Below are 57,671 nucleotides of genomic sequence, written 5' to 3'. Positions count from 1 at the left end.
CCGCGGTGATGCCGGCCAAAGCCAAGCCCACGCCCAGCACGCCGGCGCCCAGCGCGCCGTCCCAGGCCAAGCAGGCCGCGGTCAAGGCCATTGGCGGCAGCCACGAAAGCACCCGGCTCAACCCCTCGTTCACCTTCGACACCCTGGTGACCGGCAAGGGCAACCAGCTGGCGCGCGCCGCGGCCATGCAAATTGCGGAAAACCCGGGCGACCAAGCCTACAACCCGCTGTTCGTTTACGGCGGCGTGGGCCTGGGTAAGACCCACTTGATCCAGGCCATCGGCAACCACGTGTTCCAAAAGAACCCGCAAGCCAAGATCCGCTACATCCACGCCGAACGCTATGTGGCCGACATCATGCGCGCCTACCAGCACAAGGCCTTTGACGAATTCAAGCGCTACTACCACTCGCTGGACCTGCTGCTGATCGACGACATCCAGTTCTTCGCCGGCAAGAACCGCACCCAGGAAGAATTCTTCTACGCCTTCAACGCGCTGATCGAGGGCGGCAAGCAGGTGATCATGACCTGTGACAGCTACCCCAAGCAGATAGAAGGCATGGAAGAGCGGCTGATCTCCCGCTTCTCCTGGGGCCTGACCGTGGAAATCCAGCCGCCGGAGCTGGAAATGCGCGTGGCCATTCTGATGAAAAAGGCCGAGGCGGACAGCATCAAGCTGGACCACAACGTGGCCTTCTTCATTGCCCAGAACGTGCGCTCCAACGTGCGCGAACTGGAAGGCGCGCTCAAACGCGTGGTGGCTTACGCCCGCTTCACCAATCAGAACATCTCGCTGGAACTGGTCAAGGAAGCGCTCAAGGACATCCTGGCCGCCGGTAACCGCCAGGTGACCGTGGACGCCATCCAGAAAACCGTGGCCGAGTACTACAAGATCAAGCTGTCCGACATGCACAGCAAAAAGCGCAGCCGCGACATCGCCCGGCCGCGCCAGGTGGCGATGGCGCTGGCCAAGGAACTGACCCAGCTGTCCCTGCCCAATATCGGCGACGCCTTTGGCGGCCGCGACCACACCACCGTGCTGCACGCCTGCAAGACCATTGCCGAAATGCGCGGCAACGACGCCGATATCGCTCACGATTACGACACGCTGCTGGCCATGCTGCGTAACTAAGACCATGAAGCCTAACTTGAACCGACTCACAAACACCCAACGGGAGCCCGCCCCATGCTGATCCTGCAAGCCGAACGCGATGCCCTGCTCAAGCCACTGCTGGCAGTCACCGGCATTGTCGAGCGTCGTCACACCCTGCCCATCCTGTCCAATGTGCTGATAGAGAAAAAGGGCGGACAAGTGGGCTTCCTGGCCACGGACCTGGAAATCCAGATCACCACCGCCAGCAGCGACGAATTGCCGGGCGAAGACTTCCGCCTGACCACCTCCGCCAAAAAGCTGCAGGACATCCTGCGCGCCATCCCGGGCAACGCCACCGTGACCCTGGAACAACTGGACGGCGGCCGCCTGACCCTGAAAGCCGGCAAGAGCCGCTTCAACCTGCAAACCCTGCCGGCAGACGACTTCCCGCTGTTGTCCGTGGGCAGCGCCAGCGACTCCAGCTTCAGCCTGAGCCAGCGCGAACTCAAGCGCCTGATCTCCCAGGTGCAATACGCGATGGCGGTGCAGGACATCCGCTACTACCTGAACGGCCTGCTGATGCAGACCGACGGCAACCAAGTACGCCTGGTGGCCACCGACGGCCACCGCCTGGCCTTTGCCAGCGCGGACGTGGAAGCCAACCTGCCCAAGTCCGAAGTGATCCTGCCGCGCAAGACCATCATCGAACTGTACAAGCTGCTGCAGGACATCGACGACCCGATCAATATCGAAGTGCTGGCCAACCAGGTGCGCTTCAGCTTTGGCTCCACCGTCATCATCAGCAAAGTGGTGGACGGCAAGTTCCCGGACTACAACCGCGTCATCCCGCTGGACAACGACAAGATCTTCCTGATTGAACGCCTGGAATTCCTGCACGCCCTGCAGCGCGCCGCCATTCTGGCCAACGAGAAATTCCGCGGCGTGCGCCTGGTGCTCAAGCCCGGCTCCATGTCCATTCTCTGCACCAACAGCGAGCAGGAAGAAGCGGAAGAAGAACTGGAAATTGCCTACCAGGGCGGCGAACTGGAAATCGGCTTCAACATCAACTACCTGATGGACGTGCTGACCAACCTGCCGGCGGACACCCTGCAACTGGCCTTTGGCGACTCCAACCGCAGCACCCTGGTGACCATCCCGGACGTCAGCAACTTCAAATACATCGTCATGCCCATGCGCATTTGACGACGGCGGCCACCCGGCAGCCCGCCGGCGGCGGAGGCCCAGCCCCCGCCCCGGCCGACGGATTTTCAGATTGACCGGCAGAGGCCGGCCGCGCGGCGCCAGGAGTCACTCCCGGCCCGCCCGGCCCCTCTCCATACAGAAAGCAGCAGATGAGCGAACAGGAATACGGCGCGGATAGCATCAAAGTCCTCAAAGGATTGGATGCGGTACGCAAACGCCCCGGCATGTATATTGGCGACACATCGGACGGCACCGGCTTGCACCACATGGTGTTTGAAGTGCTGGACAACGCCATTGACGAAGCGCTGGCCGGCCATGCCGACACCATCAAGGTCATCATCAACCCCGACAACTCCATCACCGTGGAAGACAACGGCCGGGGCATCCCCACCGACATCCACCCGGAAGAAGGGCGATCGGCGGCGGAAGTGATCATGACCATCCTGCACGCCGGCGGCAAATTCGACAGCAACAGCTACAAGATCTCCGGCGGCCTGCACGGCGTGGGCGTCTCCGTGGTGAACGCGCTGTCAGACTGGCTGAAACTGAAAATCTGGCGCGACGGCAAAGTCCATGAAATGGAATTCCGCCGTGGCGACGCCGTGGCCCCGCTCACCGTGACCGGCCACACCAACCACCGCGGCACGGAAGTGACCTTCCGCGCCAGCGAAGAAACCTTTGGCCTGGTGGAATTCCACTTCGACATCCTGGCCAAGCGCATCCGCGAACTGTCCTTCCTCAACCAGGGCGTGGGCATCCAGCTGATAGACAAGCGCAGCGGCAAGGAAGAAAACTTTGCCTTCTCCGGCGGCGTGGCCGGCTTCGTGGAATACATGAATCGCAACAAGACCGTGCTGCACCCCAAGGTGTTCTACGGCATTGGCGAAAAAGACGGCATGAGCGTGGAAGTGGCGATGCAGTGGAACGACTCCTACCAGGAAAGCGTCCAGTGTTTCACCAACAACATCCCCCAGCGCGACGGTGGCACCCACATGACCGCGCTGCGCCAGGTGATGACCCGCACGCTGAACCAGTACATCGAAGAATCCGAAGTGGCCAAAAAGGCCAAGGTGGACACCTCCGGCGACGACATGCGCGAAGGCCTGACCTGCGTGCTCTCCGTCAAACTGCCGGACCCCAAGTTCTCCAGCCAGACCAAGGACAAACTGGTTTCCAGCGAAATTGGCCCGGTGGTCAATGAAGTGATCAGCGAAGCGCTGAAAACCTATCTGCTGGAACACCCCAACGACGCCAAGATCATCTGCGGCAAGATCGTGGAAGCCGCCCGCGCCCGTGAAGCCGCGCGCAAGGCCCGCGAGATCACCCGCCGCAAGGGCATCATGGACGGCCTGGGCCTGCCCGGCAAACTGGCGGACTGCCAGGAAAAAGACCCCAAGCTGTGCGAACTCTACCTGGTGGAGGGTGACTCCGCCGGCGGCTCCGCCAAACAAGGCCGCGACCGTAAATTCCAGGCCATCCTGCCGCTGAAGGGCAAGATCCTGAACGTGGAACGCGCCCGCTTCGACAAAATGCTGCAAAGCCAGGAAGTGGCCACCCTGATCACCGCCATGGGCTGCGGCATTGGCAAGGACGAATACAACCCGGACAAGCTGCGCTACCACCGCATCATCATCATGACCGATGCCGACGTGGACGGCGCGCACATCCGCACCCTGCTGCTCACCTTCTTCTACCGCCAAATGAGCGAACTGGTGGAGCGCGGCCACATCTACATCGCCCAGCCGCCGCTGTACAAGGCCAAACTGGGCAAGCAAGAGCGCTACCTCAAGGACGACTCCGAGCTCAACCAGTTCCTGCTGCAATTGGCGCTGGAAAAAGCCGAACTGATCCCGGCGGAAGGCGCCTCCGCGCTGTCCGGCGACACCCTGGGCGAAATTGCCCGCCAGTTCCTGCTGACCCGCTCCGTGATTGATCGCGAAAGCCGCGTGATCGACCCGCTGGTGCTGGAAGCCATGCTCAAGACCGGCCCGCTGTCCCTCAGCAGCCAGCAAGAAGCGGACGCCGCGCTGGCCAAACTGAGCGCGCTGCTGCCGGCGGACGCCATCGAACTGCAACTGCTGCGCGACGAAAAGAACGACGGCCACCTGATCAAGATCATCCGCAAACTGCACGGCAACGTGATGGTGACGGTGATGGACCAGGACTTCCTGGAATCCGGCGACTACGCGGAAATGAAGAAAACCGGCGACATGCTCAGCGGCCTGCTGCGCGAAGGCGCCCACGTCAAACGCGGCGAAACCGTGAAACCGGTGGCGGAGTTTGGCGAAGCGCTGGACTGGCTGCTGGCGGAAGTGAAGAAGGGCATGAACATCCAGCGCTATAAAGGCCTGGGCGAGATGAACCCGGAACAGCTGTGGGAAACCACGATGGACCCCACCGTGCGCCGCCTGCTGAAGGTGCGCATTGAAGACGTGATGAGCGCGGACGACGTGTTCACCACCCTAATGGGCGACGAAGTGGAACCGCGCCGGAACTTCATCGAGGGTAATGCCTTGATTGCGCGGAATATCGACGTGTAAGGGTGTAGGATCCCACGAATATCTAGATTTTTCCCACTTGTCTAGATTTTTGGGATTTCACACGCAACCTACGCTGTGAGAAGGGGATGGCCTCCAGATCTGGAGGCCATTTTTCATTTCTAAATACCAGATGGGGCCATGCAACGGTGGTGGCCAAGAATCCTGTCAGTTCGTTCAGTTTAGGGAAAGCCTTCTCTTGCGAGTTAGCTATCGCTCCTCGGCTTAATTTCCCTTAGGCAAATTACAAGATTGGCGACCTGCTTATCACTCACTTTGCGATTCGCAGCAACGTCCTTATATGGCGACGGGAGACGCGGTCTAACGAGTGCAATGACGTTCTTGTCGTTACCCTCGAAGCCTGAGAAGTCGAAGAAGGGGTAGGCGCAAAAATCCGTAGTCTCAGACTTCTCAGGAACACGGCACTGGTGATACATGAGCCGGTCGATGAATTCGGGAGACCGTACTGCCATCTCGAGAGCAGACTCTACACGCCCATCCTCCTTCGGCGGCAGCCCCTCTAGCACCTTCTGGCGAATGGTTGTGATGTTGGAGTCTGCAACAACGAAGATTGCCCATTCTTCGTCGTTCTCTCTGATCGAAGTGGATAGTCCGGCAGCTGTTGGATTTAATTCCTCGTGCAGTTCAACCTCTTGCCACGTACCATTCTTTGCCAGATAGCACTGAATGCCATAGTGCTGGAGCAGACTTGGGGGGCGCTGGGTTCCGATTCTGCTTAGGTCTGCTGTGACTGCATGTTGAAGCTGCAAAGCATAAAGTGGCCTCAGCCGGCCTGCTCGGATGTAAGCGCACTGGGCCGGATCCTTAAACGCTTCTATCTGCTCCTTGTGCCAGACGTGGAGCTTCTTCTTTCGCCAAGTGACGAGGAGCTGCTTCTTTTTGTCTGTAGGGTGAGGCATCACGACGTCAGGCAGAGCATTGGTTGCGGTCGGGATGTCTGTCGGGCCAACGACTTTGACCGAGCCTTCACACAACATGATGCTACGTTTTAGTAGTTCTTTAGGGCGGACCAGGTCGCAGGCCGGGGTGATGATTGCGAATGCTTGGGTTGGTGCAACTTCGTTGTAGTTCTTAGCGGGGAAGAAAATATCGCCAAGATAGAAGAAGCCCTCGACCGGACCCAGTCCACGCGCCTTCTCCGTCTCAAGGCGGGCCTCTGCATGAATCATGTTGGCAGAATATATTTCACCAGCCGCCGCCGATAGACTAAATCGTGAACGTGGCAGTTCCTTCAACTCGAACTTGTCGAGGCTTGTCGCAAGTGACCAGATAGCCTCTGAACCTTCCAATTTATGGGCGAAGAACTCGAGAAGCAGCTCAGCGAAGTACGTACCAAGACCAACCTTTTCAACTGCCGTGGTGTTATGGAACAGCGCAAAATAGTCCGCCAAATCCATGGAGCGCAGAGTCTCCATAACGCCGTCTGCAGCCACTGTCATTGCACTCTTAATTTCACCGAAATGTCCCTCAAGCTCTACAAGTTTTGGTAACACCTTGAGGTAACGGGACAGAATGTCCCCTAGTTCTTCAACTTGCGTGAACAGTCGCTTGTCGAGAGCCTCAAACTGCGAAGCAAAAAGCTTAGCTGATTTTCTAAAATCTTCGCGCTCATCACGCAGAGGAGTGGAAAGTGACGACATCAAGAATACGAATGGCTTACAGTCATGAACGCCACGTAGCTTGTGGACAATATTAACTGCGTCTTTGGCAGTCACCGCATTCGAACCATCCTCATTGAGCTTGAGGTCAACAAAAACGACCTGAGGCAGCTTGCTGCCGGCAACCGAGTAGTCGGCCCCGAAGCGTTGAACATCCAACTCACACTCACCGAGCTTATCCAGCAGCGGCTGAATTTGCTGAAGTTTACCCTTCTGCTCGGTTTCATAGTCGTCGTAGAGTAGGTTCCAAGTGCCACCAAGTTGCTCCTGGCGTCCATATAAATGCTGATACTTCTCCAGATCCTGCAATGCGTCTAGATAGGCATCAGCATCTGCCTCCTCCGGAAGCCCAAGTTCCATTCGGAGCACTGGAAGTGTTTCGGTTGTAAGATTATCGATAACTCTTTGTGCCTTTTCGGCTGATAGAGGAAAAGAAGGCTGTTTGTCAAAAGCATCGTCAATGATATGGATGCAGTTGATACCAGATAACCTTAAGGTCTCCTTAAGCATTACTCAGCTCCCTCTTTCAACTCAAGTACGAATGTGTTGTATCGCCCCACCCGAGGTTCCCCCAAATCCGAAAGATTGAGGGTACCTCCAAGCAGTTCTGCGTTCTGGCGCGCGATATATAGGCCGAGACCCTGTCGCCTCGATGCATTTTCAGATTTTGTGGAAAAGAACGGCTCGAAAACGGCTTGAATTCGAGATGCAGGAATGCCTGGGCCGTTATCTCTGTAGTGAATAGTCGGCGGGGATGCGGTCAACCAAACCTCAATCTTGGCATCAAGGTCAGGCGACTCCTTGCGTGCAATGTCCAACCAATAGATTGAATTATTGATAAGATTCTCGAGAATTTGAACAACATGCCCTTCGATAATAAAGGCGTGAATATCGTCTTCTTGCGTCTGGCGTGAAGCGGAAATGCGGTGCCGTGAAAACTGGGCCACGTGCCCTTCCAGGACGTAATCAACAATTCGTGCCAGTGGCTGACGTGAGCGACGTTGTCGCGCGGTTACCGAGAGAGGCTCCAGCGTGGCGAGACGCTTCTGGATGACCTTTATCTGCTGAGCCAACGTATTGAGTGCGGATGCGGAACCGGAGTCTAGGCTCTGATATTTGAGGTCTTTTAGAGTTTGCTGAGTGAGTTCTGTTGCCCTAGCAAGCTCGTGTGCAATTGTTTCTACTAGAAGACCGACCCCAGCAAGCTGAGTTAAGCGCTCCTTTTGCTCCTCAATTGTCTCGATACGCTCGATGGCGCGCCTGTGGGCATCCTTTATTTCGGCGAAAGCGTCCCGAACCTCACGTAGCAGCTTGGCGTCAACATGGAAGTCCGTTCGAATGGACTGGAGAGATTGGTCTGCGCGCGATTGGTATTTTTCGACGGCAGAGGTCTCTGCCGGCGCATCGAAAGAAGTCAGATTGGCCGCCTTCCTGGCTACCATTGCTGAGTCCAAAAAGGAACGCCACTTGATCGATACGATATTCCTCAGGAGCTTGATCAGCATCTCCTTCTCGGGAGTGTCCATCAAGCCCTGCCGATTTGTCTGGTCGACTAGCTCAGGATTGTTTGTGCGGCCAATACTTACCCGGCCAATGATTTGCTTGGTATTGAGCTTATAACCCTGAGCACCCAGTGCTTCAATGTCCAAGCCCAACCAGTCATCGCCCTCATCACCGTAGGGCAGCACTCGGTAGCCGTCGCGAAAAAGGCAAACTCCTGTCCATGTTCGAACAAGTGTCCGAACTGCAGTTATGTCACCCACGTCAGGAAAGGCACGCAAGCGTTGACGGTTGAACCAATAAAGCTCGAACTTGAATGTGCCTAGCGTGCGCAGTGTTGAAGCGGGAAGTCCACTTTCCCGAATGCCCGCCATTCCCATCAGGTCTGTCATATCGAAGACAAACGGCTCGTCCTTGGTCTCGTACAGGCTTGACGTAAACTTGAGACTGATTGAGGGCGCACCTCCATCAAGCGTCAACTGCCCAACGCATGTGCTGTGTGCGTGGCCGAGCAGTGCCTTCGCGACTTGGCGCTGTGTGTCGACGGGAGCGCCGTTGAACCAAAGCCGAATTGGAAACCGTTGAGGTTCGGCCCACGAGAACGGGTCCGTCATGCGAGCAATTTGTAGGCGAGCGATTTCCTTCAAGCTCTGGGCTGTCCACGTTGCCCTAAGATCAGAGATGGTAATCCTAGTGAATGAAGGTTCGGCCTTGGCGCCCCCTTCGTAGGGGGTAAGAACTACCGAAGAAGCATCGTCGTCAAAAGCTTCCTCGAACTCGTGCCAATTGATATCCAGGACATTTGTTGAAGAGTCGCTTTCCTTTGCCGTCTCAATCTTGACTTTCCACCCCAACCTCATGACAGATAACCGCCCCACTCCCTTTTCACCAAGGTAGGGAGGCTTGGCCACGTGGTTTTCGATGGCGTCTCGAACTGCTCTTGTTCGATTGGTCGTTCCTATAGTGAGATAAACGTCCTTCAGGTCCTTCAACGACATACCGTCGCCTGTATCCGAAACAACGATTTCACTGCTGTCGCTGTAGGCTTGACGGGCAGAAATAAGAAGAGCTTCATGACTCGAGGCGGCACTAATCCCGGCTTCATACTTCGCACGCAGTTCACGAGGCGCGTCGCTGGTTACCTTGCCAATGAAAAGGTCTTTGAAATTCTGCAGCGAGACCTGGTCAAGCTCACCGGAGCTCAGTGCACCGACAACGTTGGGCTCCTCTGCAGCTTTGATGCTTGCTTCCAGTTGCTTATAGACAGAAAGGAAGTCAGCGTGGCGGACAGTGATATTGAAGTGAACATCGACGCCATTCTTGGATTTGGCGTCAATGGAGTTCTTAATCAACTCGTAAAGTGCCACAGCATCTGACGAGATGAGTTCTGCACCCAAGTGCAAAATTGTTCGGGCAGCAATCTTGAAAGACATAGTACGCACCTTAGAGCTGGCAGACCAGGCAGCCCTGGTCGTCGTCGTCGTCTGGCTCCTCTGCAATTTCGGTCGAGGCAAAGACTTCCATGAGCGTCAGATTCTCTTTCCGAGCGGCATTCCGCTGGATGCGAATAACATGCTCTCGCTTGATTTGTTCAACACGCTCAGGCTGCTCCATCTCCGCGAGGCTCTCCCCTTGGCTCCAAGTGAAGAAGTTCCCGGTTTTTTCGAAAGGTCGCTCATATTCTTTGGCTTTTTCATATAGCTCTGGGTAGGTCTCTTTGAGGCGAACCCATTCGATCTTTTGCTGATAGAAGCAAAAGTAGCATCCAGACCGAGTACGCCCCCATTTGGTGTAAGGCGGCATGCCAACACCTGAGGTACGTAGAATCTCTTCAATATCGCGAAGAACTAAGCCATCCTCTCTAAAGGGATAAACAGCTTTGATGTTGGGCTTATGGCTGATGTAGCCACTGCGGTTTTCTTCCGCACGAAGACCGACATAATTGATTACCTCGTCATCTCCACAGTGCTGCTCAAATGGCTTCAGCTTTAGAGCGCGTGTGCACCAACGACGATGGTTAGATGGAATCATTCCACCGTACATTTCGTACCAATGATCAAAGCCCACATCTGCATTCAACCGGATAACTTCCTTGCCCAGGTAACTTGCAATGCGGTCTAAATACTCGTAGGTTTCAGGTAGCTCTTTCCCAGTGTCGCTAAAGATGTACTCCATCTCCGGAACGCGGTCTCGCATGTAGATGGCCAAGGCCGCGCTATCTTTACCACCCGATAGACTCAGAATGTGACGCACTCTCTTCTCTTCAGCCATGCTTGGTTTCCTCTACTTGCTGCGTGCCCGCGACTAGTTGTAAGTCCATGATGGCCTGAGCCAGCGCAGCTGCTGCCATCTGGGCATCCCCTTGGGCAGACTTCTTGACCAGTGCTAGTACGTTTTGTGCTAGAACCTTGGAAGACTCAGTTGTCGCAACAAACACCGCTTGCTCTTCGCCCCCCGCCATCGTGAGGGTCAAGCCTACAAAACGTTCTGCCGCTCTAGGCGCCACACCGCGGTGCATCACTACCTGCATCCATCGCTGATAGCGACCACAAAGCTCGGACAGGCCCTCTTGGAAGCGACTGATTGTGTCATCTGACCAAGAGTCCAGAGGGCGCTGCACGATTAAGCTGCCAACCGAGTCCAGCCATTTCTCGTCGCTCAAAATCAGGTCCGTACAACGGACAATGAAACTCTTGAGCTTCACATCTGCAAGCGTGGTTCCTTCTTTACTGCATTCGGCTTGAAGCTGATTTCGAACATGACTCAGAGGGCCGCTGATTTTGAACCCGCGGCTTAGCTCAGAGGCAACATCCTCTTGCAGCCTACGATAAGCCATGCCCAAATCTGTTAGCGAGCTAGTCAGCCAATCCACGAACGAGTCTTTGGTCTTCGACTCGGCATATGCCTTACGCAACGTTTGAGTCAGTAGCGCAATGGGATCCGTTGCCTTGCTAAGCATGGAGCGCACTAGAGCTGCATCTTTGCTAATTCGTTGAGTTTGCTTGGTAAAGTCAGGCAAACGGATAAACCAACGCATCAATGAGCGCGCAATATCGAGGTAAGAGGCCTCCTGATCCAGTCCGCACCCGATAGATGACAGCGCCTTGCGATAGTCACCCAGCATTACTACATTATCATTTACATTCAAAAGCTCGCGCAACGTAAAATTCTGCGGGCTCTTAAACATGCGCTGCAGATGTTCTGATGTGAGCTCAAGCACAAGCGAGCCTCGTTCAAATACGGCGCACCGTCCCCGGTTGACCAGTAAGTAGAGAACAATCCAGATACCAGCAGGCCCTGCACGAACACCCAATGGGGGCGCCGCAAGGCGTTCCATTAGTGCTGCAAAGCTTTGTGGCTCATCCCCTCCCAAACTTTCAGAGATGACACTCCATACAGGCCGAATATCATTGGAGGCCAAGCTAGTTGGTTCATGGAGAGACCACTGACCATCCTGCTCCTGCCAGATACCCGTTTCACGCAACAGAGAAGTGTGGATAAGTCTCTCCGGCGGGTATTGGTCTTGGCTACAGATTGGTTGGGTCACATCTCCAGCAAGAATGACGTCAAACAAACGCTGACGAGCTAGGACAATCGGCGAGGCAGGCTTATCCTTGTTGATCAGCTCATTGACGATGCGAGGTGTCTTCGGAAATGCTTTCGCAAACAACCATGATGCGAGCTGGCTGGCATTCATCAGCTCACTGCCATGAATGGCCTTTCCAAGGTGCCAATAGGTGGCGCCCGGACGCTCAACTGATGGCATCAATGCTGACGTAACTACCCGTTCAACCGTATTTGCAGCATCGTGGAGTCGTCCCTCTACATAACGTGTTGACCATGGATCAAGCCGCTTGGCAGACACCTCTCGCATGATTTCCTGCCAAATCGCATAGTCGGATAGCGCTGCACGACCTTCGGCTGAAAGTACCAAGCAACCGCTGATGCTAAGCAAGTCCTGCTCTTTTTTAATACGCTGTAAAGCATGCGGCGTAGCATCTGATCCCTCAACCACAAGTACGATTTTCAGCCAGCCGTCAGGCTGAGCTTCATCCGTCTTGGGCTTTATGACCTGAGGCCAGTTTTCAGGTGTGCCGACCAGAACCCCCATGGTGCGTATGGTGCCCGTTTCGTCATAGTGACGATTTGCCACGACGGGACGCTTGGAGAGTGCCGCATTGATACCTGCTTGTATCAGATCACTGTCATTGCGACGTGCAGCTTCCTCATAGAGCGCTTCAATGTTGACTGCATCAGAAACTGCGAGCGCGAACTCTGTATTTCTTTTCCGTTTTACCAGTACACCTTGCTCGACCAGAGCAGCCAGTGCCGCAGATATTTCGGAAGCATCCACACGACCAAGTGCATATGTAACCGTTTCGACATTGATCGAAACGCCGATCCCGCCTTGAACCAACTCGAGGATGGCAACGCACTTCAGCACGCTCAGTGCTACTGCATTTTGTGTAATCCGATGAATGGCTTCCTGAGCAAATACCCAGCGTCGCTCAGCCCCCAGGTCCCGAAAACGCAGGCCAAAACCCCCAGCCAAGAAATCATAGAGATCAGTAACGCCATACCAGTGACCAACAGCGTGCTTTTGAGCGAAATCACGCACCCCACTTGGTTCCGCTCCTTTTAGGAAGGAGTGGAAAGTACGTTCACTCTGACCAAAACGCTTAGACACTATCGCCATTGCAGCCAAGGTCAGAGGGTGAAGCGGGTAGAGAGATTCAGCCTCTTCGAACAGGATACGATCCGGCTCAGATGTAGGGCGAAGTACACCAAGCTCAATCGCGCGCGCGTAGAGCGACTTCGCCTCTGCGACCAGCTCAGGCCACAGCTGCATCTTGTGCGCAGTCCCTAGCGCGTGGCGAGCAAAGTAGGCGTATCGTTCAACTGGCTCATCAAAAGGGATCTCTGCAAAGCGTGCGGATATTTTGTGCCACTCATCGCCTAATGCGCGTCCAACACCTGCGGCGTAACTGGCGAAATGCTGGTGGAGCATCGCAATAACGGCCAGCTTGTCATCACCTATTGTGCATGCGGCTTCGGCAACTTGCTGAATAGCAATCAGATCGCCTTCTGAGGGATGCAAGGCAGCATGCTCAATGAATTTGCCGACCTCGTCGATAAGTAAAGTGAGACCTTGATAACCATCAGCTTGAAGAGCAACGGCAAAATCTGAAGCCATTTCACCAGCAGCACTGTTGAATGGAAGGCCCTTGTAGGTGCCTACAGCTACATCAAGCTGCTTCCGCAGTGCGGAGAATGCTTTTTTCTTGCCAAATGTAGCAAGCGCATCGGAAATTGCGGCGGCTAACGCAGCTCCAAACGAGAGGCGCGAGCCAACAACAGCCAAGCTGTAGCGCCGGGCTGTTTCAAACTGGTCCGCAGTGTTTGGAGAAATGGCGCGAAGGCTCGCTGCGGCAGGTCCATGTGCCGCTGCTCCGGCCATAAGCTGCGCAAGCATGACACCTAGCGCCGACTTACCGCTTCCATAGGGCCCAACGATTTTCCAGGCACGCTGCGCATGCCCAGCAGTTATATCGTTAGCAATCTGGCGAATTGCACTGAGGCTGTTTGGCGTCAAGAGATAGCCGTCCACCACCCGATCATCATGAAGATCTCGATCCAAAGAGATGGAGCGTGTGTGCTGTCCGTCTAGTGTCAGTAGGGCAATGATTTGCTCAGGCATTTTCCAGCGCCTCTTCTTGTAGCCACAACTGGAACTGTGGATCTAATTGATTTGATGTAAGGACGATGCTTTGTGTATCTGCAGTATCCACAAAGCGAAGCGCGCCATGAAGCGGTCCGTCGATGGTGCGCTCAATAATCAATCTCAGTTGATGTTCGCTAAGCCTGAAAACTACCCCCGGACTGTAGTCTCCCTTCAAAACACTATTGAAATCAGCCGTACCACTAAGCTTCTGGCACAGCAGAAAATCAACCAGTGCTATTGCGAAAACTCTCGGAGTGAGGCCAACTTGCACATGGATATCAGTGCTATAGATAGTTCGGCCATCTTCTGTTCTCGTCGCTTTGAGTAACCCCAAGTCTTGCAGGGGACACCAAGAGGTGTCATCCCCATTCTTTTCTGAAGGCAAGTAGCTTTGAATGAAAAGAGAAGCATGCTGCTCAAGCGTCGACGGTGCCAATGGGCGAGCCATGTGCGCACTACGTTGACCGAGAGCCTGTATCAGGCGGGCCCGTTCGAAACGAATCAAGCGCCCCTCTCCAAACACTTCATTCCATGCAGCCAGACTGGCGCGCGAACTTAACTGCCAGTGAATAAGCCAAAGTGACTCCGGTGACTCAAGATAAGGATCCCATGCCTCTCCGAAGAGACGCCTCCCAACAGCTCCAGGAACGTGTCCATCATCGGCAGACTCAATAACCCCCATCGCCTCAGCCCAAAACTGGAGTGACTTAACCATGTTTCTACCAATACCAAGCACCAGCATCGCCTGCTCTTCATCCCGTAGGATGCGCGGGTTAGTTAGCACTGCACGGTAAACCTTGGGCAACCACCCATAGCGACAAACAAAAGATTCATGCCCAGAGAAGCGCTCTGCACGCGCAGATACTATCGTCATTTCTTGTTCCTCTTGCGCTGGACGCTCTCCACAGGGAGTGTCTCTGCAGCAGGGCTTCCAGCCCGCTGAATGATGATGTGCTTGCTGGTCACATCAAAGTAGATGTCCACGGGGTCTCCCTCTTGTAGACCCGCGTTTCGTAACAGTGTGTCACTGAGGACTATTCGTCCTAGTTTTTGTACTGTTTTAGTATCAAATAGTACCTTCATGACACTGGTCGATGCCTTATTCTATGCATTGATAAAGTCTACAAATTGTACATTAATTAGTCTTTTTTTAGTATAACTTTGGTCGTTTATCTGCCAGCTTATATGAGCAGCTGGTCGAAAAGGCCTACCGTGGCCCGTGAGACACAAAAATGGGAATATGAGGAACGGCAGATTTTGAGAGGCCGGCCACATCTGTCCGCCCCCAATCGGCAAAATATCATTAAGGCATTAATGAAATGCCAACTTAATTCAAATAGAATATTGAATCAATTGCTTGCATGAAGCCATCGGCTACTATTAAAGCTTGGGAAAGACCCAAAGGAGTCATCAGCATGCCTGCTATGCACAACCCTGCACATCCTGGCGAGGTCCTTCAGGAGTGGCTTGAAGGCATCAGCGTGACAGAGGCTGCCCAGAAACTTGGGGTGACCCGTGCGGCGCTGTCGCGCATTCTGCACGGTCATGCTGGCATTAGTGCCGATATGGCCCTCCGCTTGGCAGAGAGTTTAGGCACCAGCCCTGAACTCTGGCTAGGTATGCAGTCCGCCTGGGCGCTTTGGCAAGAGCAACAGAAGCCACGGCCGCATGTTGGGAAGCTGTTGATACGCTGACCAGGGAACACGAGCGGGGAGTTGGGACTTGGTCTGATCACCCTGTAACCAGATGGCACCGCGTCCCTTCCGCTTCAGATCGGTAATCCCCAGGAAATAGACTGAAGCACCCGCCTCACCATCTGGGCTCCGAGAGCGGTATCCAGCAAACTGATGGGCGCACAGCCGAGCTCTTGATGAGAACGAGTCAACCATTCTCGAGCCTGCTCATCACTTCCCAGCGTTTCACGCACCTCACTGGCGATGCTTATCACGCGAAGTAAGCGCTCACTAGCAGCAGAATCCAGAGGCCGCCCCGATGCGTTTGCCCGCAAGGCCTTCTGGACGGAGATGCCGACTACATCTCCGATAACCTGAGGAGGTGCCTGCAACCACTCCACAACAGACATCAGTAGATTCGTAGGCAAACCCGCTCGGATTGCCTGGATCTGCTCTATCGGCGTTCGCTCACCCCATTCCCAATCTTGCAATGACATCGCAGGCTTACTCCCCATATTTTCTAAATGCTCCCAGCCACTACCAATCAGTACTCAGCCCCACACACAAGTTAGTGAACTGTTTTATCACAAACAACAGGATATGCCTCGGCGAATAATATTAATGAAAAGGCATAGAGGAGGCCTTGTACAAGCAATGCCGAATCCAACCTATTTCTTAGCCATTCCCATATGAATGCAAACATCCTTGAATTATTCCAATCCAAGTACTTTTAATATAGCGATTGCATCCTTACGAGCTTAGTCAGACCTGGCCTTCAATGAACGTTCCCGCTCCAATTCTGCAAACTGCCTCCCCAGACGATTCATCTCATCCACACTGTCAGCGTAGAATATTGGACGTTCAACAACAGCGAAAGGACAGTCATCATAGGGCGGCTTCAACTCCGGCCCATAAATATAATCATAAGTATGTGAAAAAACCAAATAACCCTCACCTATATCCTGCAATGTAAACGCAATCGGATAAAGCCATTCCTGGCACATATACTCGACTATTAGATCAGAATAGCATTCCTTGATCTGAATGGCGACCTCTAAAGAACAAGCCAAGTACGCCTCACGAAATAGAGCCCCTAGCAGGACCAAGTGGTCCAATGTCGGCGGGCTACTTTTCATTATATCCTGCAGCATTTTCCCATACACTTCTCGGACGTAAGCGCTGGGCATCGACAAATCCGGCATCAATTTTTCATGGGCCTGACGGCATAAAATCTGGAATGCTTTTTCTCCGTAATAATCCGCTCGTGCCAGCCCCAATCTACTCATTGCAGCCTGCGCAATATCGTGATAAACGTCAATCTCTAAGTCATTTCGCGTCAACAACTGCCAATATGGCGAGTAGAAAAGCTCCGCCGTACCAACAAAATCGGCCTCTTCCTCGACCAGTTGAATCAGATCGAAGTCTCGTTTGGGATGGTTGCCATTAGAGGGAAGCGTGCCATGCAAGCGTATCGTTTCGAAAATCCTGCTACGCATCTGGGGATCTTTCGGCCGACGCCCCAACTTCTCCAGAAAGAATAGATCAAGCTGATAGTCACTAAGCGAGGTTCTCGACTTAACCGCGTAGTACCAATGCTTGGCGCGCAACCTATCGACCGGCGACTGGCGGGGGCGCCCCGTCCGCTTTGCATCACTTGGTATCATGAAACTCCCCTTTTCATGGCCGCTTTCACGTTACCACAGAGTTTGGTATCACTCCTCTATACCTAGTCCAATCTGATTTCACCTGACCATGACTACCTCTGCCTCCCTTGACGAATTACAGCGCAACTTGCTGGATGCCTATGGGCCCTTGATGGGCGATGCAGTGCTATGGCAAGCCTTGGGCTTCAAGACCTGGGCCGGTTTTGACAGGGCAATACGTCAAGGAAAACTAGAGGTTCGCATCTTCACGTTGCCAGGAAGAAGGGGGAGATATGCGCTGACATGCGATGTCGCGTCATGGCTTTGGGACGTGCGTTCAACAGCCCCAAGCCCGCATGAAGCATGCTGAGAAAGAGGAGCCACTAGACAAATGCTCTATTGGGCTCATCTCACGGAGCCTCATCATGAAGGAGGATCAGAAATGTAAAAGGGTAACCTGACGGCTACCCCTTTGATGCAAAAGACGAATCTTTTGCCCTCGACAAGCAAAGTATCTTCTCGCGCATCCTAGCGGTCAAGCCATTCCCCACTGTGTTCGGCCAAAAACGGTCAGTTTCCAACTGAACGGCGGATTCTCACGTCCATTTTTGGCCAACTTTCCAACAGATGCGTGGCTGCGCAGGGAGAGGTGTTGCCGGCGCAGCCGGGAGAATACGATGCGAGTACGACGAGTCGTCACCCGTCGGGGTAGGCACATCCGTGGCTATTTCCCCTCCAAGAAAATGAAGCAGATGGTGGCATGGGAGTCGCTGCTGGAACGCGATGCCCTGCTGTTGCTGGAGCTGTCACCCGGCGTGATGATCTACCAGGAGCAACCCGAAGAATTGGTCTACTGGGACGGGGAGGCCATGCGCGCCTATATCCCGGATCTGCGGGTCTCGCTGAACGATGAACGGGCGTTGCTCATTGAGATCAAGCCCTCATCCGAACTAAGCCGCCCCCAGGTCAAAGCGAAATACCGCCAGATTGCCGAACAGCTGTTGGCGCAAGGTCTGGATTATCGGCTTTTGACCGATAAGGAAATCCAGCAGGAGCCACAGTTCAGTAATCTGAAACAGCTGCTGTACCGCTACAACCATCCCGCGAGCCCCCTCCCAACCCGCAGCCAGCTGGCTGCTGCCTTCTCTCAGACCGAATCCATCCCCTTGGCGCAATGCCTGGAGCGGTTCGGTTCAGACGTCACCGACACCCTGATCGCGCAAGCCCGGCTCTACGTCGACCTGACACAGCCCCTCGCGCCGGCGTCCCCCGTTCAACTACCTGCGGGAGAGCGCCATGCAACGATTTACTTTTAAGCGCGGCCTGGGCTTCCTGCAGGGACAGACTCGCTGGCAGCTGGACCGCCGCTTGGCCAGCGGCAAGCTGCAACTGCTCTCAGATGAAGGCGAGGTTCTGACACTGACCTCCGCAGAAATCCTGCAACGCTGGCAGTCGCAGGCATGGATCATCAACGAGGCGTCATTGGCCAATCTCGGCGAGGCGATCTATCTCGTGACGCCGCGCGATCTGTCGACCTATCCACTCAAACTCCAGGCCATCGCTCGGCGCCGCCTGCATTATCTGCAGGGCATCGACCCCGACCACACACCGTACAACAGGTCGGTCTGGGAGGCTCGCATCCATCAGCTGGCCGGCGAGATCGGCGATGCGCATCCTCCTTGTGCCGCGACGGTAGCGGACTGGTGGCGGCGCTACCGGACCACCCGCTCGATTCTGAAGCTGATCCCCTGGAATCGGCCAGAGTCTATCCACCAGACCAAACCAGGCTATCAGTTGTTCGAGCAGGTCATCGCCGAGGTTTATCTCACCGACAACAAGCTGCCGAAGCTGGCGGTCTACCAGCGGATGAAGGCGCGTACCGAGGCCATCAATCAGACGCTATCCCCTCATGAGCAGTTGAAATGCCCCGGCCGCACCACGGTATATCGCTGGCTGGAGGCGCTACAGCAGGATCTGGTCGATCTGGCCCGCGAGGGCGCCGAAGCTGTCCGCATGAAATACCGCGTCGCGATCGGCCGTGTGAATACCCAGGCCATCCTGGAACGGATCGAGATCGATCACACGCCGTTAGACCTCATCATCATTGACCTGGTGACAGGGCTAGCATTGGGCCGGCCGTGGATTACCGTGGCGATCGACCAGTACTCCCGGATGATCGTCGGCTTCTATATCAGCATCGGCGCGCCCTCCGCCAACTCGCTGTTGCAGTGCCTGCGGCGGGCCATCCTGCCCAAGGAGGCTCTACTCAGTCAGTGGGCTGATATCAAGCACCCGTGGCCGGCCTACGGCATCCCGCAGTTGGTCGCCGTCGACAATGGCCCGGATCTGCACAGCACCGGCTTTGAACAGGCCTGCCTGGAAATGAGCATCGTGATGCTGTTCTGCGGCTCGAAGGTATCGTGGCAAAAGGGGGCAATCGAGCGATTTATCCGCACTCAAAATGTAGACCTCATCCACACCTTGCCGGGCACCACGTTTTCCAATCCGAAGGAGCGCGGCGACTACCCATCAGAAAAGCAGGCCTGTCTAGACATGGCCACGCTGACACATTTACTGGTGCGCTGGATTGTCGATGTCTACAACGTCACGCCGCACCGTGGCATCAAGGGTCGGCCATTGGATCGCTGGCAGGAGTCAGCCAATCGGACGCCAATTGCGCTGCCCACCGACCCGCAGCAGTTGGAGCTGATCGCCGGTATTCCGGCGAGCCGGACGCTGTTCCACTACGGCATCGAGTTCGAGGGCCTGCATTACAACGACCATCACGTGCAGTTGATCCGCCGGCGCTTCGGCAAAAACGTTCCCGTGGAGATCAAGACCTACGAGGATGATGTCGGCCATATTCATGTGCTGGATCCGGACAGCAAGGCGTATCTGCGCGTTCCGGCGCGGGACATGGAATACGCCGAAGGTCTACCTCGGGAAATGCACCGCACCATCCGCGCCCATGCCAGCAAGCGCTTCGGCGAGCTGTGCAACACGCCCGAGCTGCTGGAGGCGAAACGCGAAATCCTGGAGTTGGCGCAGGCGGCGTTGCAGCACAAGAAGATGGGCTACCGAAAGTCCGGCGCGCGCCAGTTCAACCTCAACAGCGAGGCGGTGCTGGAAAAACAGGATCCGCTGGTCGCCGCCAGAAAACCCGTCAAAACCCGCAAAGTCCCCGTTCCAGAAGCCCTGCCGGACGGACTGCAGGATGAGCTGCCGGAGCTGACGGTATCGGCCAAGAAGGGAGGCGCGTGATGGATCCTCTCGACTTGATGCGGCAATTCGCTCCGAACGCCGGCTACACGTCCGACAAGGTGCTGGGCTACAAACTGCAGCTGGAACCCATCTACCACCAACGCTTTCGCCACGCGCTGTTCCAGATCGCCGAACTGCATCACCGTCGCCGCGCGCATGGCATGGGCGGCGGCGTGCTGTTGATCGGCCCCTCCGGCGCCGGCAAAAGCACCGTCCTCCGGGCGTATGAAGCCCAGTCACCACGCAGTTTCGAGACGCAGCGCACTCGAATTCCGGTCCTCATCGTGCGCGTGCCGTCGTCGCCGACGGTGCGCAGTCTCGCCGGCGCCATCCTGGAGGCCATGGGGGACCGCAAGTCGCACCGCGGCACCGCCCCCGAGAAAACCACCCGGCTGGTCGACTTCTTCTCCCAATGCGGCGTGGAGTTGCTGCTGATCGATGAGTTCCAGCATCTGTTCTATACCCCCAGCGCGACAGCATTTCGGGATGTCACCGATTGGCTGAAGAATCTGCTGGAGAGTACCGGCGTAGGCATGGTGGCGTGCGGGCTATCGGCAGCCGAGCTGGTGATCCGCAGCAACGAACAGTTGTCGCGCCGCTTCTCGCAGTGCATCCCCATGGATCCGTTCCAGCTCGATGATGAGGCAGATTTCTTGGAATACCGGGGGCTGCTCAAAGGCATCGCCCCCTGCCTGCCGCTGGGCTGCGAGATTCCCTTGCATGAGGCCAACCTGGCGCGGCGTATCCACACCGCTAGCTTCGGGCTGCTCGATTACACCATCAAGCTGCTGGAGGGCGCGGTCTGCGCCGCCAACCTGGCCGGCCTCAACACGCTGTCGCTGGATGTGCTGGGCGCCAGTTTTCGCGAGCGGATCTGGAAAGACGTGCCTGACACGCTGAATCCCTTCCATCCCGAGTCGTTGCTACGCCCCCTCACTCGCCCCGGCGAAATGTTCTACCCGCATACCCGCAAGGACCCAGTCGGCTCGCCGGTAGCCATCAAACTGGGCCTACATCAGAGCAAAGGAGGCGTGATCCATGCATGACAGCACCATCCCCCAGCAAGATGCCCCCAACTTGCTGATCCGGCCTCACCCAACGCGAACCGAGGGGCCTATCGGCTATCTGTTCCGACTGGCTGAGGCCAACTTCATGAACCTGCGGGACCTGGAGCAGCTCGGCATCGCCTTCACCCCGGAGGCCCTGCTACAGCAACAGCTGCTGCCCCCCGACCCGCTTTATCCGGAGCTGCATCGCCATGTTCGCCACGTGGCCCAGTTGGGGCGACATCAGCCCAGCATTTGGAACCGACGCTTTGCCCGGCACTGCCCGTACTGCCTGGCGGAGGAGGCTAGGTGGCGGATCGGCTGGGAGCTGCTGTATTTCGACACCTGCCCCAAACACGGCACCTGGCTGGTGGACCACTGCTCCAGTTGCGGCGAGTCACTGACCTGGCACCGGGACAGCCTGCTCCGTTGCAACTGCGGCGCCGATCTGCGTCGGGAGATTCCGGAAGAAGCGCCTGCGGCCGCGATCCTGCTGGCGGAAACGCTGGAACAGATGCTGTTGCAGCAATCAGCTCCACAAGCGCATGGCTATCCCTTCCAAGGGCTCTCCCTGGAGCAGACCCAGCGACTGATCCGCTACCTGGGCACTTATCTGAATCCGGTCGCCACGCTCAAGCCACTCAAAATCATGAATGCGGGCTTGCTGGAAGTATCTTGGCCCATCACCTCATTGGCGGCGGAGGTGCTGGTTTTCTGGCCCGAGAAATTCCATGCAGCGCTCGACACGCTGCAGACGTCCAGTGGAGATCCACAGATCAGCCTGAATGCCGTGTTTCAGGAGGCTTATCGTTACCTTTACGATGGCGGCCTGCGCGATGGCGTTTATCTCCCAATGCGCGAGGCTTTCGAACAGTGGGTGACGCAGCGCTGGAAAGGCGGTGTGGCCAGACGGAATCGCCGGTTCACCCTCGAGGTCCTGGAAAACATTCAGTGGATTCCCGGCAAAGCCGCAGCTGATCGACTCGGCATCTCCATGGCGCGGCTGCGCTACCTGATCCGCTCCGGTCAACTGGAGGGCCAGGAAACCATCAGCCACACCGGGCGCCGCTTCCTGATGGTGCGCAAAGACCGGCTGCTCCAGATGGAGGAAGCGCTCGCCGGGGAAATCACTATGACCAAGGCCATGGAGGTGCTGGGTCTGGGCAAGGTGCGGATGCGACGGATCCTGAAGTTGCTGTTCCCCTCCGCCCGCCGAGTCAACGACCAGCCCTTGCTGCCGTGGTGCATTTCCAGCTCGGAGGTCTATCAGCTAGCGGAGTACGGCGAGGAGCTGCCGCGGGTCTACTCCCTTGAGGAGGACGAAACTTCGCTGGCCGACGTGCTGCACTATTGGCAGTGGAATGCCGATGAGGTCGTGTCGCTGGTTGAGGAGGTCCAGGCCGGCAAGCTGCCCGTCTGCGCCATTCTCATCGGCAAGACTGGGATCACCCGCTGGGTGTTCAAACGTAAGGACCTCCAGCTGTGGCGAGCCCGCCTGCCGACCGATCGAGCCAACTGGGTCACCATTCCAGAGCTAGCAGAGGTACTAGGGGTTAAGCAGCAGGTCGCGTACTGGCTAACGCAGAACGACTACATCCGCTCGCACAAGCTGGGCAACCAGAAGCACCAAGGCTCCAGGGTGCGCAAAGCGGATGTCGACCGCTTCCTGCGGCAGTACATCTTCGGCACTGAGATCGCCGACCTGACCGGCCGCTCGCCCAGGAAAGTGATGAACATGCTCAAGCACTTAGCCATCTACCCGCTGCGCGGCACCAGCATCGAAGCTTGCCGCCAACTGGTATACAATCGCACCGATGCGCTTGGGCGTTTTATAGAAAGGTACCAGGTGGGGGATCCGATCAAGTGGCGGGACACGGTGCAGCGGCGGCTGAAGGCCTGGGAGAGGATTATCCAGGAAGATGGGACGCCCGTACCGCCTCCGTCCCACTTTCGTCTAGAACCCCGTTGATCTGCCGTGTTCCTCATCTAGATGAAGATGGGATCCTACAATTAGTGAGTCAAACTCACTAGGGTCAGTTATCGCTTGAACAACCTTGTCTGGACTTGTCTCCAAATCATTCTGAATTACGTCTATCGGTACGTAGGCTTCAAGTAGCCTGATGGCTTCATTGACTACGAAGGGATCGCCCGCTTCGGTCAAGATTTCGCGGATGATGGGATGATCGCGGTTGATCAGATAACGGATGCGGTTATTGTGAGCGTTCCGCCTCCAGACAGGTGACTTGTCAATAGTATTTAGGTCGACCCCCTTTCGTCGGTGCACACCAACAGATCTTTTGGAGAATTTTTGAACTACCGCTCTTAAACGTTTGCGCAATGTAGGTGGAAGCTGGGCATCTGACTTGTCCAGCGTGATTTTCCACTCGGCATCCAGACTGTTAGGAAGATCAATACGAACACGTGTCAATTGTGATAGTTCACTGTGAGGTACCAGTCGGAACCAAGTTCCGTAAATGATTAGTCGCTTGTTTCGGTAAACGTAAAACCCTTGGTTTCGGACTAAGCCCTCTTCACCGCCGAGTGCTAGGCGTTCCGAAACAGTAAGTTTCGAAAAGTGAGGTATGACATATGGTTTTACTTGGATGTGTTCCCCTCCTCTGATTTGAATCAGCTCGCCATCAAGTGACTGAGTGGCGGGATGGGCAGTCATAAAGGGGTCTACCGGGGAAAGAGAAATGCTTTGAATATAGATCGATAGCGGTCTGTCACTTTCTCCAGACAGGTATCTGTGGAAAATTAATGACAATTGCTTTCGAGCATGAGAGATCTTCTCGTTGAGGCGCTCATCAATCGTTGCGTTAATGCTTTTGTCATAAAGCCGGTCGCAATGCGCCCAGATAACCTCCGTTCCACTTGAGGCGAGGGGCTTCGATTCTAGAAAATCAAGGGCATCCTCTTCCTGAAAGATATCCATGGACCAGTTGTCAATGTTGTCAATATCCCAGCGAGCTGCATTAATGCCAGCATCATTCCAGGAGACAACGGTTAACACACGAGCTTGAGAAAGCGAAGCTGATTTCAGCCCCCATCCGAAGCGGCCTAGATCAAGAGCATCCCGTTTTTCCTCAGGGCTTCTGCTTGCCGGCCTCATTGCATCAATGAGTACCTCTAGAGTCATTCCCCTTCCATCATCACAAATCCTCACTATGACGTCGTCGTCGGCTGGGTCGAACTCCACCCAAACATTTCTCGCGTTCGCTTGAATGCTGTTGTCAATCAAATCAGCCAATGCAGCTGCGAGGTCATAGTTACCGAAACTGCGTGCCGTAGTCATAAGCGCGGATGCGCTGGGAGGGTTCGAAATTCTCAATTTTCTTTCTCTAGCCAAATCGAAGTCATGCCTCGCCGGGTTGCACAACTGCACTATGCAAGTGCGAGGTACCGGAAGACATTGAGTTAACAGATTAGGATCGTCGACTTTTGCCGGGCATCCAACCGGTTGTAATCTATGAAGAAGTCTATCTTACGCCTTTGGCATTTTGAATGACAATTATCACATAGGTGCTCTGACATTGGCGCACTAACATTCGAAGCGGCAGATCAAGTCAGATATCCGGCATGTTCATGTAGTGGACTGTTCCGGCTCCTGTCGGAATTCCTGTCTTTATGATTTCAGCATGGCAGGATATCCATGAACTAAATCACCTCCACTTTCCTAGATACCTCGTGAGCCTCACACTTGGCCCTACAAGGAGGTGTCATGAGTAGGCAGCCTTTCCCCGAAGAGTTCAAGATCGAAGCCGTCAAACAGGTCACTGAACGCGGCTACCCCGTCGCCGAAGTCGCCAGCCGTCTCGGAGTATCTGCCCACAGCCGGTATCAATGGCTGAAACGCTACGACCCCAAGCGTGCCATGCCGGCCGAGTCAGCGGACCAGCAAGCCGAAATTCGCCGCCTCAAGGCAGAGCTGAAACGGGTCACCGAGGAGCGCGACATCCTAAAAAAGGCCGCCGCATACTTTGCCAAGGAGTCCGGGTAAGGTATGCCTTCATCCGGACCTACGAGCAGCTGTTTCCAGTCCGACGCCTGTGTCGTGTCATGTCCGTGCATCCCAGTGGCTACTAGGAAAGCGTCCCCGCATTCACTCCGCGCCCGCGAAGACCAGCGTTTGCTGGGGCAAATCAAACAGGCCTGGCTAGAAAGTGGCGGTGTCTATGGCTACCGCAAGGTGTATGACAACCTGTAGGCGTAGGGGGAGTCAGTTCTGTAGTTACGACTGACAGGACTTCCTAGAGACCCATCACTTGATACCCGGATGAGTCGTCGGAGGAGCTGTCACGACAATGCCGTGGCGGAGAGTTTCTTCCAGTTGCTGAAGCGGAAACGCATCAAGCGAAAAACCTATCACAACCGGGGGGGAGCCCGATGAGACATCTTCATTACATCGAGATGTTCTACAACCCGAAGTGCCGGCATGGTTCCGCAAATGGGCTATCGCCGGTAGAGTTTGAGAAGTAATATTCCCATATCTAGAGAAGCTGGGGCGATTCACCAATGTGAAGAACTACAAAGGAAACTTTAACGAAGAATTTTTTGAGCATCGAGGTCGAGTTGTGCTCTCCCATGGTTCTGGCAGAATATGACTTTCTGTCGATGAAGCTATCTTCGATAGTTAATCTGATAAAAAAGCCGTATCTATAATATGGCTAGTTAATCTAGGAAAAATATGGATATTTTCACTAAAGAAAATCTCAGTCTTGCTTTGGGGGTTTTGGGGGCATGGTCTTTCTTCAAAGGGTCTTATTACAATATATGGACTTGGAGTCGAAACAATAAAGTTGTTCGTCTCACAAAGGAGAAAGAATTTTTTATAAGCCTAAAAAAATCTGACAGGGATTTGTTTATTTTTGTCTCATCATCTGCATTTGCTATTGCATTCATGGTCGGTGTCGCCTTGATGTTCCATTCAGCAGGAATGGACCCAGGAGGGGAGAAAATCATTCATTTTACTGACTGGTTATTTGGTTTTGGCATATACATGCTTTCGACATTCAGGATGGGGCAGCTAAACCGGCTGAGAAAATTTGATCAAACTGTGCAGAAAATTGATGCGCAGCTCAAAAAGCTTCAAGGCTAGGGCTGCGGATGCTCACGGTTGTGAACTCTGCGTGCGAATGCTGAGGTTATCAAGTTAAGGGGCTACTCAAAATCCATGTACAAGAGGGGGATCTGCACCCCCCTCTTTAGAAGGCCCACCTGAAGCCCATCTCAAGTGGGGAGCTCCCCGACCTGCAGAGATTCGGTGCTCCAGTTCCCCAAACCTGTCCTTTAGTCCAAGAGAACGCGCTTCCGGACCACGCCGGCTTGTGACTGTCGTTCTAACTTCATAAAATTTCAGGCTTATTTTCAATGTCATACCGCCGCTTGGCGGTGTTTTCGTTTGGAATGCCGATGGACCTGAATGCACTGTTGGCCAGCTTTGCTTCCGCCTTTGGCCAAGACAACCGGATGTTGACCTTGCAGCTTGGAGAGGGGCAGTTTGCCGCCGAGCAGCTGCTGCCGCTCAGCCTGGAGGGCGAGGAGGGGGTTTCCCTGCCTTATCGCTATACGCTGACCTGCCTGTCGCCGGACGGCAATATCCCGCTGAAGACGCTGTTGGGCCAGCCGGCCCGGATTGGCATCCAGGGCGCGGAGGGCGGGGAGGCGATTCGTTGCGGCGTGGTCAGCCAGGCCAGTTTGGCGGGGTCGGATGGCGGCTTTGCTCGCTATCAACTGGTCGTGGAAGCACCGTTCGCCTTGCTGCGCCACCGCAGGACCTCCCGGGTATTCCAGGACCTGTCCGTGCCGGACATCGTCAAACAGGTCCTCAGCGAACATCAGCAAGCCAACCCCATCTTCGCCCGCGTGCAAACGCTGGCCTTGCAGCTCAAGCCGGCCGCGCCGCGCAGCTATGCGCTGCAGTACCGCGAGAGCGATTACGATTTCATCGTCCGCCTGTTGCATGAAGAGGGTTACGCCTGGCGTTTCCGCCACCTGGAGGCGGACGGGCCGCGGGTGGAGCTTGCCATCTTTGACGATGCCTACGCTTTGCCGGCTTCTCCGCTGCAGCGGGTGCGCTTCCACCGCAGCGACGCCATCGAGGAAGAGGACGGCCTGACGGGTTGGGAAGCCGCGCGTCAGATTGTGCCCGGCGCCAGCGCGCTGGCCAGTTACGATTACAAACCGGTGCTCACCCAGCAAGGCCGGGAAGCCAGCCGGGTGGAGCAGGGCCAGTTTGGTCAGGCCTTGCAAAGCAGCCTGGGCCATTACGATGCGCCGGGCCTGTATTACGCCGGGGACGAGGAGCAACTGGGCCGCTACGCTGTGCTGCGGCAACAGGCCAACGATTTGCAGGCCAAGACCTTCAGCGGCAGCGGCGCGGTGCGCGGCTTGCTGCCGGGTGAGTGGTTCCGCCTGGACGACCACCCCGCGCATGAGGATGACGCGGAGGAGAAACGCCAGTTTGTTGTTACCGGCCAGCACTTCCAGGCGCGCAATAATCTGCCGCGGGATCTGGCGCAGCACTTGGGCGCGGAGGCGGATGCCGCGCCGTTCAGCGCCGCCATCCAGGCCCAGCGCCGCGGCATTCCGCTGACGCCGGCTTATGCCGGCACCGCTCACGCCAAGCCCACCAGCCTGGGCGTGCAAACCGCCACCGTGGTGGGACCGGCCAGCGGCGATGCCGGGGCGGAGAGCCCCGGAGAAGTGCATACCGACGAGCACGGCCGCATCAAGATTCAGTTCCATTGGCAGCGCCTGGAAGAGCATCCTGGCATCGGCGCGGGCATGGACGACAAATCCTCCTGCTGGGTGCGGGTGGCGATGCCGTCCGCCGGCGCCGGCTGGGGCCATCAGTTCCTGCCGCGCATCGGCCAGGAAGTGCTGGTGGACTTTATCGAAGGCGATATTGATCGCCCGGTGGTCAAGGCCGTGGTTTACAACGGCAGCCATCCCGCGCCGGACTTCAGCGGCGCCGGCAGCCTGCCGGCCAATAAGACGCTGTCCGGCATCAAATCCAAAGAGCATCAGGGCGGCGGCTATAACGAGCTGCTGTTCGACGACACCCCCGGCGAAGTACGCGCCAAGCTGTCCAGCGAGGCGGGCAAGACCCAGCTCAACCAAGGCTTCCTCACCCACCCGCGCAGCAATGGCCAGGCCCAGCCGCGCGGTGACGGTTTTGAGCTGCGGACGGACCAGCACGGCGCCATCCGCGCCGCCCACGGCCTGTTGCTGTCCACGGAGGCGCAAGGCGGAGGCGCGGGCAAGCAGCTGGCGCGGGAGCAGGCCAACAGCCAGCTACAAGCGGCGGTGGCCCTGAGCCAGGCGCTGGCCGAAACCGCCACCACGCAGCAGGCCGACACCATGGAAACCGGGCCGGACGGCATTGGCGATGACAACGCCAGCAGCGGCAAACGGGAACAAGGCCATGTGCTGCACCAGTTGCAGGCGCTGGAGGCCTGGGAGGCCGGCAGCAATACCGATCCAGACAGCAAAACCGCGAAAGAACAGGCCGGCCAGCAAGCCTTGCTGGTGTTGTCCGCGCCGGCCGGCATTGCCAGCCTGTCCGGGCAAAGCCAGACCCTGGCCGCGGAAACCCATCTCAACCTGGTGGCGCAGCGCGACACCAATCAAAGCAGCGGCCGGCGCTGGATTCATAACGTCGGCAAGCACATCAGCCTGTTCGTGGCCGGCGTGGCGGATCAGGTGGCGATGAAGTGGATAGCCGCCAAGGGCAAGATTCAGCTACAGGCGCAAAGCGACAGCATTGAGCTGACGGCGGACAAGGACGTCACCATCACCTCCTGCAAGGAACGCATCACCATTGCGGCTAAGGACGAAATCCTGCTGACCAGCGGCGGCGGTTATATCCGCCTCAAAGGCGGCGATATTGAAGTGCACTGCCCGGGCACGGTCAGCATCAAGGGCAGCAGTCATGTACTAAGCGGGCCGGCCAGCCTGAACTACAGAATGCCCACCTTCGGCCAGGTTTACAGTGGCCGCTTCCAGTTGCAGGACCAGAAAACCGGTGCGCCGCTGGTTGGCCGGGCTTACTCCATTAAGCAGGCCGGAGGCCGCACCCTCAGCGGGTATAGCGATAAGGACGGCTGGACCCTGACCGCCATGAGCCGGCAGCCGGAAGGGATGAAGTTGCAAGTGTTGGAGCCCGCACCGGCCAAAACCGAGACATTGCACCTGGCCGGGGGCGGCCAGCACGAGTTGGAGCTTGAGATGCGCAATGATGCTCAGCAAGGAGAATCCACATGACCACTCTGAACCCTAAAACAGCCGGCAATGGCCTGACGCGGCTGGAAGAAGATCAGCAGTATGCCAAGCTGCCCTCTGAGGAAAACAAGCCCTATCTGCAACCCAAGGCCGAGGCCGCGGTTAGGGTGCCTGATGTGCGTATCGGCGTCAGCAAGCTGGGAAAGACCTTCACCATCAATGCGCGGCAAGCGGTGATGAGTGCTGAGATTAGGGGGGATGAGGAGAACCATAAATACCTGTGGTACTACAAAGCCGAGGTCAGTTTCGATATGCCTTCAAGTAGTAGAGGGGTACCAAAGCCCTTTCTTAGTACTACGGAAGGCAGCAATCCCAACCGCCGACACTCGCTAACCCCTTTTCCTAAAGGCCTGCGTAAGAATTATCTGCGCCGCCCGGACCTGATCATTGTTAAGGACAAGGCGGTACGTTGGCCCGGAAGAGCGACGAAGGATCACGATGGCGTTCCGCATGGGGATAATCTGCACCGTGTTGTCGAGATCAAGTTTCCGGGCGACAGTTTGCATCGGGAGCAAGCTGAGGCTTATCAACAGATAGCGGGAGGTTTGGATCGTTTTACGCTATTGCATGTGATTCCACCAGGAAAAAAGCGGAGGCAGACCGAGCCGGTGAAGAAGCCCGCGCCCGTGTTTGCGCCCAGAGCAGATGGCATACCGCGTGGCGAGAACCGGCGGGTGCCAATATATGGCCCCAAGCCCTTGCCCGATCCCGCCTTTTATGAAGAATGGTTGGATGACGCCAAGCAGTTGGTGCACAGCTTGGCGGAGGATGGCAAAGCGCTGGCGCAAAACCTGCGTCAAGCGGTGGGTCAGTTGTCCGCCAAGGTGCAGGCGGAACTGAAGCAGCATGCGCCCTGGTTGTTTACCGCTGGGCACTGGCTGCAAGACAAGGCCAACGATACCTGGCACTTCGTCAACGAGCAGGGGAAGCGCATTGCCAGTTGGACCAGTGCGCAATTACGCGCGGCCTGGGCGGAAATTCAGCGCGTGACCGATCTGACCCTGGAAACCTTACGCCAGATAGACTGGACTCAAGTGTTGTTGGACATTGGCAAGGGCTTACTTGCCGTCGCGGTGGTTATCGCCGGGGTGGTGGTGGTGTTTGTGCTAGGGGGGGGGCTGGTGGCGGCATTGGCCGCGCTGGTGGAAATGGGAGCGGCCGCCTGGGCCGCTGTTGCAGTCATGTTGGGCGGCGGCGCCATGGCCGCCGCTTCTTGATGGCAGGATGGATGAAGCAAAAATGAGTGCACAAGAATATCAGCGCATGCAGGCCTATGCTCGTATTGCCAAGCAAGTGGATTTTATTGAAGGGGTGACTCCAGAGGGCCTGGTGCTAGTCCGGCTGGGGCTGATTTGCACCGTGTATTTCCGCAATGGTGGGCAGCGGGACATGGGCTACAAGGTATTAGGGTGCTTCGACCGTTTTGTCGAGCAGTTTGGCGAACATCTACAAGGCCAGTTTCATAGCCTAAGTGGCCGCAGTTTTACCAGCCTGCGGAAAGACAGCATTGTGAAGGCTAGAGTGAAGCTCCAAGAACTGATAGATGAAGGGGCGATGTTTTCTTGGGATTTACAAAGCGAAAAAACGGCGGAGGTGGCTGCTGAATACCATATCGAGACGCTGACTAGCAATATTGACCATGATCCTGAGTGGCTGTCCTATCTGAAGATCACATTGCCATGGCAGTTGTTGGAAGAGCCGGATGGCGAGCAGCGGTTCAAGGATTGGGTACGTTATTTGTGCGAAACGCTGGATGTGGACCAGGGCTACGCTGGCTTGGCCTGCAATCTCCCCTATGACTACCATCAATTCCAGCCATACGAGTTCCAGATGGCACAGCGATATAGCGGCCTAATGGTGGACCCGGCTCCACATTTGGATAAGGCGGCTTTAGAGGATGGCATCAAAGGCGTCAACTGGCTGACACTGCTGGGGCCTCGCTATATCGAGCAGCTGGGCGGCATGGCCGCGCTCAAGCAGCAGCTGCAGTTGCCCGATGTCAGCGTGCAGGAAACCGATAACGGCAGATTAATGGTTCAGGCTGGCGTGTTGCCGGATGTCGGCGCACCGGAAGATGGCCATCCGCCGGCCTATGTGGCGGTGAACCGGGTGCTCAAGTCGGTGCGGGTGCCTCATCCGGATCAGCTGCATACCTGCATGGACGATGCAGAGGGCTTCACCAAGGCCAATACCTTGGCGTGGTATGCGCGTTTTGACGATGCGATACCGGCGGCCAGCGTGCCGCCGCAGGCGTCAGCCGGTGGCTTGCGCTGCGAAGCCGGGCTGCCCTGCCCGGAAAGTGGGATCTGGTGGACGCCGGCGAAAGACAGCTCGCATCAACACTTTAAGAAAGGGGACCTCATGCCGGATTTCCCTGGATCAAGTTATGGCAGCACGATCTGGTATCGAGAGCCGGCCCCCGACGCAAGATGAGTGCAGTGATGTGGAGCGTGCTGGTGGCCATGCTGGCGGGGGCTTTGGGCAACCGATAATCCAACGATTGGAGATCGCATTGTGGGAGATGTCCGGATAGAAACAGTGGCGCAGCTACAAGCCCAACTTAAGCAGCTATTGAGCCTGGACGATGACAGCTTTACCGCTACTGGAACGCAGACGGTTTGTTTTGTTGACATGCCCGCAAAGAAATTATTGGAGCACTTCAAGGACTGGCAAGGTCAGGCAGGGTGGGAGAAATTAGGCAGGGATTGGGTCTGCTCTAATCAAGAGCGTAATGTAAGCTTTTATGTCAGAGCGATTGCGCCTTCTGCCGCATTGCTTATTTCCACTGTTAAGACACTACATAACAAATATCTAACGCGATTTGGTGGTGGCGTAGTGGATGAAAATATAAATGAGCAGCAACTAAGGTATCTGAACGCCTATGGCCGTATTCTCAATCAGGCGGATTACATTGATGGCGTAAGCCCGGAAGGCGAGGTGCTGGCTAAGCTAGGGTTGATTTGCACCGTGTACTTCCGCCATGGCGGGCAGCGGGACATGGGGTACAAGGTATTAGGTTGCTTCGACCGCTTTGTCGAGCAATTTGGCCCACATCTAAAGGGGCAGTTTCATGACTTTAGTAGAAGAGGGTTCACCTCGCTGCGTAAAGACAGCATAACGAAAGCCAAGGAAAAACTATCCGGATTAGTGGATGAAGGGACCCTGTTTTTTTGGGTTCTGCAAAGCGAAAGAAATGGCGAGCTGCCTGCTGAGTACGCCATCCAGGCGATGACCTGCAATATCGACCATGATTCCGAGTGGCTGTCCTATTTGAAGATCACATTGCCATGGCAGTTGCTGGAAGAGGTGGATGGCGAGTGGCAGTTCAAGGATTGGGTGCGTTATCTGTGCGAAACCTTGGATGTGGACCAAGGCTATGCTGGCTTGGCCTGCAATCTTCCCTATGACTACCATCAATTCCAGCCATACGAGTTCCAGATGGCACAGCGTTATAGCGGCTTGATGGTGGACTCTGCACCTTACCTGGACAAGGCGGCTTTAGAAGATGGCATCAAAGGCGTCAACTGGCTGACGTTGCTGGGGCCTCGCTATATCGAGAAGCTGGGCGGCATGGCCGCGCTCAAGCAGCAGCTGCAGTTGCCCGATGTCAGCGTGCAGGAAACCGATAACGGCAGATTGATGATTCAGGCTGGTGTGTTGCCGGATGTCGGTGCGCAGGAAGATGGCCATCCTCCTGCCTATGTGACGGTGAATCGGGTGCTCAAGTCGGTGAGGGTGCCTCATCCGGATCAGCTGCATACCGGCATGGACGATGCGGAAGGCTTCACCAAGGCCAATACCTTGGCGTGGTATGCGCGGTTTGATGAGGTGGAAAAGGCATGAGCCAGCGCGGTGGCCCGATTTGCCGCTAGCCCCTTGCCGCAAGGCCTAAATACTAGCGCCGCAGCCTCCCCGCTGCGGCGTTGTTACGTCTACATCACTTCCGATATCTGCACGAAGCCGGCCTGCAGTTCCTGGCGGATGGGTTCCAGCAAGGCCACGATCTGTTCGCAGTTGACTTGCTGGTCCTCCTGGCAGTTCAGCAGCAGCGTCATCATGGCGTGCAGGCTCTGGTTGGCGGTGTGGACATGCACAATGCCGCGGCTTAGGGCTTCATCGGCTTGCAGGTAGTACTGTTCCAGGATGGTGACCATGGCGTTGGCTTCGTCCTGGCCGGTGGTGGTGAGGTAGAGCTGTCTGATCTGCTCGCGCAGTTGCAGCAGCGGCGGCTGGAGTTGGACGGTGGCGGCGCTCATGGCTGGTCCTCCATGGCCGTGAACATCGCTGCGGGGTGGGTCGGACGGGGGTGCTGCCGGTAGAAACTCAATATATTCATTATGGCCTCCACTAACATCGCTTTAGGGATGCCTGCGCGGCACGCACGGAAGGCGTGGGCAGGCACATGACAAAGTGGGAGGACCGGACATCCAACGGCAGCCCCGGAGGGCTCAGTGCCATGCGCCCGCCCGGATGGTGGCAGACGCAACAGCACATAACGAATCGCGGCCAAGCGATTTGCTACGGGATATCAAACGGGCCTCCCAGCCCATGGCTGCGTTATTTGGCGCAGCGCACGGACGAGAGTAAGGGGGGAAGGCGGGGGCGTCAAGGTTGGGAGGCCTGTCCGTTGGGGAAATGAATGCCGCCATGTTCACGCTTATTGCACGGGGAATCGTCCCGATTTTGCCATGTTGTATTTTCCCACCATTCATTTCCGGCAGGCGCTTGCTCATTTAGCGATGCCTGGGATGATAAATGGAATGGAGATGATGGCGCTGGGCTGGTGAAAGGCGTTTGCATGATATTGGTATTTTGGCGGGCCGGGGTGGAGGGGGGAAAGTGGCGCGTATTGCAGCGCTATTATGCAATAAGACCCGCTCACAAGCCCGCTGATTCTACGTGTGCTGTTGGCGTGTCATGGCTCAGCGTCGTCGCCGGTGTTGTGCGTGGTTCTAACGGGTCTTTACCGTGTTTCCATTTTTTATTTTGCATGTCTTTGGTATTTTTGTGATGCATTGAAAAAACATCATCCTATTAATGGATAAGATTTTCTAATAATTTGGGCGCTTGCTCATATTCGTTTGGGTGAGCGGAAATCTGGGAGGGACAGGCGAGATTGACTCTTGGGTAAAGGTGAAGGCAGAGTGCTTATTGCCTGCCTTTTGCAGGCCAATTTCTTTCCAGCCATTTTATTGGAGAGCATTCATGCCATTAAACAAGCCGGCTAAACCGCCAGCCGTTAAGGTGTTGATTGGCGGAAAAGTGGTTCTGGTGTCCAAATTCGCCGTCACTCCAGTTCAATCCTCGGCCACATGCCTGATTATTGCCCAGTAATCCCACGGTAAATCGAGTGAGCCCTTTAGATAAGGGCTCACATTTTATCTGGCCTCATTTTAATTGGGGGGGAATGGTGGAAAATAAAAACGCAATATCGCCTGCGCCGCCAGCTTATGGCATGCCTGTTGGTGTCAGGTTTTCAGATATGATCGGGCTTATTCCGCGTTGGGCCTGGCTTGGCGGCAAGTGGCCGTATTTCATGCAAATGGCGCTGGCCGTATTCGTGGGCAGCATCTGGACCTTAAAGGCGTTGGCGAATACCAGCAAGGTGAGTTCGACATTGTCCGCCATTTCACATGTGCTAAGTGTTTCGTATTTGCGGAGTTGGCACATTTACTGGCACACCCAGATCAATCACGCCAGAAACACCCTGATTTTTTCCACGCTGTGCCGGCTGCCTGGAGAGCGCTTATTGCGCTGGGGGCGCAGGCATACGCAAGTGGATATCCGGCCGCCCAAGGAGGTGGCGCCGGAAAAGCCCGTTATTTATTTGGTGGTTTCATTCGCGCTGCACTACTTCGGCATGTTGCAGCCAGTGCGGCAGCAATATGCCAATGTCAGGAAAATAGCGGTGGTGCAGCCGCGTTGCGCCTTGGAGCCGCTGCAGAAGATTGGTTTTTATCAATCCTTGTCCCGCATGACCGGGCAGCGCATAGAGGGCATTGCCGCTGACCAGCCATTGGTGGCCAGGCAGATTGCCAGGGCGGTGCGCCAGGGCTTTTCCGTGGCGATGAGGGTGGACAGCATGCCCACGGAAACCGTGCGCATGGTGGGGTCGCGGCTTTGCGGCAAGGCGGCGATGTTTCCATTGAGCATTCTGGAAATAGCCAAGCGGCTGGAGGTGGACCTGGTCGTGCTCAGCGTGGTGAGGGAGGAGGATGTGTTTCGCACCGCCAGCCATTTGCGCCTTGCCGTGCCGGCGCAGGCCTCGGGCGAGGCGCTGACCGAGATGGCCTGCCGCATCGACGGCGTGATTGGCGCGCTGATTGCCCGTTATCCCGAGCAATACACCGCCTGGCATGCGGTGGCGGAGCGCTGGCGCTTGGCGCGGGAGATTGAGCAGGCGCTGGCCGATGGAGGTGAATATGGCGCTGCGTGAAGATGTGGCGGCCATTCTGGCGCGGGCAACGGATTTGCCGCTGGAAACCATTCTTGGCGCTCCGGATGTGGATACCCTGGGGCTGGATTCCTTGTCGCTTTACGATGTGCTGTTTGAATTGGAGAAGGCGTTTCTGCTTGAGATTTCCGATGAGGAGGCCGGCCAGTTGCACACTCTGCTGGATTTTGAGGCGCTATTGCAGCGCAAGCTCGCGGAGGCGGCGGCGGTGGAACGCTCGACATGAGCCCGCCGCTGTCACTTAGCCGCGAGCACGTTGGCCTGCTTGGCCTGATTGCCGCGCTGGCCTGGGCGCAGTTGAGCAGCGGAGCGGGGTTATGGGGGCCGGTGCTGCTGGCGGCCTGGAGTGGATGGCGGGTATGGCGGCAGGCGCAGCCCTTGGCGCGCATGGTGCTGGTGCTGGTGTCGGCATGGCTGCTCAACCGCATGCTGTTGTTGGAGTGGCAGGTCTGGCCGCTGATCATGTTGTTGCCCATTTCGCTCACGTTGCTTGTGTTTTGGCGCTGGGACCGGCCGCGTGTGCTGGAGGTGATGCGCATGGGGCGCCTGCGGGCGCCCCGTGCCGCGCTGGGGGTGCTGGTGGGCTTGATCAGCAGCGGTGTTTTGCTGTTGTGGATGCGTTGGTTCGCGCCGGATTTGCGCGTGCAGGCCGGGCTGATGCCGGCTTGGCCGGTGATGGCCCTGCTGGCGGTGATTCTGGGGTTTGCGTTGCTGAACAGCTGGCTGGAGGAGGTGATTTATCGCGGCATGGTGCAGGGTGGTTTGGCCGAGGCCGCCTTGCCCTTGTCCATCGTCTTGCTGGTGCAGGCGCTGGCCTTTGCCGCCGCGCACTATGCCGGAGGGGTGCCGAATGGCTGGCTGGGCGTCGGCCTGACCTTGTTGTACGGCTTGGCCTTGGGCGGGCTGAGGGTGTGGAGCGGAGGCCTGGCCGCCGCGTTCACGGCGCATGTGACCACGGATGTGTGCATTGGGACCGTGCTGGCGTTTCCGGCGATCCGGATGGAGATCATGTCGTGATATGGCCGCGTCGACCGTCTTGTATCTATGTTTTTTCCATTGCCGGGCCGATTACCGAGGCCAGCGCGCTGGAGTTCGCCCTGCGGCTGCGGGAATTGCCGACACGCAAGCCGGCGGCCTGCGCGGTATTGCTGCGTGTTTCTTCCAATGGCGGCGGCGCCGGCAGCGCGGAAGCCATTATTGAAGCGGTGAATCTGTGCCGCGAGGAGTTGGGTCTGCCCATTGTGGCCCTGGTGATGGAGACGGCCTTGTCGGCGGGGCTGTTGCCCGCGTTGGCGGCGGACCGGCTGGTGGTCACGCCCAGCGCCACCTTGGGCGGAGCGGGGGCGATTGTGCGTTTGCTGTCTCCGTCGGCGTTGTTGTCCAAGCTAGGCGTGGGCTACACCGCTTATGCCAGCAATGCCTTGAAGGACATGTTCAGTCATTGTGCCGATCTGGCCCCGGAGGCGGAGCAGGCCTTGCATGAGCTGGTGCGGGAAAACGGGCGGCAGTTCATGGCGGCCATCCTGGCATGCCGGCCGGCCTTGGGTGCCGAGGGGCGGGAGCGCTTGGCGGCCGGGCAGGTGTTGAATGGGGCGGAGGCCGTCGCCTTGGGGCTGGCGGATGTGGTGGGCGGTTTTTACGCGGCGGTGGCCGAGTGCGGGCGTTTGGCCGGCCATGGCGCGCCCTTGCTGCGTTTTGTGGAGCCCGCTTCCGCCGTGCCGTGGCCTTTTCTGGATGGCTTGTTGCGGCTGGGCAAACGGTGGCTAAGTCCCTGAGGCCTGGTTCTGGTCTAGCCGCGTGTCTGCTGGCCGCCATCGGCCTGAGCTTGCTGCCCGCCGTCCAGGCCCAGCATGTCTATGAGTTGGACTATCGGCGCATCGCCGATGGCGTCAATCTGAAATACCTGTTCAAGGTCAGCCCGCAAACGTATCCGGACTTGGCGTTTCGCCTGCGCTTGTCTCCGTTGGAGCGCGCTTTGTCCTTGGAGGGCGGCACGCTGGAGATTCTGGCGGCGGCCGCGCCCATCAGCCTGCGGCTGGACCGTTTTGGCTCAGTGGCGGTGCCGATCAGCGCGGCGCTGTACCGGGAGAACCCGCCGGTGCGGATCACGGTGCCGGCCAAGGTGGGCTTGCAGCTTGGGGTGGAGGTTCGCCTCAAGCGGCACGGTGTTGACGGGGTGGCGGTGGCGCAGTTGGAGCAGGGGCGGCGGCAGTATCAGGCGGCGCTGCGGGAGGCGGGCTGGTGGGTGGCGCGGCTGGCGCCGAGCTTGCAGCGGGTGGTGATCCGCATGCCGGCCGGGCCGGCTGCCCGCTGTCAGTTGGAGCCGGTTTCCGCCCAGGAGGTGGGCTGTGTCAGCAATGCGCAGGGGGTGTGCCGGCTGCGGCTGGCGGATCTGGCCGCGTCGCAGGCGGGCCGAGTGATGTGTCAGCGGGAGGTGGAGGGGGTGTTGCTGGAGGCGGAGTAAGCATTTGTTCAAAATCTGCCGCGCTTCGGCGATACGGCGGAGGCGTTACAGCGGAAAGCCGCCCATTGTGGGCGGCTTTCCGCTTTGCAGCGCCGCGGCGGCGCTATGCGGGGTTTAGGCCGCGCTCATGGCGGCGCCGGCCGGGGCCGTCACGGCGCCCAGGTCCTGGACGATGTCGTCCAGCAGGCGGTCCAGCCGCTGGCTGTCGTGGTGATGGGGCGTGGTGATCAGGTGGGCGGTGCCGCCGGATCGGGCCAGGCCGTGTTTGTCGCATACCGGTTCGGACGGGCTGGGGAAGACCACGGTGATGGAGTTCTTGCAGCGCCAGGCCTGGATGCCGGCGGCCTGGAGGCGGTCTATCGCGTATTGGGCCATGTCCAGGCAGTGGCGCACTTTGCGGCGCCATTCCGCCAGCGGCCGGCTCTTGATGGCGGCCCACAACATCATGGGGGTGTGGCCGTTGCGGGAGCCGCTGATGGTCTGGTCCTTGGCGGAGATGTAGTCGATTTCCACGGAGATGCGCGACACATTGCTGCGCTTGGCCAGCACGATGCCGCACGGCATCGGCGAACCTATCATCTTGTGGCCGGACACGCTGATGGAGTCAATGCCGTCGGCGAAGGAGTAGGGCTGCGGGCTGTCGACGAAGGGCAGGATCATGCCGCTGAGCGCGGCGTCGGCGTGCAGGTAGTAGTCCTGCCGCGGAATGCCGGCCTCAGCCAGCTTGTGCTGGATGACGCCGATGTCGTCGATGGCGCCTTTCATGGTGGTGCCGACATTGACGAAGACGATGGGGTGGCGTTCCTGATCTTGCTGGATTTTGGCCACCAGGTCGTCGTAGTCGATTTCGCCGCTGGGCAGGGAATCCACCGCGCGGGATTTGATGCGCAGCAGCTTGATGATCTTGGCCACGGAGTAGTGGCTGTCCTTGGAGTAGTACAGCGTGGCGTCGGGGAAGAGTTCGCGGGCGAGGTAGCAGCCGAACATATTGCCTTCGGTGCCGCCGTTGGTGACGTAGCCCCAGCTTTCATCAAAGGGGATGTGGAATAGTTCGGCGAAGAAGTGCATGACTTCGCGTTCGAAGTCGAAGGAATTCAGCAGATAGTTGCTGCTTTCGTTCCAGTCGCCGCAGTTGTTGATGGAGAAGCGCAGGAAGCGGTGCAAGGGGGCGTAGTCGAAGTCGGCTGACTCTGGATAAGCGAGATTGAAATATTGGTGCTGCAAGCAGTACTGCCAAAAAGATTCGATACGGTTTTGGTCAAGTGGGGACAGCGACATGGGTGGTGGCTCCGTGGTTTCTCAGTGGGTTGGAGTGGGTATTGCCGGGTGTTTTTCCTTGTTGGTCGGGCGTGGCTGGGCGCCCGGTTGTTGTCTGTTTTTGCGGATGGTGGTTTTCATCGCCGGGGCTGCACGGCGGGCGTGAAGGGCCCAGCGCGCATCGGATGCGCGGTGCCTGGCAGACAAGTTCAAAAGCTGGCCAAAAAGGTGAACAGCCTTTCGCCGCGCTTGCCGTGCTTCAGGCGGCGGATTGCCGCGCGTCCAGCAGCGCTTCCCAGTCCGCCAGCGTGGGGGAGCGGCTCAGTTCTTCCGTGCGCACCGGGATGCCGCGGGCGTTGAGTTCCGCGGCCAGCGTCATCAGGCGCAGGGAATCCAGGCCGTAATACATCAGGTTTTCCGTGGGGTTCAGCACCCCGTCTTCCGCCAGCAGTTGCCGCAGCCGGCCATGCAGCCATTGGCGCGGGCTGGCCGCTTCCGTTTGCATTGTTTGGGCGTGTTTTTCATTCGTCATGTTGATTTCACCTGAATCATTGCATAGTGCTAATTATGTAAATTATAATCATTCGCATTTAGAGATGCCATATGGAGATGGAAGAAATGCAAGAAATCCATTTGTCAATTTTCATGGGTGCGCAATGAGAGAGCTGACTTCAATGCAGGCGGCCTGCTGGATGGGCCGGGGCGATCATTCCGATCTGGGCGGCGTCTCTGCGCATTTGTATGCGGAGTTCGACGGCCAGGCCATCGAGCTGCCGCGCTTGGTGGCCGCGCTGGGGCGGCTGGGCCGCGAGCACGCCATGTTGCGCGCCTGCGTGACGGCGGATGGGATGCAGGCGCTGGCGGCGGCGGACAAGGCGCCTCATCTGGAGGTGGAGGATTTCACCGCCCTGGGGGGCGAGGCGCTGGCGCAGCGCCTGGAAGCCAAGCGCCAGCAGTGGACTCATCAACGGCTTGACCTGGCAACCGGTCAAGCCGTTCGTTTTTCCACCAGCCTGTTTGGCGCGGGCGATAGCCGGCTGCATGTGGACGCGGACATGATCGCCGTCGATCCGTCCAGCTTCCGTGTGCTGATGGAGGATTTGGCGCTGTTTTACGAATCCCCGGACGCGGAGCTGCCGCCCACGCCGTCCTTCTTTGAGTGGTGCGACCGGGCGCGGGACGAGCCCTGGCTCAAGGCGGCCCGGGAGCGGGACCGCGATTGGTGGCGCGCGCAATTGCCCAAGATTGCGCCGGCGCCGTCCTTGCCGCGCCGGCAGGGTCCGGCGGGCGCGGCGTCCAGCCAGCGCTTGTGCGCCTGGCTGGCGCCGGAGCAGCGCCAGGCTTTGCGGCGGCTGGCCAAGGCGCAGCGGCTGACGCTGTCCGGCCTGATGCTGGGCGTGTTCGCCCAGGCTTTGGGCGCGGCCACCGGGGACAGGCGCTTCCGGCTGAATGTGCCGGTGTTCTGGCGGCCGCCGCTGTTGGAGGGCGCGGAGCGCATCATCGGGGAGTTCGCCAATCTGGTGTTGCTGGATGTGGATTTGGACGCGGCGCCGACTTTGGGCGCGCTGTGCCGAAACCTGGCCGCGCAGTTGCTGGAGCGCGCCGGCCATTGCGCTTATCCGGGCGTGAACCTGATGCGGGATCTGTCCCGCCATCACCGCTCGCCGCAGATCGCGCCGGTGGTGTTCACCGCGGCGCTGGACATGCCGGGCGGCGAGTTGTTCTCGGAACGGGTACGGCGCGCCTTCGGCGCGATGAACTGGGTGATTTCGCAGGGGCCGCAGGTGGCCTTGGACGCGCAGATCGTCAGCGCGGACGGCGGGGTGTTGATCAATTGGGACATCCGCCTGGACGCCTTGCCGCAAGACTGGATCACGCAGCTATTCAACGATTTCGTGGCGCTGGCCACCGCCGTGGCGGCGGACCCGGCCGCGCTGGAGCGCCCGCTGGCGCAGCCGGAGGCGGAAACGCCGCTGTCGGTGTTGCAGCAGGCTTACCTGTTGGGCCGCACCGCGCAGTTGCCGCTGGGCGGGGTGGCGATGCAGGAGTTCCGCGAATACCACGGGATCATGGACCCGGCGCTGCTGCGCGCCCGGCTGGGCGAGATGGTGCGGCGTCATGATTGCCTGCGCACGGTGATCGACGTCACGCGCTTGCGGCAGCGGGTCCGCGCGCAGCCGCGGGTGAATCTGCGGGAGGTGGATTTGCGCGCCTTGTCGTCGTCGGCGGCCCAGGAGCGGGTGGCGGCGGCGCGCGAGGATTACGCCCACGCGCTGTTTGATCTGGAGCACGCGCCGTGGGAGCTGACGCTGTTCCTGCTGCCGGACGAGAGCTTGACGGTGTTCGTGCGCTTTGACGCCTTGATCGTTGACGGCCGTTCCATCGCCGCGCTGATGCTGGAGCTGTTCCAGGGCGTGGCGGAGCCGAGCAGACCGGCCGCCGCCGCGGCGGCCGAGGCGTCCGCTGAAGCCCGCAAGGCGGATGCGCTGTATTGGAAAAACAAGCTGGCCGATTGCGGCGGCGCGCCGCGGCTGCCTTGGCGCAAGCCCTTGGATCAATTGGGCGTGGCGCGCTATGAACGGCAAAGCCTGACGGTGAGCGCGGAGCGTTTCGAGCGGCTGACCAAGCTGGGCAACGGCCAACGCTTTTTCAAGAACACCACTGTGATGGCGTTGGTGTTGGAGGTGTTGTCGCACTGGCTGGACGAGGGCGGCTTGTGCGTGGCGGTGCCGGTGGCGCCGTTGCCGTCCGGCGGTTTCTCCAACCGTTCCAGTTTCATCGCGGTGACGTGGCCGGCGGGGCTGGACAGCCTGGCGGAGCGCGGCCGCCGCTTGCAGGCGGATGTGATGGAGGGTTTGCAGCACCTGGCCTTCTCCGGTGTGGACCTGGCGCGGATGCTGTTTGAGAGCCATGGCCCGGGCCCGGCGCTGCCGGTGGTGGTGACCAATGGCTTGTCGTGGCCAACAGCGGCGGAGGGCGCCATGCGCCAGATCGGCGGGCTGACCCAGACGCCGCAGGTGGCGATGGATCTGCGTTTTTCCGCGCGGGCGGACGGCGCGCTGGTGTTTGACATCGACTACGCCCGCGACGCGCTGGAACCGGCGCTGGTGGGCGCGGTGCTGAGCGCGCTGGAGCGGGCCATCGAGCAGGTGGTGGACAGCGGCGTGTTCGAGGCGCCGGCCGGGCGGGTGCTGGATTACAGCCATTACCGGCTGAACAGCATGGAAGCCGAGGCGCGCAGCGAGGATTTCCTCGGCCGCATCGCCGCCCATATCTTTGACCCGGACAACGCCAAGGCGGCGCTGATCAGCGGCCAGCGGCGGATAGGCTACGGCGAGCTGGGCGCGGCGGTGTCCCGGGCGATGGCGGCGCTGAAGGCGCGCGGCGTCAGCGTCGGCCAGGTGGTGGCGGTATGCCTGCCGCGTAGCCCGGAACACACCATCGTCATCCTGGCGTGCGCCTTCAGCGGCGTGATCTGGGTGCCGATAGACGCGGCGTCCCCGGAGGAGCGGCTGCGTTATTTGCTGGACAACTGCCGGCCCAACCTGGTGGTGGCGGCCCAGCCCTTGCCGACCGAGCATGCGCGGGCCACGCCGGAGCAACTGCTGGCCGAGGCCGCGCCGCTGGCCGCGCGCGGCGGCTGGCAGGCGCTGTCGCTGAGCGAGACGCCGGCGTATTACCTGTACACCTCGGGCACCACCGGCAAACCCAAGTGCGTGGTGTTGTGCAACCGGGCCACGGCCAATGTCATCGGCGCCACGCTGGAGCATTGGCAGGTGAGCCAGTGCGACGTGTGCATATCGGTGACGCCGCTGCACCACGATATGTCGGTGTTCGACGTGCTGGGCAGCCTGAGCGCCGGCGCCACCCTGGTGTTGCCGGAGGCGGGCGAGGAGAAGGACGCGGTGCGCTGGAACCAATTGGTGGATGAGCACGGCGTCACGCTGTGGTGCACGGTGCCGGCGATGCTGGAGATGTTGCTGTCTTGCCGGCAGGACGGCGGGCTGCACAGCCTGCGGCTGGTGGCCCAGGGCGGGGATTACATCAAGCCGTCCATCATCGCGGATTTGCGCGCTGCTCTGCCGGCGGCGCGGCTGCTGTCCTTGGGCGGGCCGACGGAAACCACGATCTGGAGCATCTGGCACGACATCGTCGCTGAGGACAGCGCCAAGGTGCCCTATGGCCGGCCGCTGCCCGGCAACCGCTATTGGCTGCTGAACGAGCGCGGCGAGCATTGCCCGGCCGGCGTGGCCGGACGCATTCACACCGCCGGCGTCAATCTGGCGCTGGGCTATCTGGAAAACGGCGAGCTGACCCAGCACGACTTCGTCACCGTGCGTGACGAGGCCGGCCAGCAGGCGCGCGCCTTCCGCAGCAGCGACTGCGGCCGTTACCGGCCGGCCGGGGTGATGATGTTCGATAGCCGGGTCAATGGCTACGTCAAGGTGCGCGGGGTGCGGGTGTCGCTGCCGGACATCGAGATGGAGCTGATCAAGCATCCGGCGCTGGCCCATGTGCTGGTGGTGGATGTGGGCGATGAGCGGCAGGGGGAGCTGAGCATAGGCGCGCTCTACGTGGCCAAGCCCGGCGTGGAGGCGAGCGCGGCGGATCTGCGCGAGCACGCGCGCCGCGTTCTGCCGCAATCCCATGTGCCCACGCGTTTCTTACAGGTGGCGCAACTGCCCTTGTCGCAAAACGGCAAGCCGGACCGCCGCGGCGCGCGGGCCTTGTTGCAGGCGCCGGCCCATGCCCCGGCTCAGGAGCGCGTGGCGGCGCCCGCCGTTGTCGAGGCGCCGGCCGTGGCGACGCGGCACCGGCGTCCGGTGCTGGACATTTATCTGGGCGTGCTGGGGCGCTCCTATCAGGAGCTGGCCGATGAGTTGCTGGACTTCAGCAGCATGGGCTTGCTGCCTCAGCATCTGAAAGCCATTGCGGCGCGCCTGCGGGAAACCTTCGCCGTCGAGCTGTCGCCCGGGCAGCTGCTGCGTTGCCGCAATGTGGTGGATGTGGAGCGTTTGCTGGTGGCTGGTCAGCCTTAAGGGCTTGTTCACGATTTTTTAAGGGCAGGCAATGCCAAGGCATTGAATCCGCTGCGCGGATGATGGTTTGCATTGCCGGGGCTGCCCGGCGGGCAGGAAGGGGAATTTGCTCGGCCAAATTCCCTATCACTGAGCGAATCGGAGATTCGCACGTAGACACCCCAAAGGCCGCCCTGCAAGCCTGGCCTGCGGCTTCCCGCCGGATCCCGTCAGGCCCGAGGCGCGGCTGAACTCTCTACGTGCGAATCTCTGATTCGCTCAGTGATGGCGCGCTAACGTCGCGCTGCTCGAACAGGCAGCCGCTTAAAACGAGCGAAGCGAAGTTTCTGCGTAGCTAAAACCTCGGGCCTGCCACCCGACGGCAGGCTTGAAGGGAGTTGGGGCGCGTCGGGCACGTGGTTTTCTTCGCGCCGAGCAAGCTGAGTCCCGCTGGACTTGGTAGTGCAAAAGATCGTGGACAAGTTCTAAACACTTTTACCCCGGGGCGGCCATCCCGCCCTGGGGACAATCGATAGAACCTTTGATAGAACCTTGGGAGTTTTTCGCATATGGAAATGGCGAACGTAGATGTTGCCGGCGTCGGCATCGGGCCGTTCAATCTGGGCTTGGCGGCCTTGTTGTCGCGTCACTCGGACATCAAAGGGGTGTTTCTGGAGCGCAAGCCGGCGTTTCGCTGGCATGAGGGTTTGCTGTTGCCGGGCACCACGCTGCAAGTGCCGTTCCTGGCGGATCTGGTCACGCTGGCGGACCCCACGCATCCGCTCAGCTATCTGAACTATCTGCATCAGCATGACCGCCTTTACCAGTTCTACTACTACGACAACACCCTGGTGCCGCGCATCGAATACGACGATTACTGCCGCTGGGCCGCGCAGCAGCTGCCGGCCTGCCGTTTTGGCGAGGAGGTGCGGGACGTGGCTTACGACGCGGGCGCGGGGCGTTTCGTGGTGGACAGCGAGTCGGCGTCGGGCGGGATGCGCCGCTACGCCGGCCGCGATCTGGTGGTGGGCGTCGGCACTTCGCCGTGGCTGCCGGCGTGGGCGCGCGCCAGCCGCCATCCGCGGGTGATCCATTCCGCCCAGTTCATCCCCAATCAGCAGGCGCTGTCGCAATGCCGGCGCGTCACCGTGATCGGCTCCGGCCAGAGCGCGGCGGAGTGCGTGTTGGCGCTGTTCCGCGAGCTGAGCCCGGAGCAGGTGGCGGCCGGGGCGTCCATCCAGTGGATCACGCGCGCGCCGGGCTTCCACCCGATGGAGTTTTCCAAGCTGGGACAGGAGTGCTTCACCCCTGCTTATATGCAGTACTTCCACAGCATCCCGCGCGAGAAGCGCCGCGAGGTGGTGGCCGGCCAGGGCCTGCTGTACAAGGGCATCAGCTTCTCCACCATCGGCGATATCTTCGATCTGCTCTACGAGCGCTCGATAGGCGGCCGCGATCCGGGCCTGAAGCTGTATTCCAATTGCGATGTGGAGGCGCTGGAGGAACTGGGCGCGGACGGCGCGCTGCGCATGACTTGCCATCACCGGCAGCTGGGCCAGCGTTGCCAGCTGGAGACCGACGCTATCGTGGCGGCCACCGGCTACGCCCACGCCTGGCCGCAGTGGTTCGAGCGGCTGAAGGAGACGGTGCTGGCGGTGGACGCGCAGGGCGATTGCATCGTGGAGGAGGATTTCACCGCGCGCCGCCGCGATCAGGGGCCGGGCCGGGTGTTTGTGCAGAACGCGGAGATTTTCCAGCACGGGGTGGGTTCGCCGGACCTGGGCATAGGCCCGATCCGCAACGCGGCCATCATCAATCAGTTGTTGGGTCAGCCGCGTTATCGCCTGCCGCAGCGTTCGGCGTTCCAGCATTATGGGCTGCCGCAGAACTGACCATATAAGGCTGTTCTAGGCTGCTCATGACATTGACGCCCCCGCTCTCGTTTGAGGGCGGGGGCGTCAAGGTTTTGCGCGCCGTATCACCGACGCGCAGCGGGCATGGAATAGGCCTTAGCCCAGCAGCTCTTCCAGCCTCTGCTCGCTGGCGTCGCCCGCGCTCAACAGCGCGAACAAGCGGTGCAGCGTGGCGCAGATGGCCTCGAGCTGGGCGGCGGAGTAGCGTTCCGCGCGGTAGGTGATGACCAGACGCAGCGAGCCGTCGTGCGCGTCTTCCATGATCTCGAACTGTAGGCCGAACATGGATTCGCTCTTGTCCGGGTCGATCTGGCGGTAGCGGATCTCGCCGCCGTCCGGGGCCGGCAGCGCGCCGTTGAGCGCGTTGTTGGCGTGGACCTGGACGTAGACGTCGAACAGCAGGCCGTCCGCCGGCGTCATGCCCAGCGCGTTTTGCACCAGTTCCAGCGGAATGTCGGCGTAGGCCATGGAGTCGTTGATGGTCAGGGTCACGTCCTTGAGCAGGCTGCCCAGCGATTGCCGGCGGTCGAAACGCACCCGGTGCGCCACCATGGTGGTGAAGTAGCCGACGGTGTCGAAATACGCCGCGTCGGTGCGGCCGGAAGACGAGGTGCCGATCACGATTTCCGGCAGATCGCCCAGCTTATGCAGCGCCAGCGCGATGGCGGTGTAGACCACGCTGAACAGCGAGGAGTCATGACGCTTGGCGAAGGCGGTGATCGCTTCCTGCGTGCCCGGCTCGGGCTTGAACTCCAGCCATTTGGCCTTGAAGCCGGCGGCCTGGGCGGGCGCGGCGGCCGGCGCGGCCGGGTCCGGCAGTTGTAGGCCCGGCGTAGCGCCGCGCAGCATGGTGGTCCAGTAGTCCATGTGGCGCGGGTTGACGCCGTGGCGCTGCTGCTCCAGCGCGAAGGCGTGGAAGGAGGGCGCCGGGGCGGCCCATTGCGGCGCCTGGCCGGCGGCGCGGGCGCGATAGGCCAGCGCCAGCTCGTCCATCATCACATTCAGCGACCATTCGTCGATCGCCATGTGATGCACCAGGAAGGACAAGGTCTGGCGGCCGGTGGCCGGATGGCGCAGGAAGCGTATCCGCAGCGGCAGTTCGCGGCCCAGGTCGAAGCGATGGGCGGCTTCGTCCGCCAGCGTCAGCCCCTCGCTCTCCGCGCTGCTCCAGAACCATTTGTAGCCGCCGGTTTCCGCCAGCGGCACGCTGCGCTGCAGCGCGGCGCCGTCTTGTTCATGGAAGGTGGTGCGCAGGCTGGCGTGGCGTTCCAGCAAGTCGCTGAAGGCCAGGCGGAACAGGTTTTCGTCCACCGGGTCGAGGAAGTCCAGCGCGAAGGGCAGGTTGAAGATGGTGCCGAAGTCGTAGGCGGCGTAGGCGCGCCACAGCGAGGCTTGCGCGAGCGCCAGCGGCGCTTGCCGCACTTCGGCGGACGGCGCGGCCTGGCGGCCTTGTTCGCTGACGGTGGCGCGCGCGGCCAGCGCGGCGGCGGTGGGCGCTTCGAAGAAGTCGTTGAAGCGGATCTGGATGCCGTGCTTGCTTTGCAGCGTGCCGATGATGCGGGTGGCCAGCAGCGAATGGCCGCCGAAATCGAAGAAGTTGTCGTCCGGCTTCATGCCGGGCTCGGCCAGCACCGCGCGCAGTTCGGCCAGGATGGTGGCGGCGACGGCGTCCTGGCCGTCGGCCGCGGGCTGGGCCGCCGCCGGCGGGTGGTAGCCGGTTTCGCCGGCCTGCAAGGGCAGCGGCGTCAGCGTCAGCGGGCGGCGCGCGGTGTCCAGTTGCTGATAGCCCTGGGCCAGCGCGTCCGCCAAAGCGTTGAACGGCTGGGCCGGTTCCAGAATGGGGTGCAGGCTCAGCGCCAGCACGGCGCTGTGTTCGGTGTGGACGATCAGGGCCTGGAACGGCGGCTGCGTCGCCGCGTCCCACGGCGCCGCGCGCAGCGCGAGCAGGCGCTCGGCCAGTTCGGCTTCCTTGATACGAGGGAAGGCGATGCAAGGGTGCCAGCCGGCCACATGGGATTTGCACAGATCGCCGTCGTCGCTGAACTCGTAACGGGCATTCAGCTCCGGCCGGGCCTGGATCAGCTGTTGCAGCGCCAGGGTCAGCAGCGCGAGATCGGTCTGTTCGTCCAGCCGCCAGGCGCCGACATGGCGGCTCAGGCGTTCCGGGTGTTGCTGCTGCAATAGCCAGCATTGTTCTTCGTGAAGGCTCAGGGACAGGCGCTGCGACGGGATGTCGGGGTGGGGGTGCGACAAGAGTGGTCTCCTTCTGAAATTCAACAGCCAATCATCTTTATGGGCGGCGACGGGAGGCATTTGACGGTCGCCAGTCAACAGGACGCGTCGTCGGGGGATGACGGCCCTGGGAATGGGTGCGGCGGGTTCTTGCGATGAGATGTCTACGGCATGGGAGGCGCGGGATTCCGGCCGTGTCTGTCACGGCCCCATCGGGCTGAGGGGGCGCTTATACGTCATGCCTGGCGTTCGTAAACTGGCTTTTCGGCATAATTAATGCAAAGGACATTGTGTGTTTGCTTTAGGTATGACGTATTGACAATGTCGGTGATAATAATAAAAATGATTATCATTTGCAAATACAAGTGAAAAGGAGAGGGGCGTGGACAATGGCCCGATCACTTTTCAGTCGCAATTGCAGAGCTTGTACCTGGATCACCACAGCTGGCTGTGCGGCTTGCTGCAGCGCAAGTTGGGCAATCCGAACGATGCGACGGATCTGGCTCACGACATTTACCTGCACCTCATCCAGAAAGGGCGGATTCCGCCGGCGGAAGAATCGCGTTGTCATTTGGCGCAAATCGCCAAGGGCAAGGTGATCGATCTGCTGCGCCGCCGCCGGCTGGAGGCCCGCTATCTGGAAAGCCAGGCCTTGCAGCCGGAGCCGCGCGCGCAGTCGGAAGAGGCGCGCGCGCTGCTGAAGGAGGAGATCAAGGGGGTGGACCTGGCGCTGATGGGCAAGTCGTTCAAGGTGTGCCAGGCCCTGCTCTTGTCCCGGCTCAACGGCATGAGCTACGGCGATATCGCCGCGGAGCTGCAGGTGTCGGTGTCGTCGGTGGAGAAATACGTCGCGCTCGGCCTGCAGGCTTGCCGCCGCAGCGTGGAGGCCGGCCTGGGGCAGGGTGGCTGCAAGCCGCATTCATTAATTCGTGTCGTAGAGGAGTTGTCATGAGTGTTGAGGAAGAGGTTTTGGGAGAGGCCGCCGCCGGGCCTATCGCCCGTGTGCTGGCGCCGATACGCGGCCGGCTGATCGCCGCCGGTCTGCTGGCGGGCCTGGGCGCCATGCTGAGCTTGGCGCCGCTAGCCGGCGTCGCCCATATCGCGCAGCTGGCGCTGGGCCAGGGCGCGGCCGCCTTGAGCGGCGATGTCTTGTGGCGGGTGGTGGGCCTGAGCCTGCTTTGCCTGTTCGCCGGCATGACGCTGATCCTGGCCGGCGACGTGGTGGCCCACCTGGCGGACAACCGCATCACCGGCCTGCTGCGCCTGGCGATTACCCGCCGGCTGGCCAAGGTGCCGCTGGGCTGGTTCACCAGCCGCGCCTCGGGCGAGGTCAAGCAGGCGATGCACGACGATATCGGCACCCTGCACAGCCTGACCGCCCATTTCTACACCACGCTGGGACGCAGCGTGGGCGCGGTGCTGGCGTCCATCGTCTATCTGTTCGCGATGGACTGGCGCATGGCCATTGCCTCGCTGCTGCCGTTTCCGCTGTTCTTCCTGTTCTTCGCGCGGGCGCACCAGGCCAGCGCGGCCAATATGGAGAGCTTTGGCGCGGGCATGGCGCGCATCAATAACGCGGTGGTGGAGTTCGTCAACGGCATTCCGGTGGTCAAGGCCTTTGGCGCGCAGCACAAGGCGCACGGCAGCTACCGCGCGGCGATAGACGCCTTCGCCAGCGCCTTCACCGATTTCACCCGGCCGCTGGTCAGTTCCATGGCCAACGCCAACGCCATCATCGCGCCGGTGTCGGTGCTGGGCGTGGTGCTGGCTTTCGGCGCGCTGATGGTGGGCCTGGGCTGGATCGCTCCGGTGGAGGTGCTGCCCTTCGCCCTGGTGGCGCCGGGGCTGAGCTCGCCGCTGTTGATGCTGAGCTACATCACTCATGATTTGAACCACGCCACCGGCGCGGCCCAGCGCGTGCACGCGCTGTTGCAGACGCCGGTGCTGGAAACCGCCGCCGGCGCGGCGCGGCCGGCCGACGCCGAAATCCGCGTGGAAGGGCTGAGCTACGGCTATGCCGAGCAGGAGCCGGTGCTGTCCGGCATCGATTTCACGCTGGCCCCGGGCACGGTGACGGCCATCGTCGGCCCCTCCGGCGCCGGCAAGTCCACGCTGGCGCGGCTGCTGCTGCGCTTCTTCGACCCCAGCGCCGGGCGCATCACCCTGGGCGGCGTGGATCTGCGGCAGCTGGACAGCGCGGAGCTGTATCGGCGCATCGGCTTCGTGCTGCAGGACGTGAGGCTGATCCACGCCAGCGTGCGCGACAACATCGCGCTGGGCCGGCCTTCCGCCAGCCAGGCGGAAATCGAGGCCGCCGCGCGCATGGCCAATATCCATGAGCGCATTCTCGAGCTGCCGCGCGGCTACGAGGCGGTGATAGGCGAGGACGTGCAGTTCTCCGGCGGCGAGGCCCAGCGGCTGAGCATCGCCCGCGCGGTATTGCTGGACCCGCCGGTGCTGGTGCTGGACGAGGCGACGGCGGCGGCCGACGCGGAAAACGAGGTCAAGCTGCAGCAGGCGCTGTCCGCCTTCGCCCGCGGCCGCACCCTGGTGGTGATCGCGCACCGGCTGGACACGGTGATGCAGGCGGACCAGATCCTGGTGGTGGACCAGGGCCGGCTGATCGAGCGCGGCCGCCACCATGAGTTGCTGGAACAGGGCGGCTGCTATGCGCGGCTGTGGGCGCAGGGTCATTACGGCAAGGCCGGGGAAGCAGAACAGGAAGGATGGGTGCCGCAATGTTGAAGACTTTTATTCGGCTGCTGGGGGAGGACGCGGTCAAATTGCGCCGCTACGCGTGGCTGGCCTTGATCTACAGCCTGCTGTGCGGCGTGACCATCGTGATGCTGGCGCCGGTACTCAGCCATCTGCTGGCCGGCGAGGCGCGCGCGGCCGGCATGTGGCTGGCGGCGCAGGCGCTGGGCGTGGCGCTGTGCTGGGGCTTGCGGCGCAAGGTGGAGAAAGCCGGCATCGCGGTGGGCATCGCCGTGCTGCAAGGCGGACGCCACCGTTTGGCCGAGCATGTCGGCGGCCTGCCGGTGGGCTGGTTCAGCGCTGGCAATACCGCCCGGCTCAACCACATCGCCACCCAGGGCATGATGGAAATGGCCCAGTTGCCGGCTCATGTGTTCACCCCGTTGTTTGTCGGCGTGGTGACGCCGGTGGTGGTGCTGGGCGCGCTGTTCGCCGTCAATCCGCTGATGGGCTGGGTGGGGCTGGCCAGCCTGCCTTGCCTGCTGCTGGTGTTTGGGCTGACCGCGCGGCTGAGCCAGCGCGCGGACCAGGCCTATCAGCAGCACGCCGGCCAGAGCAGCCAGCGCATGGTGGAGTTCGCGCAGGCGCAATCGGTGCTGCGCGCCTTCAACGGCGAAAGCGGCGGCATGCGTTTTCTGGAGCAGGCCATCGCCCAGCAGCAGCGCTCCGGCCGGCGCTTGATCCGGCTGTCGGCCTTGTCCTCGGTGCTCAATGTCTGGGCGGTGCAGGCCAGCTTCGCCGCGCTGCTGTTGGTGGCCGCGCTGTGGCTGAGCGACCATGCCGACCTGGGTCTGAGCCCGGCCACGGTGATTCCGGCGCTGGTGGCGCTGATGCTGATGAGCCGTTTCATCGACCCGCTGCTGGACGTGGCCGGCTATAGCGAGGTGCTGCGCGGCGCGCGCGGCCAGCTGCAGGCGGTGGCCAAGCTGTTCGAGGTGGAACCCATGGCCGAGCCGGTCCGTTCCGGCGAACCGGCGGACGCCTCGGTGGAGTTGCACCGGGTGGGCTTCCGCTACGGGCCGGAACAGGTGCAAGTGCTGAGCGAGCTCAGCCTGCGCATAGCGCCGGGCAGCATGACCGCGCTGGTGGGCGCGTCCGGTTCCGGCAAAACCACGGTGTTGCGCCTGATCGCCCGCTTCTTCGACGTGGACCAGGGCGAGGTGAAAGTGGGCGGCGTGGATGTCCGCGATCTGTCCAGCGAACGGCTGGCCGGCCAGATCAGCCAGATCTTCCAGGACGCTTATCTGTTCCAGGGCAGCATCGGCGACAACATTCGCATCGGCAAGCCGGACGCCAGCGACGCCGAAGTGCTGGCGGCGGCCAAGCTGGCCGGCGTGGAGGAAATCATCGAGCGCCTGCCGCAGGGCCTGGACACCCCGGTGGGCGAGGGCGGCGCGCGCTTGTCCGGCGGCGAACGCCAGCGCATCTCCATTGCGCGGGCGCTGATCAAGGACGCGCCCATCCTGCTGGTGGACGAGGCCACGGCGGCGCTGGATACCGAGAACCAGGCCGCCATCGCCGAGGCGCTGGCGCGGCTGCGCGGCAAGCGCACCCTGATCGTCATCGCCCACCAGCTGTCCACGGTGGAGATGGCGGACCAGATCGTGGTGCTGGAGGACGGCAAGGTGCGCGAGCAAGGCAGCCATGCCGAGCTGAGCGCGCGCGCCGGCCTCTACGCCCACTTCCTGGAGCAGCGCAGAAGCGCCAAGGGCTGGCGCATTACCGCGGCGCCGGCGGCAGAGGCCGTGTGTTGAAACGACTCGCCTTGCCGCTGCTGCTGTTGGCCTGCAGCGGCCTGTCCCTGATGGTGGGGGCCAAGCAGATGGCCTGGACCGGGCCGCTGGCCCTGTCCGACGACAGCTGGCTGACCCTCACCGCCAGCCGGCTGCCGCGCTTGGCGGCGTTGCTGCTGGTGGGGGTGGGGCTGTCGGTGTGCGGGGTGATCCTGCAGCAGATCGTGCGTAACCGTTTTGTGGAGCCGGCCACCTCCGGCGGGCTGGACGCGGCCAAGCTGGGCATTCTGGTGGGGCTGAGCCTGGCGCCGGAGGCCGGCAATCTGGGGCGGATGTTGTTCGCGCTGGCTTTCTGTTTCGCCTCCAGTCTGGTCTTCATCGCCATCATCCGCCGCATCCAGTTCAAGAACACCGTGCTGGTGCCGGTGATAGGGCTGATGTACGGCAGCGTGCTCAGCGCGGTGGCCGAGTTCTACGCCTACCGCCACAACATCCTGCAAAGCATGCAGGGCTGGTTGCTGGGCGATTTTTCCAAGATCGTCGAAGGCAATTACGAGATCGTCTACCTGATCCTGCCCATCGTCGCGCTGGCGTATTGCTACGCCCACCGCTTCACCGTGCTGGGGATGGGCGAGGAGATGGCGGCCAGCCTGGGCCTGAGCTATGCGGCCACCGCGGCGCTGGGCCTGGTGCTGGTGGCGGTGACGGTGGCCGCCACCGTCATCACCGTGGGCGCGATTCCCTTTGTCGGCCTGGTCATTCCCAATCTGGTGGCGCTGCGCTGGGGCGAGAACCTGCAGCGCACGCTGCCCATCGTCGCCGCCTGCGGCGCCTTGTTGATGTTGGTTTGCGACATCATAGGCCGCCTGCTGATCTACCCGTTTGAAGTGCCCATCGGCCTGACCGCGGGCAGCGTGGGCGGCGTCCTGTTCCTGATGATGATTCTATGGAAGCACAAATGAGGGACGCCCTGATCCGCCGCGGCGTCTGGGCGCTGTCGGCGGCGCTGGCGCTGCTGTTCCTGCTGCTGGGCTCCGGCCTGGATTTCGATTACGTGATTCCCAATCGGCTGATCCGCCTGGCGGCGATGGGGGTGGCCGGCGTCTGCATCGCCGTGTCCGCGCTGACCTTCCAGACGTTGACCGGCAACCGCATCCTGACCCCGGCCATCATGGGTTACGAGGCGATCTACCTATTGCTGCAGGCGCTGCTGGTATTGCTGCTGGGCGCACAAAGCCTGGCGCTGCTGGGCCGCCACGGCAACGCGCTGCTGTCCATCGCGGTGATGCTGGCCTATTCCTGGGCCTTGCACCGCGCGCTGTTCCGCAAGGAGCGCAACGATCTCTATCTGCTGCTGCTGAGCGGCCTGGTGCTGACCATGGTGCTGGGCACTTTCACCCAGTTCATCCAGCTCAAGACCAGCCCCGGCGAATTCGCCATCCTGCAGGGCTTCAGCTACGCCTCCTTCAACCGGGTTCAGCCCGGGGCGCTGCTGTTCGCCGCGCTGCTGACCGCGGCCGCGGCCTGGACGGTATGCCGGCGGCTGGCGGTGCTGGACGTGCTGCTGCTGGGGCGCGAGCAGGCCATTTCCCTGGGCGTGGATTACCCCGGCAATGTGCGCATGCAGCTGGCGCTGATCGCGGTGCTGGCGGCGGTGTCCACCAGCCTGGTGGGGCCCACCGCCTTCATGGGCGTCTTCGTCGCCAACATCACTTACGCGCTGGCGCGCACCTTCCGGCATCGGGTCACGCTGCCGCTGGCCTGCGCCGTCGCCATCGCCATCTTCATTGCTGCCCAACTCCTGGTGGAGCAGCTGTTCAATTACAAAACCACCGTCAGCATTCTGGTCAACCTGGTATGCGGCGCTTATTTCCTGGCGCTGATGGTGCGCAGCAGAGGACATGCATGATCACGCTTGAGCGCGTCTACAAAGCCTACGGCGACAAACAAGTGCTGCGCGACGTCAATCTCAGCTTTCCCTCCCGGCAAGTCACCTCGCTGATCGGCCCCAACGGCGCCGGCAAGAGCACGCTGCTGATGTCCATCGCCCGGCTGCTGAAGCCCAGCGCCGGCCGCATCCTGATGGACGGCGAGGAGATAGAGCGGATTCCGCTGCGCAGCTACGCCAAGCGCGTGGCCACCTTGCGCCAGCATCCCAATATCGGCCTGCGCCTGACGGTGGAGGAGCTGGTGGGTTTTGGCCGTTTCCCTTACAGCCAGGGCCTGCTGAGCCGGGACGACCGCCGCGCGGTGGACGAGGCGCTGGCCTTCCTGGGCCTGCAGCCGCTGCGCGCCCGCTATCTGGACGAGCTCAGCGGCGGCCAGCGGCAGATGGCTTTTCTGGCGATGAGCATCGCCCAGCAGTCCGACTACCTGCTGCTGGACGAGCCGCTCAACAACCTGGACATGAAGCACGCGGTGCACATCATGCAGGCGATACGCCGGCTGAGCGAGGAACAAGGCCGCACCGTGATCCTGGTGGTGCATGACATCAATTTCGCCGCCAATTACTCGGACCACATCGTCGCGATGAAGGCGGGCGCGGTGCATGGCTGCGGCCCGGTGGCCGAGGTGGTCACCCAGGCGCGGCTGCGCGATCTCTACGGCCTGGCGGTGGACATCCTGCCCAGCGAGCGCGGCTTCGTCTGCAATTACTTCAATCCCTCACCCTCTGGAGAAACCGTATGAGCATTCATAAGCAGCCGCGCGCGCGCGCGGCCCTGCTGGCGCTGGCCGTGGCCGGCGGCTTGCTGGGCTGCGACGCCCGGCAGGCTCAATCCACAGCCGCCGCGCCGGCGGCCCAGGCCGCCTACGCCCCGGTCACCGTCAAGCATGAGCTGGGCACCACCCAGATCAATAAGCGGCCGGAGCGGGTGGTGGCCTTTGACATGAGCGAGCTGGACGCGCTGGACCAACTGGGCGCGCCGGTGGCGGGCATCTCCAAGGACTATGTGGCTGGCTTCCTGAAGAAGTACGAGCAGGACGCCAAGGTGATGGACGTGGGCACCACCATCCAGCCCAATCTGGAACGGCTGCACGCGCTCAAGCCGGACCTGATCCTGATCTCGCCGCTGCAGGCGCAAAGCTATCCGGAGCTGAGCCGCATCGCGCCGACGCTGCATTACGACATCGACCTCAACAACCGCCCCGGCCATACCCTGGACACGGCCAAGGAGCATTTGCTGACCCTGGGCCGGATTTTGGGCAAGGAAGCGCTGGCGCGCGAGAAAGCCGGCGAGATCGACGCCAAGATCAAGCAGGTGCGCGAGGTGACCGCCGGCCGCCCGGAAAAGGCGCTGATCGTGCTGCACAATAACGGCGCTTTCACCTCCTACGGCGTGCGCTCGCGCTACGGCTACATCTTCGACACCCTGGGCGTGAAGCCGGCCAGCAATGAGACCAATAGCGGCCTGCACGGCCAGCCCATCTCCAATGAGTTCATCCAGCAGGCGGCCCCGGACATCTTGTACGTGATAGACCGCACCGCGGTGATGGAGCGGCGGCCGGCCCTGAACCTGAAAACGCTGGACAACCCGCTGCTGCGGCAGACCAAGGCCTGGCGCAAGGGCAAGGTGATCTTCGCCGATGCCGAAACCTGGTATCTGTGCACCGCCAGCCTGAGTTGCCTGAACCGGATTGGGGATGAGGTGATCAAGGGTTATCGTAGTTAAGACCCGCTAAGAACGTGTTTACGATCTCGCGAGCTAAGGCGAGACAAGGCGAAAACGGGCGAAAAAGCGGAATGTACAAATGGTACATGAGCATTTTGAGCTCGGTTTCAACGCCGTATTGCCGACGCGCAGCAGATCGTAAACAGGTTCTAACAAAACCCCTGATCCTGCGTTGCGCCTCCTTGTCGTACGACTTGTACTGTAGCTTCGCAGAAACTTCGTTTTCTGAGTCGGCGCGCCTTGGCTCAGCTACGCTGCGCGGGTGGCTTGACGATGTGCTATCAAAAATGATTTTCATTTCTATTTGAGGGTTTGGCACTTTGCTTCGGAATACATAGTGAAGTGAAACAATCTCCTCACGTAGAAAGGAATCTGGATGTTGAGTCAGAAACGGTCGGCCTTCCCCATATCAACTACACGCCGACTCGCGCCGCAATCCGCCTTCCCCCTGAATACGCTGCGCGCCGCCATCCATCTGGCCCTGATGGCGGGCTTTGGCGGCGCCGGCCTGAGTCTGGCGCCGGCGGCGCTGGCGGC

General features: G+C 59.9%; 39 protein-coding genes and 1 pseudogene (1 of these 40 running past the window's edge). 28 read left to right on the top strand and 12 right to left on the bottom strand.

What is annotated here, in order from left to right; all coding sequences use genetic code 11:
- From dnaA to gyrB, 3 genes are all read left to right on the top strand, one after another.
- On the top strand, positions 1–1,130 hold the 3' portion of the coding sequence (gene dnaA, locus LQT98_RS05205) for a chromosomal replication initiator protein DnaA (RefSeq protein ID WP_048408089.1). Its footprint begins 265 nt before the window's first position; the window shows 1,130 of its 1,395 coding nt (coding positions 266–1,395); its start codon lies off the left edge, out of view; its stop codon occupies positions 1,128–1,130.
- A gap of 54 nt (positions 1,131–1,184) precedes the next feature.
- Entirely contained in the window at positions 1,185–2,294 is a 1,110-nt protein-coding gene (gene dnaN, locus LQT98_RS05200; protein ID WP_048408090.1) for a DNA polymerase III subunit beta, read from the top strand.
- 149 nt (positions 2,295–2,443) lie between these two features.
- On the top strand, positions 2,444–4,834 hold the full coding sequence (gene gyrB, locus LQT98_RS05195) for a DNA topoisomerase (ATP-hydrolyzing) subunit B (protein ID WP_231461379.1): 2,391 nt from the start codon (positions 2,444–2,446) through the stop codon (positions 4,832–4,834).
- 203 nt (positions 4,835–5,037) lie between these two features.
- On the opposite strand, the gene LQT98_RS05190 is transcribed toward gyrB, so the two are convergent.
- Genes LQT98_RS05190 through LQT98_RS05170 form a run of 5 tightly spaced genes read right to left on the bottom strand, consistent with a single transcriptional unit; the run spans position 5,038 to position 14,606 of the window.
- Entirely contained in the window at positions 5,038–7,020 is a 1,983-nt protein-coding gene (locus LQT98_RS05190) for a hypothetical protein (RefSeq protein ID WP_231461378.1), read from the bottom strand.
- Positions 7,020–9,443, bottom strand: coding sequence for a sensor histidine kinase (locus LQT98_RS05185; RefSeq protein ID WP_231461377.1), 2,424 nt, complete (start codon positions 9,441–9,443; stop codon positions 7,020–7,022). The genes LQT98_RS05190 and LQT98_RS05185 overlap by 1 nt, the downstream gene beginning before the upstream one ends.
- 10 nt (positions 9,444–9,453) lie before the next feature.
- A complete protein-coding gene (locus LQT98_RS05180) occupies positions 9,454–10,281 on the bottom strand; it encodes a phosphoadenosine phosphosulfate reductase family protein (protein ID WP_231461376.1) in 828 nt (275 codons plus the stop codon).
- On the bottom strand, positions 10,274–13,708 hold the full coding sequence (locus LQT98_RS05175) for a hypothetical protein (protein ID WP_231461375.1): 3,435 nt from the start codon (positions 13,706–13,708) through the stop codon (positions 10,274–10,276). The genes LQT98_RS05180 and LQT98_RS05175 overlap by 8 nt, the downstream gene beginning before the upstream one ends.
- Complete coding sequence (locus LQT98_RS05170; RefSeq protein WP_231461374.1) at positions 13,701–14,606, bottom strand: DUF4007 family protein; 906 nt, start codon at positions 14,604–14,606, stop codon at positions 13,701–13,703. The genes LQT98_RS05175 and LQT98_RS05170 overlap by 8 nt, the downstream gene beginning before the upstream one ends.
- Before the next feature lie 541 nt (positions 14,607–15,147).
- On the opposite strand from LQT98_RS05170, the gene LQT98_RS05165 reads away from it, so the two are divergent.
- A complete protein-coding gene (locus LQT98_RS05165) occupies positions 15,148–15,426 on the top strand; it encodes a HigA family addiction module antitoxin (RefSeq protein WP_231461373.1) in 279 nt (92 codons plus the stop codon).
- 74 nt (positions 15,427–15,500) lie between these two features.
- On the opposite strand, the gene LQT98_RS05160 is transcribed toward LQT98_RS05165, so the two are convergent.
- Both LQT98_RS05160 and LQT98_RS05155 read right to left on the bottom strand, forming a co-directional pair.
- Positions 15,501–15,902 carry an antitoxin Xre/MbcA/ParS toxin-binding domain-containing protein gene (locus LQT98_RS05160; RefSeq protein ID WP_231461372.1) on the bottom strand — a complete coding sequence of 134 codons (402 nt, stop codon included), beginning with the start codon at positions 15,900–15,902 and terminating at the stop codon, positions 15,501–15,503.
- 261 nt (positions 15,903–16,163) lie between these two features.
- Positions 16,164–17,069, bottom strand: coding sequence for a hypothetical protein (locus LQT98_RS05155; RefSeq protein WP_231461371.1), 906 nt, complete (start codon positions 17,067–17,069; stop codon positions 16,164–16,166).
- A gap of 722 nt (positions 17,070–17,791) precedes the next feature.
- On the opposite strand from LQT98_RS05155, the gene LQT98_RS05150 reads away from it, so the two are divergent.
- The 4 genes from LQT98_RS05150 to LQT98_RS05135 are packed head-to-tail and all read left to right on the top strand — an operon-like array spanning position 17,792 to position 23,324.
- Complete coding sequence (locus LQT98_RS05150) at positions 17,792–18,364, top strand: TnsA endonuclease N-terminal domain-containing protein (protein WP_231461370.1); 573 nt, start codon at positions 17,792–17,794, stop codon at positions 18,362–18,364.
- Positions 18,345–20,309: a hypothetical protein gene (locus LQT98_RS05145; RefSeq protein WP_231461369.1), complete on the top strand. Its 1,965-nt coding sequence runs from the start codon at positions 18,345–18,347 to the stop codon at positions 20,307–20,309. The genes LQT98_RS05150 and LQT98_RS05145 overlap by 20 nt, the downstream gene beginning before the upstream one ends.
- Positions 20,309–21,355, top strand: coding sequence for a TniB family NTP-binding protein (locus tag LQT98_RS05140; RefSeq protein WP_231461368.1), 1,047 nt, complete (start codon positions 20,309–20,311; stop codon positions 21,353–21,355). Before LQT98_RS05145 ends, LQT98_RS05140 begins: the two co-directional genes overlap by 1 nt.
- A complete protein-coding gene (locus LQT98_RS05135; protein WP_231461367.1) occupies positions 21,348–23,324 on the top strand; it encodes a helix-turn-helix domain-containing protein in 1,977 nt (658 codons plus the stop codon). The genes LQT98_RS05140 and LQT98_RS05135 overlap by 8 nt, the downstream gene beginning before the upstream one ends.
- Here LQT98_RS05135 and LQT98_RS05130 read toward each other — a convergent pair.
- On the bottom strand, positions 23,310–24,650 hold the full coding sequence (locus LQT98_RS05130; protein WP_231461366.1) for an ATP-binding protein: 1,341 nt from the start codon (positions 24,648–24,650) through the stop codon (positions 23,310–23,312). The two genes, LQT98_RS05135 and LQT98_RS05130, sit on opposite strands and share 15 nt — an antisense overlap.
- A gap of 426 nt (positions 24,651–25,076) precedes the next feature.
- Here LQT98_RS05130 and LQT98_RS05125 point away from each other — a divergent pair.
- From LQT98_RS05125 to LQT98_RS24115, 6 genes and pseudogenes are all read left to right on the top strand, one after another.
- A pseudogene (locus tag LQT98_RS05125) lies at positions 25,077–25,834 on the top strand (transposase).
- A gap of 208 nt (positions 25,835–26,042) precedes the next feature.
- Entirely contained in the window at positions 26,043–26,453 is a 411-nt protein-coding gene (locus tag LQT98_RS05120) for a hypothetical protein (protein WP_231461365.1), read from the top strand.
- A gap of 314 nt (positions 26,454–26,767) precedes the next feature.
- The gene (locus LQT98_RS05115; RefSeq protein WP_231461364.1) at positions 26,768–29,620 is read left to right on the top strand and encodes a type VI secretion system Vgr family protein; all 2,853 of its coding nucleotides are present in this window, start codon (positions 26,768–26,770) and stop codon (positions 29,618–29,620) included.
- A complete protein-coding gene (locus LQT98_RS05110) occupies positions 29,617–30,855 on the top strand; it encodes a VRR-NUC domain-containing protein (protein ID WP_231461363.1) in 1,239 nt (412 codons plus the stop codon). Before LQT98_RS05115 ends, LQT98_RS05110 begins: the two co-directional genes overlap by 4 nt.
- Before the next feature lie 7 nt (positions 30,856–30,862).
- The gene (locus tag LQT98_RS05105; RefSeq protein ID WP_231461362.1) at positions 30,863–32,071 is read left to right on the top strand and encodes a DUF3396 domain-containing protein; all 1,209 of its coding nucleotides are present in this window, start codon (positions 30,863–30,865) and stop codon (positions 32,069–32,071) included.
- Between the two features lie 105 nt (positions 32,072–32,176).
- Positions 32,177–33,481: a DUF3396 domain-containing protein gene (locus tag LQT98_RS24115; RefSeq protein ID WP_231461361.1), complete on the top strand. Its 1,305-nt coding sequence runs from the start codon at positions 32,177–32,179 to the stop codon at positions 33,479–33,481.
- A gap of 89 nt (positions 33,482–33,570) precedes the next feature.
- On the opposite strand, the gene LQT98_RS05095 is transcribed toward LQT98_RS24115, so the two are convergent.
- Complete coding sequence (locus LQT98_RS05095; protein WP_231461360.1) at positions 33,571–33,894, bottom strand: hypothetical protein; 324 nt, start codon at positions 33,892–33,894, stop codon at positions 33,571–33,573.
- A 1,151-nt stretch (positions 33,895–35,045) separates the two neighbouring features.
- Here LQT98_RS05095 and LQT98_RS05090 point away from each other — a divergent pair.
- From LQT98_RS05090 to LQT98_RS05070, 5 genes are read left to right on the top strand one after another with little or no spacing between them, the layout of a single operon-like run.
- A complete protein-coding gene (locus LQT98_RS05090; protein WP_231461359.1) occupies positions 35,046–36,074 on the top strand; it encodes a lysophospholipid acyltransferase family protein in 1,029 nt (342 codons plus the stop codon).
- Positions 36,061–36,318, top strand: coding sequence for a phosphopantetheine-binding protein (locus LQT98_RS05085; RefSeq protein ID WP_231461358.1), 258 nt, complete (start codon positions 36,061–36,063; stop codon positions 36,316–36,318). The genes LQT98_RS05090 and LQT98_RS05085 overlap by 14 nt, the downstream gene beginning before the upstream one ends.
- Complete coding sequence (locus LQT98_RS05080; RefSeq protein ID WP_231461357.1) at positions 36,315–37,109, top strand: CPBP family glutamic-type intramembrane protease; 795 nt, start codon at positions 36,315–36,317, stop codon at positions 37,107–37,109. Before LQT98_RS05085 ends, LQT98_RS05080 begins: the two co-directional genes overlap by 4 nt.
- Positions 37,106–37,867 carry a S49 family peptidase gene (locus tag LQT98_RS05075; protein WP_231461356.1) on the top strand — a complete coding sequence of 254 codons (762 nt, stop codon included), beginning with the start codon at positions 37,106–37,108 and terminating at the stop codon, positions 37,865–37,867. Before LQT98_RS05080 ends, LQT98_RS05075 begins: the two co-directional genes overlap by 4 nt.
- A complete protein-coding gene (locus LQT98_RS05070) occupies positions 37,852–38,556 on the top strand; it encodes a hypothetical protein (protein ID WP_231461355.1) in 705 nt (234 codons plus the stop codon). The genes LQT98_RS05075 and LQT98_RS05070 overlap by 16 nt, the downstream gene beginning before the upstream one ends.
- Before the next feature lie 114 nt (positions 38,557–38,670).
- Here LQT98_RS05070 and LQT98_RS05065 read toward each other — a convergent pair whose 3' ends face one another.
- Together LQT98_RS05065 and LQT98_RS05060 are read right to left on the bottom strand one after the other, a co-directional pair.
- Entirely contained in the window at positions 38,671–39,834 is a 1,164-nt protein-coding gene (locus LQT98_RS05065) for a histidine decarboxylase (RefSeq protein WP_231461354.1), read from the bottom strand.
- A 238-nt stretch (positions 39,835–40,072) separates the two neighbouring features.
- Complete coding sequence (locus LQT98_RS05060; protein ID WP_231461353.1) at positions 40,073–40,345, bottom strand: phosphopantetheine-binding protein; 273 nt, start codon at positions 40,343–40,345, stop codon at positions 40,073–40,075.
- A gap of 124 nt (positions 40,346–40,469) precedes the next feature.
- Here LQT98_RS05060 and LQT98_RS05055 point away from each other — a divergent pair, with 124 nt between their 5' ends.
- Positions 40,470–44,852, top strand: coding sequence for an amino acid adenylation domain-containing protein (locus tag LQT98_RS05055; RefSeq protein ID WP_231461352.1), 4,383 nt, complete (start codon positions 40,470–40,472; stop codon positions 44,850–44,852).
- A 554-nt stretch (positions 44,853–45,406) separates the two neighbouring features.
- Positions 45,407–46,723: a putative histamine N-monooxygenase gene (gene basC / locus LQT98_RS05050; RefSeq protein ID WP_231461351.1), complete on the top strand. Its 1,317-nt coding sequence runs from the start codon at positions 45,407–45,409 to the stop codon at positions 46,721–46,723.
- Positions 46,724–46,840: 117 nt separating this feature from the next.
- Here the strand turns inward: basC and LQT98_RS05045 are convergent, their stop codons facing one another.
- Positions 46,841–48,997: a condensation domain-containing protein gene (locus LQT98_RS05045; RefSeq protein WP_231461350.1), complete on the bottom strand. Its 2,157-nt coding sequence runs from the start codon at positions 48,995–48,997 to the stop codon at positions 46,841–46,843.
- 361 nt (positions 48,998–49,358) lie between these two features.
- Between LQT98_RS05045 and LQT98_RS05040 the strand changes: the two genes are divergently transcribed.
- Genes LQT98_RS05040 through LQT98_RS05010 form a run of 7 tightly spaced genes read left to right on the top strand, consistent with a single transcriptional unit; the run spans position 49,359 to position 57,134 of the window.
- The gene (locus LQT98_RS05040) at positions 49,359–49,928 is read left to right on the top strand and encodes a sigma factor-like helix-turn-helix DNA-binding protein (RefSeq protein ID WP_231461349.1); all 570 of its coding nucleotides are present in this window, start codon (positions 49,359–49,361) and stop codon (positions 49,926–49,928) included.
- On the top strand, positions 49,925–51,721 hold the full coding sequence (locus LQT98_RS05035) for an ABC transporter ATP-binding protein (protein WP_231461348.1): 1,797 nt from the start codon (positions 49,925–49,927) through the stop codon (positions 51,719–51,721). The genes LQT98_RS05040 and LQT98_RS05035 overlap by 4 nt, the downstream gene beginning before the upstream one ends.
- Complete coding sequence (locus LQT98_RS05030) at positions 51,715–53,484, top strand: ABC transporter ATP-binding protein (protein ID WP_231461347.1); 1,770 nt, start codon at positions 51,715–51,717, stop codon at positions 53,482–53,484. Before LQT98_RS05035 ends, LQT98_RS05030 begins: the two co-directional genes overlap by 7 nt.
- Entirely contained in the window at positions 53,478–54,425 is a 948-nt protein-coding gene (locus LQT98_RS05025; protein ID WP_331282527.1) for an ABC transporter permease, read from the top strand. The genes LQT98_RS05030 and LQT98_RS05025 overlap by 7 nt, the downstream gene beginning before the upstream one ends.
- Positions 54,422–55,372 carry an iron chelate uptake ABC transporter family permease subunit gene (locus tag LQT98_RS05020; protein ID WP_231461346.1) on the top strand — a complete coding sequence of 317 codons (951 nt, stop codon included), beginning with the start codon at positions 54,422–54,424 and terminating at the stop codon, positions 55,370–55,372. The genes LQT98_RS05025 and LQT98_RS05020 overlap by 4 nt, the downstream gene beginning before the upstream one ends.
- Positions 55,369–56,151, top strand: coding sequence for an iron ABC transporter ATP-binding protein (locus LQT98_RS05015; RefSeq protein WP_048408120.1), 783 nt, complete (start codon positions 55,369–55,371; stop codon positions 56,149–56,151). Before LQT98_RS05020 ends, LQT98_RS05015 begins: the two co-directional genes overlap by 4 nt.
- A complete protein-coding gene (locus LQT98_RS05010) occupies positions 56,148–57,134 on the top strand; it encodes a siderophore ABC transporter substrate-binding protein (protein WP_231461345.1) in 987 nt (328 codons plus the stop codon). The genes LQT98_RS05015 and LQT98_RS05010 overlap by 4 nt, the downstream gene beginning before the upstream one ends.
- Positions 57,135–57,671: the final 537 nt, after the last annotated feature.

Source organism: Chromobacterium aquaticum, from assembly GCF_021129195.1.
GTDB classification, from domain to species: Bacteria; Pseudomonadota; Gammaproteobacteria; order Burkholderiales; family Chromobacteriaceae; genus Chromobacterium; species Chromobacterium aquaticum.
This window is presented reverse-complemented; position numbering and strand designations above follow the sequence as displayed.

Bases quoted from the DNA above. Each gene is read 5' to 3' on its own strand.
- dnaN (WP_048408090.1), top strand. From the start codon at position 1,185: ATGCTGATCCTGCAAGCCGAACGCGATGCCCTGCTCAAGCCACTGCTG.
- gyrB (WP_231461379.1), top strand. From the start codon at position 2,444: ATGAGCGAACAGGAATACGGCGCGGATAGCATCAAAGTCCTCAAAGGA.
- LQT98_RS05190 (WP_231461378.1), bottom strand. From the start codon at position 7,020: ATGCTTAAGGAGACCTTAAGGTTATCTGGTATCAACTGCATCCATATC.
- LQT98_RS05185 (WP_231461377.1), bottom strand. From the start codon at position 9,443: ATGTCTTTCAAGATTGCTGCCCGAACAATTTTGCACTTGGGTGCAGAA.
- LQT98_RS05180 (WP_231461376.1), bottom strand. From the start codon at position 10,281: ATGGCTGAAGAGAAGAGAGTGCGTCACATTCTGAGTCTATCGGGTGGT.
- LQT98_RS05175 (WP_231461375.1), bottom strand. From the start codon at position 13,708: ATGCCTGAGCAAATCATTGCCCTACTGACACTAGACGGACAGCACACA.
- LQT98_RS05170 (WP_231461374.1), bottom strand. From the start codon at position 14,606: ATGACGATAGTATCTGCGCGTGCAGAGCGCTTCTCTGGGCATGAATCT.
- LQT98_RS05165 (WP_231461373.1), top strand. From the start codon at position 15,148: ATGCCTGCTATGCACAACCCTGCACATCCTGGCGAGGTCCTTCAGGAG.
- LQT98_RS05160 (WP_231461372.1), bottom strand. From the start codon at position 15,902: ATGTCATTGCAAGATTGGGAATGGGGTGAGCGAACGCCGATAGAGCAG.
- LQT98_RS05155 (WP_231461371.1), bottom strand. From the start codon at position 17,069: ATGATACCAAGTGATGCAAAGCGGACGGGGCGCCCCCGCCAGTCGCCG.
- LQT98_RS05150 (WP_231461370.1), top strand. From the start codon at position 17,792: ATGAAGCAGATGGTGGCATGGGAGTCGCTGCTGGAACGCGATGCCCTG.
- LQT98_RS05145 (WP_231461369.1), top strand. From the start codon at position 18,345: ATGCAACGATTTACTTTTAAGCGCGGCCTGGGCTTCCTGCAGGGACAG.
- LQT98_RS05140 (WP_231461368.1), top strand. From the start codon at position 20,309: ATGGATCCTCTCGACTTGATGCGGCAATTCGCTCCGAACGCCGGCTAC.
- LQT98_RS05135 (WP_231461367.1), top strand. From the start codon at position 21,348: ATGCATGACAGCACCATCCCCCAGCAAGATGCCCCCAACTTGCTGATC.
- LQT98_RS05130 (WP_231461366.1), bottom strand. From the start codon at position 24,650: ATGACTACGGCACGCAGTTTCGGTAACTATGACCTCGCAGCTGCATTG.
- LQT98_RS05120 (WP_231461365.1), top strand. From the start codon at position 26,043: ATGGATATTTTCACTAAAGAAAATCTCAGTCTTGCTTTGGGGGTTTTG.
- LQT98_RS05115 (WP_231461364.1), top strand. From the start codon at position 26,768: ATGGACCTGAATGCACTGTTGGCCAGCTTTGCTTCCGCCTTTGGCCAA.
- LQT98_RS05110 (WP_231461363.1), top strand. From the start codon at position 29,617: ATGACCACTCTGAACCCTAAAACAGCCGGCAATGGCCTGACGCGGCTG.
- LQT98_RS05105 (WP_231461362.1), top strand. From the start codon at position 30,863: ATGGATGAAGCAAAAATGAGTGCACAAGAATATCAGCGCATGCAGGCC.
- LQT98_RS05095 (WP_231461360.1), bottom strand. From the start codon at position 33,894: ATGAGCGCCGCCACCGTCCAACTCCAGCCGCCGCTGCTGCAACTGCGC.
- LQT98_RS05090 (WP_231461359.1), top strand. From the start codon at position 35,046: ATGGTGGAAAATAAAAACGCAATATCGCCTGCGCCGCCAGCTTATGGC.
- LQT98_RS05085 (WP_231461358.1), top strand. From the start codon at position 36,061: ATGGCGCTGCGTGAAGATGTGGCGGCCATTCTGGCGCGGGCAACGGAT.
- LQT98_RS05080 (WP_231461357.1), top strand. From the start codon at position 36,315: ATGAGCCCGCCGCTGTCACTTAGCCGCGAGCACGTTGGCCTGCTTGGC.
- LQT98_RS05065 (WP_231461354.1), bottom strand. From the start codon at position 39,834: ATGTCGCTGTCCCCACTTGACCAAAACCGTATCGAATCTTTTTGGCAG.
- LQT98_RS05060 (WP_231461353.1), bottom strand. From the start codon at position 40,345: ATGACGAATGAAAAACACGCCCAAACAATGCAAACGGAAGCGGCCAGC.
- LQT98_RS05055 (WP_231461352.1), top strand. From the start codon at position 40,470: ATGAGAGAGCTGACTTCAATGCAGGCGGCCTGCTGGATGGGCCGGGGC.
- basC (WP_231461351.1), top strand. From the start codon at position 45,407: ATGGCGAACGTAGATGTTGCCGGCGTCGGCATCGGGCCGTTCAATCTG.
- LQT98_RS05035 (WP_231461348.1), top strand. From the start codon at position 49,925: ATGAGTGTTGAGGAAGAGGTTTTGGGAGAGGCCGCCGCCGGGCCTATC.
- LQT98_RS05030 (WP_231461347.1), top strand. From the start codon at position 51,715: ATGTTGAAGACTTTTATTCGGCTGCTGGGGGAGGACGCGGTCAAATTG.
- LQT98_RS05020 (WP_231461346.1), top strand. From the start codon at position 54,422: ATGAGGGACGCCCTGATCCGCCGCGGCGTCTGGGCGCTGTCGGCGGCG.
- LQT98_RS05015 (WP_048408120.1), top strand. From the start codon at position 55,369: ATGATCACGCTTGAGCGCGTCTACAAAGCCTACGGCGACAAACAAGTG.
- LQT98_RS05010 (WP_231461345.1), top strand. From the start codon at position 56,148: ATGAGCATTCATAAGCAGCCGCGCGCGCGCGCGGCCCTGCTGGCGCTG.